The sequence below is a fragment of the Variovorax sp. 01N429 genome, from assembly GCF_056399425.1.
Window position 1 is genome coordinate 55,633 of record NZ_JBFTRG010000012.1, and the last position, 57,671, is coordinate 113,303.

At 65.7% G+C, this 57,671-nt stretch carries 43 protein-coding genes (2 of these 43 only partly in view); 33 read left to right on the forward strand and 10 right to left on the reverse strand.

Annotated features, from left to right (window positions below; all coding sequences use genetic code 11):
- From AC1DSF_RS20870 to otsA, 7 genes are all read left to right on the forward strand, one after another.
- Window positions 1-1,152, forward strand: partial view of a lytic transglycosylase domain-containing protein gene (locus tag AC1DSF_RS20870; RefSeq protein ID WP_478145465.1) — the 3' portion only. Its footprint begins 867 nt before the window's first position; 1,152 of the gene's 2,019 nt are visible here — the last part of the coding sequence; the start codon falls outside the window, past its left edge; its stop codon occupies window positions 1,150-1,152.
- A gap of 5 nt (window positions 1,153-1,157) precedes the next feature.
- Window positions 1,158-1,745, forward strand: coding sequence for a mechanosensitive ion channel domain-containing protein (locus AC1DSF_RS20875; protein ID WP_478126320.1), 588 nt, complete (start codon window positions 1,158-1,160; stop codon window positions 1,743-1,745).
- Window positions 1,746-1,844: 99 nt separating this feature from the next.
- Window positions 1,845-2,528, forward strand: a complete 684-nt coding sequence (locus AC1DSF_RS20880) for a glutathione S-transferase family protein (protein WP_478183372.1) — start codon at window positions 1,845-1,847, stop codon at window positions 2,526-2,528.
- Window positions 2,529-2,581: 53 nt separating this feature from the next.
- A complete protein-coding gene (locus AC1DSF_RS20885; RefSeq protein ID WP_478183373.1) occupies window positions 2,582-3,850 on the forward strand; it encodes a multifunctional CCA addition/repair protein in 1,269 nt (422 codons plus the stop codon).
- A gap of 62 nt (window positions 3,851-3,912) precedes the next feature.
- Window positions 3,913-4,674, forward strand: coding sequence for a trehalose-phosphatase (gene otsB, locus AC1DSF_RS20890; RefSeq protein WP_478183374.1), 762 nt, complete (start codon window positions 3,913-3,915; stop codon window positions 4,672-4,674).
- 89 nt (window positions 4,675-4,763) lie between these two features.
- The gene (locus AC1DSF_RS20895) at window positions 4,764-6,605 is read left to right on the forward strand and encodes a glycoside hydrolase family 15 protein (protein WP_478183406.1); all 1,842 of its coding nucleotides are present in this window, start codon (window positions 4,764-4,766) and stop codon (window positions 6,603-6,605) included.
- A gap of 37 nt (window positions 6,606-6,642) precedes the next feature.
- Window positions 6,643-8,028 carry an alpha,alpha-trehalose-phosphate synthase (UDP-forming) gene (gene otsA, locus AC1DSF_RS20900; RefSeq protein WP_478126060.1) on the forward strand — a complete coding sequence of 462 codons (1,386 nt, stop codon included), beginning with the start codon at window positions 6,643-6,645 and terminating at the stop codon, window positions 8,026-8,028.
- 32 nt (window positions 8,029-8,060) lie between these two features.
- On the opposite strand, the gene AC1DSF_RS20905 is transcribed toward otsA, so the two are convergent.
- Window positions 8,061-9,008, reverse strand: a complete 948-nt coding sequence (locus tag AC1DSF_RS20905) for a LysR substrate-binding domain-containing protein (RefSeq protein WP_478145462.1) — start codon at window positions 9,006-9,008, stop codon at window positions 8,061-8,063.
- Window positions 9,009-9,139: 131 nt separating this feature from the next.
- Here AC1DSF_RS20905 and AC1DSF_RS20910 point away from each other — a divergent pair, with 131 nt between their 5' ends.
- From AC1DSF_RS20910 to AC1DSF_RS20945, 8 genes are all read left to right on the forward strand, one after another.
- The gene (locus tag AC1DSF_RS20910) at window positions 9,140-10,027 is read left to right on the forward strand and encodes a dioxygenase family protein (RefSeq protein ID WP_478126058.1); all 888 of its coding nucleotides are present in this window, start codon (window positions 9,140-9,142) and stop codon (window positions 10,025-10,027) included.
- A 28-nt stretch (window positions 10,028-10,055) separates the two neighbouring features.
- Complete coding sequence (locus AC1DSF_RS20915) at window positions 10,056-10,862, forward strand: citryl-CoA lyase (RefSeq protein ID WP_478183375.1); 807 nt, start codon at window positions 10,056-10,058, stop codon at window positions 10,860-10,862.
- A complete protein-coding gene (locus tag AC1DSF_RS20920) occupies window positions 10,859-12,013 on the forward strand; it encodes a CaiB/BaiF CoA transferase family protein (RefSeq protein ID WP_478145461.1) in 1,155 nt (384 codons plus the stop codon). Before AC1DSF_RS20915 ends, AC1DSF_RS20920 begins: the two co-directional genes overlap by 4 nt.
- Window positions 12,010-13,224 (forward strand): amino acid ABC transporter substrate-binding protein, encoded by a 1,215-nt coding sequence (locus AC1DSF_RS20925; RefSeq protein ID WP_478183376.1) that lies wholly within the window; start codon window positions 12,010-12,012, stop codon window positions 13,222-13,224. Before AC1DSF_RS20920 ends, AC1DSF_RS20925 begins: the two co-directional genes overlap by 4 nt.
- 254 nt (window positions 13,225-13,478) lie before the next feature.
- Window positions 13,479-14,330: a branched-chain amino acid ABC transporter permease gene (locus AC1DSF_RS20930; protein ID WP_478126054.1), complete on the forward strand. Its 852-nt coding sequence runs from the start codon at window positions 13,479-13,481 to the stop codon at window positions 14,328-14,330.
- Window positions 14,331-14,332: 2 nt separating this feature from the next.
- Window positions 14,333-16,081 (forward strand): branched-chain amino acid ABC transporter ATP-binding protein/permease, encoded by a 1,749-nt coding sequence (locus AC1DSF_RS20935; protein ID WP_478183377.1) that lies wholly within the window; start codon window positions 14,333-14,335, stop codon window positions 16,079-16,081.
- The gene (locus tag AC1DSF_RS20940; RefSeq protein ID WP_478145458.1) at window positions 16,074-16,778 is read left to right on the forward strand and encodes an ABC transporter ATP-binding protein; all 705 of its coding nucleotides are present in this window, start codon (window positions 16,074-16,076) and stop codon (window positions 16,776-16,778) included. The genes AC1DSF_RS20935 and AC1DSF_RS20940 overlap by 8 nt, the downstream gene beginning before the upstream one ends.
- Before the next feature lie 45 nt (window positions 16,779-16,823).
- On the forward strand, window positions 16,824-17,855 hold the full coding sequence (locus AC1DSF_RS20945) for a uroporphyrinogen decarboxylase family protein (RefSeq protein ID WP_478126051.1): 1,032 nt from the start codon (window positions 16,824-16,826) through the stop codon (window positions 17,853-17,855).
- Here the strand turns inward: AC1DSF_RS20945 and AC1DSF_RS20950 are convergent.
- On the reverse strand, window positions 17,852-18,202 hold the full coding sequence (locus AC1DSF_RS20950; RefSeq protein WP_478126050.1) for a hypothetical protein: 351 nt from the start codon (window positions 18,200-18,202) through the stop codon (window positions 17,852-17,854). The genes AC1DSF_RS20945 and AC1DSF_RS20950 overlap by 4 nt on opposite strands.
- A 191-nt stretch (window positions 18,203-18,393) precedes the next feature.
- On the opposite strand from AC1DSF_RS20950, the gene AC1DSF_RS20955 reads away from it, so the two are divergent.
- Window positions 18,394-19,860, forward strand: coding sequence for an aminotransferase-like domain-containing protein (locus AC1DSF_RS20955; RefSeq protein ID WP_478183378.1), 1,467 nt, complete (start codon window positions 18,394-18,396; stop codon window positions 19,858-19,860).
- A 35-nt stretch (window positions 19,861-19,895) separates the two neighbouring features.
- Here the strand turns inward: AC1DSF_RS20955 and AC1DSF_RS20960 are convergent, their stop codons facing one another.
- The 5 genes from AC1DSF_RS20960 to AC1DSF_RS20980 all read right to left on the reverse strand — a co-directional run bounded on the left by AC1DSF_RS20960 (window position 19,896) and on the right by AC1DSF_RS20980 (window position 23,886).
- The gene (locus tag AC1DSF_RS20960) at window positions 19,896-20,822 is read right to left on the reverse strand and encodes an ROK family protein (RefSeq protein ID WP_478183379.1); all 927 of its coding nucleotides are present in this window, start codon (window positions 20,820-20,822) and stop codon (window positions 19,896-19,898) included.
- 4 nt (window positions 20,823-20,826) lie between these two features.
- Window positions 20,827-21,021, reverse strand: a complete 195-nt coding sequence (locus AC1DSF_RS20965) for a DUF2905 domain-containing protein (RefSeq protein WP_478126047.1) — start codon at window positions 21,019-21,021, stop codon at window positions 20,827-20,829.
- A gap of 9 nt (window positions 21,022-21,030) precedes the next feature.
- On the reverse strand, window positions 21,031-21,813 hold the full coding sequence (hisN, locus tag AC1DSF_RS20970) for a histidinol-phosphatase (RefSeq protein WP_478126046.1): 783 nt from the start codon (window positions 21,811-21,813) through the stop codon (window positions 21,031-21,033).
- A 60-nt stretch (window positions 21,814-21,873) separates the two neighbouring features.
- Entirely contained in the window at window positions 21,874-22,773 is a 900-nt protein-coding gene (locus tag AC1DSF_RS20975; protein ID WP_478145454.1) for a TauD/TfdA dioxygenase family protein, read from the reverse strand.
- A gap of 96 nt (window positions 22,774-22,869) precedes the next feature.
- Window positions 22,870-23,886, reverse strand: coding sequence for a class I SAM-dependent methyltransferase (locus AC1DSF_RS20980; protein WP_478183407.1), 1,017 nt, complete (start codon window positions 23,884-23,886; stop codon window positions 22,870-22,872).
- Window positions 23,887-23,984: 98 nt separating this feature from the next.
- Between AC1DSF_RS20980 and AC1DSF_RS20985 the strand changes: the two genes are divergently transcribed.
- The 10 genes from AC1DSF_RS20985 to AC1DSF_RS21030 all read left to right on the forward strand — a co-directional run bounded on the left by AC1DSF_RS20985 (window position 23,985) and on the right by AC1DSF_RS21030 (window position 42,581).
- Entirely contained in the window at window positions 23,985-24,782 is a 798-nt protein-coding gene (locus tag AC1DSF_RS20985; protein WP_478126044.1) for an SDR family oxidoreductase, read from the forward strand.
- The gene (locus tag AC1DSF_RS20990) at window positions 24,779-25,168 is read left to right on the forward strand and encodes a dihydroneopterin aldolase (protein WP_478126043.1); all 390 of its coding nucleotides are present in this window, start codon (window positions 24,779-24,781) and stop codon (window positions 25,166-25,168) included. The genes AC1DSF_RS20985 and AC1DSF_RS20990 overlap by 4 nt, the downstream gene beginning before the upstream one ends.
- A complete protein-coding gene (ttcA, locus tag AC1DSF_RS20995) occupies window positions 25,169-26,077 on the forward strand; it encodes a tRNA 2-thiocytidine(32) synthetase TtcA (protein ID WP_478126042.1) in 909 nt (302 codons plus the stop codon).
- A 15-nt stretch (window positions 26,078-26,092) separates the two neighbouring features.
- On the forward strand, window positions 26,093-26,755 hold the full coding sequence (locus AC1DSF_RS21000; protein WP_478183380.1) for a DUF4136 domain-containing protein: 663 nt from the start codon (window positions 26,093-26,095) through the stop codon (window positions 26,753-26,755).
- Window positions 26,756-26,768: 13 nt separating this feature from the next.
- Window positions 26,769-27,410, forward strand: a complete 642-nt coding sequence (locus tag AC1DSF_RS21005; RefSeq protein WP_478183381.1) for a histidine phosphatase family protein — start codon at window positions 26,769-26,771, stop codon at window positions 27,408-27,410.
- Window positions 27,411-27,752: 342 nt separating this feature from the next.
- The gene (locus AC1DSF_RS21010) at window positions 27,753-35,129 is read left to right on the forward strand and encodes an amino acid adenylation domain-containing protein (RefSeq protein ID WP_478183382.1); all 7,377 of its coding nucleotides are present in this window, start codon (window positions 27,753-27,755) and stop codon (window positions 35,127-35,129) included.
- Entirely contained in the window at window positions 35,126-40,141 is a 5,016-nt protein-coding gene (locus tag AC1DSF_RS21015) for an amino acid adenylation domain-containing protein (protein ID WP_478183383.1), read from the forward strand. Before AC1DSF_RS21010 ends, AC1DSF_RS21015 begins: the two co-directional genes overlap by 4 nt.
- A gap of 21 nt (window positions 40,142-40,162) precedes the next feature.
- Window positions 40,163-40,870, forward strand: coding sequence for a 4'-phosphopantetheinyl transferase family protein (locus AC1DSF_RS21020; protein WP_478183384.1), 708 nt, complete (start codon window positions 40,163-40,165; stop codon window positions 40,868-40,870).
- On the forward strand, window positions 40,870-41,676 hold the full coding sequence (locus AC1DSF_RS21025; RefSeq protein ID WP_478183385.1) for an alpha/beta hydrolase family protein: 807 nt from the start codon (window positions 40,870-40,872) through the stop codon (window positions 41,674-41,676). Before AC1DSF_RS21020 ends, AC1DSF_RS21025 begins: the two co-directional genes overlap by 1 nt.
- The gene (locus tag AC1DSF_RS21030) at window positions 41,673-42,581 is read left to right on the forward strand and encodes an alpha/beta fold hydrolase (protein WP_478126035.1); all 909 of its coding nucleotides are present in this window, start codon (window positions 41,673-41,675) and stop codon (window positions 42,579-42,581) included. Before AC1DSF_RS21025 ends, AC1DSF_RS21030 begins: the two co-directional genes overlap by 4 nt.
- Before the next feature lie 31 nt (window positions 42,582-42,612).
- Here the strand turns inward: AC1DSF_RS21030 and AC1DSF_RS21035 are convergent, their stop codons facing one another.
- Window positions 42,613-45,783 (reverse strand): efflux RND transporter permease subunit, encoded by a 3,171-nt coding sequence (locus AC1DSF_RS21035; protein ID WP_478126034.1) that lies wholly within the window; start codon window positions 45,781-45,783, stop codon window positions 42,613-42,615.
- Window positions 45,780-47,039 (reverse strand): efflux RND transporter periplasmic adaptor subunit, encoded by a 1,260-nt coding sequence (locus AC1DSF_RS21040; protein ID WP_478126033.1) that lies wholly within the window; start codon window positions 47,037-47,039, stop codon window positions 45,780-45,782. The genes AC1DSF_RS21035 and AC1DSF_RS21040 overlap by 4 nt, the downstream gene beginning before the upstream one ends.
- 236 nt (window positions 47,040-47,275) lie before the next feature.
- Here AC1DSF_RS21040 and AC1DSF_RS21045 point away from each other — a divergent pair, with 236 nt between their 5' ends.
- The 6 genes from AC1DSF_RS21045 to mdoH all read left to right on the forward strand — a co-directional run bounded on the left by AC1DSF_RS21045 (window position 47,276) and on the right by mdoH (window position 55,247).
- Window positions 47,276-47,770: a hypothetical protein gene (locus tag AC1DSF_RS21045; RefSeq protein WP_478126032.1), complete on the forward strand. Its 495-nt coding sequence runs from the start codon at window positions 47,276-47,278 to the stop codon at window positions 47,768-47,770.
- Window positions 47,771-47,917: 147 nt separating this feature from the next.
- The gene (miaB, locus tag AC1DSF_RS21050; protein WP_478126031.1) at window positions 47,918-49,288 is read left to right on the forward strand and encodes a tRNA (N6-isopentenyl adenosine(37)-C2)-methylthiotransferase MiaB; all 1,371 of its coding nucleotides are present in this window, start codon (window positions 47,918-47,920) and stop codon (window positions 49,286-49,288) included.
- Window positions 49,288-50,715 carry a sensor histidine kinase gene (locus AC1DSF_RS21055; RefSeq protein WP_478126030.1) on the forward strand — a complete coding sequence of 476 codons (1,428 nt, stop codon included), beginning with the start codon at window positions 49,288-49,290 and terminating at the stop codon, window positions 50,713-50,715. Before miaB ends, AC1DSF_RS21055 begins: the two co-directional genes overlap by 1 nt.
- Window positions 50,716-50,782: 67 nt before the next feature.
- Window positions 50,783-51,394, forward strand: a complete 612-nt coding sequence (locus AC1DSF_RS21060; protein ID WP_478126029.1) for a hypothetical protein — start codon at window positions 50,783-50,785, stop codon at window positions 51,392-51,394.
- A 71-nt stretch (window positions 51,395-51,465) separates the two neighbouring features.
- Window positions 51,466-52,830: a sigma 54-interacting transcriptional regulator gene (locus AC1DSF_RS21065; protein ID WP_478126317.1), complete on the forward strand. Its 1,365-nt coding sequence runs from the start codon at window positions 51,466-51,468 to the stop codon at window positions 52,828-52,830.
- 404 nt (window positions 52,831-53,234) lie between these two features.
- Window positions 53,235-55,247, forward strand: coding sequence for a glucans biosynthesis glucosyltransferase MdoH (mdoH, locus tag AC1DSF_RS21070; RefSeq protein ID WP_478126028.1), 2,013 nt, complete (start codon window positions 53,235-53,237; stop codon window positions 55,245-55,247).
- Window positions 55,248-55,413: 166 nt separating this feature from the next.
- Here the strand turns inward: mdoH and ffh are convergent, their stop codons facing one another.
- Window positions 55,414-56,772, reverse strand: coding sequence for a signal recognition particle protein (gene ffh, locus AC1DSF_RS21075; protein ID WP_478126027.1), 1,359 nt, complete (start codon window positions 56,770-56,772; stop codon window positions 55,414-55,416).
- 157 nt (window positions 56,773-56,929) lie between these two features.
- On the opposite strand from ffh, the gene AC1DSF_RS21080 reads away from it, so the two are divergent.
- A protein-coding gene (locus AC1DSF_RS21080; protein WP_478126026.1) for a cytochrome C assembly family protein crosses the window boundary here: on the forward strand, window positions 56,930-57,671 show its 5' portion. Its footprint extends 71 nt past the window's final position; the window shows 742 of its 813 coding nt (coding positions 1-742); the start codon lies at window positions 56,930-56,932; its stop codon lies beyond the right edge, outside the window.

Consider the following 57,671-nt stretch of genomic DNA (forward strand, 5'->3'; position numbering starts at 1 on the left):
GGCACCATGGGGCGCCAAGCCGCGATCAAGCTTTCGCCGCTCGCCAACAACTATTTCGCCAACGTCACCAAGAACAGCGACCTCAGCGACGAAATGCTCGCGTGGAAGGCGCGCGCCGCCCTGCGCACCGGCGACTGGAAGATCGTGCAAACCGCCATCGATGCCATGAGCGAAACGCAGCAGCGCGACCCCACCTGGGTCTACTGGAAAGCTCGCTCGCTCGCTTCATACGGCGGCGACGAACGCCGTGCGCAGGCCCGCGTGCTCTACGAGAGCATTTCCGGCACGCGTGGCTTCTACGAGCTGCTGGCGCTCGAAGAACTGGGCCAGCGCGCGACGGTGCCGAGCCGACCAGCGCCGCTCACTGCAGAAGAAAAGAATGCCGCTCGCAACAACCCGGCATTGAATCGGGCGATCTATGCCATCTCGATCGGCATGCGCCCCGAAGGCACGCGGGAGTGGAACTACGCGACCAACCTGCACGCCACCGGCGGCATGAGCGACCGCGACCTGCTGGCGGCGGCCGATCTGGCCTGCCAGCGCGAGATATGGGACCGTTGCATCAACACCAGCGAACGCACCAAAGGCGTGATCGACGTGGATCAGCGCTTCCCCATGCCGTTCAAGGACATGGTGGTGCGCAAGAGCCGCGAAATCGGGCTTGATCCGGCCTACGTCTATGGCCTCATTCGCCAGGAAAGCCGCTTCATCATGGACGCCCGTTCGGGCGTCGGCGCCTCGGGGTTGATGCAGGTGATGCCTGCCACCGCGCGCTGGACGGCCAGGAAGATTGGCATGAGCGATTTCACGCAGGGCCAGATCAACGATCACGACACCAACATCACCATCGGCACCAACTACCTGAAACTCGCGCTCGACGACTTCGACGGCTCGATGGCACTGGCTGCGGCCGCCTACAACGCCGGCCCGGGCCGGCCGCGCAACTGGCGCAACGGGCCGCCCATGGAAGCAGCCATCTGGGCTGAAAACGTGCCGTTCAGCGAAACACGCGACTACGTCAAGAAGGTGCTGGCAAACACCACCAACTACGCAGCACTCATCACCGGCAAGCCCCAGTCGCTCAAGGAAAAGCTCGGCCGCGTCGGACCTCGCGACACCCCCGAACCCGAGGCGACCAAAGACCTGCCTTGACTTCGGTGATTGCCTTGCGCGAGAACTTGCCCGCCTGGGCCACCGAGTGGCTGGGCATCATCATTCCCATCGCCCAGGTCGCCTTGATCCTGCTGGCCGCGTGGCTGATCTATCGGTTCGTGCGCCGGCTGATCCTGCGCATGGGCACCGGCTATGGGCTGCCGTCCAATGTGGCTCTTGTCACCCGCCGCAGCGCGGCCTTCCTGATCTATGGCGGCGCGCTGCTTTGGGGCCTCGAGCGGCTGGGCGTGTCGGGCACCGTCCTGTGGACCGCGTTCACGAGTTTTGCAGCCGTCGGTGCCGTGGCTTTCTTCGCGGCATGGAGCGTGTTGTCGAACATGTTCTGCGCGCTCTTGATCTTCACGACGCGCATGTTCTGGCCGGGCGACACCATCGAAGTGCTGGAAAACGGAGAGAAACCCGGCCTGAAAGGCCGCGTGCTGGACATCAACCTCGTCTTCACCACGCTGGAGGAGAGCGGCAGCGCCCATGAGGGCACGACCCTCAAGATCCCGAACAGCATGTTCTTCCAGCGTGCCGTGCGCCGCTGGCACGGCACCTCACCAGCGCTGCCCGAAACTCCGAATCGATAAGCATCAATCCGGGCCTGTGATTGCATCAATCATCAGCGAGAGCGCCGCTAGCATTCGAGGCTTTGCATAGTTGCATCAACCCTGATACCGGAGACGGTCATGACACAGCTCTACATCGGCAACAAGAACTACTCCTCCTGGTCCATGCGCCCCTGGGTGCTCATGAAGCAGGCCGGCATCGCATTCGACGAAGTCATGGTGCGTTTCGACTCCTTCGACACCGATTCGAAGTTCAAGCGCACCATCCTGCCGCTCAACCCCATCGGCACGGTGCCAGTGCTCAAGGACGGGGACATCGTCGTCTACGACACGCTCGCGATCTGCGAATACCTTGCCGAGACCTACCCTGAGAAGAAGCTCTGGCCGGTGGATCGCGCCCAGCGAGCGCAAGCCCGCAGCGCCTGCGCCGAGATGCACGCGGGCTTTCAGATGCTGCGCACCCACTGCACGATGAACATCGAGGCCGACCTCCGCCAGCAGGGCCAGATCATCCTGCGCGACCAGCCCGGCGTGCGGGCGGACATCGACCGCATCGTTCAGCTCTGGAGCGGACTGCTTCGAGCGAGCGGCGGCCCAATGCTCTTCGGCGAATTCAGCATTGCAGACGCCTACTTCGCGCCCGTGTGCACGCGCATCGTCACTTTCGGGTTGCCCGTGCCGCCGGCGATCTCGGCCTATGTCGAACGCGTTCGCGCGCTGCCGTCGGTAAAGGCATGGATCGATGACGCGCTGCAAGAAAAGGACTTCGTCGTCATGGACGAACCCTACCGCCTGTCGCGCTGAGGAACTCGCGCCGTCCTGGCGCAACGGCCTGGTGCGCGGCCTACACTGCACGGATGCAAATCTATCTTGTCGGCGGCGCGATTCGCGATGCGCTGCTGGGTCGGCCTGGCAGCGATCACGACTGGGTGGTGGTCGGCGCCACGCCGGAACAGATGGTTGCGCAAGGCTACTTGCCGGTCGGTCGAGACTTTCCGGTTTTCCTGCATCCGGAAACACGCGAGGAATACGCGCTGGCGCGCACCGAGCGCAAGAGCGCGCCGGGCTATCGCGGCTTCGTGGTGCATGCGGCGCCGGACGTCACGCTCGAACAAGACCTCGCGCGGCGCGACCTGACGATCAACGCGATCGCACTGCCAGCGGACAAGATCGGCGCCTACGACAGGCTGGACGTCGATCCGCTGGACCTCGTCGACCCCTTCGAAGGCCAGCGCGACCTGCACGACAAGCGCCTGCGCCACGTGACCGACGCCTTCCGCGAAGACCCTGTGCGCATCCTGCGTGTCGCGCGTTTCGCGGCGAGGTTCGACGACTTCGCGGTAGCGCCTGAGACCATGGCGCTCATGCGCGACATGGTTGAAGCCGGGGAGGTCAATGCGCTGGTGCCTGAGCGCGTCTGGCAGGAGCTTTCGCGCGGCCTCATGGAAACGAAGCCTTCGCGCATGTTCGAGCTGCTGCGGGAATGCGGCGCGCTTGCAGTGCTGCTGCCCGAAGTCGACCGGCTGTGGGGCGTCCCGCAACCAGAGGCGCACCACCCCGAGGTCGATACCGGCGTGCACCTCATGATGGTGCTCGATATGGCGGCGCATCTGAATGCGCCGCTGTCGGTGCGCTTTGCCTGCCTGGTCCACGATCTTGGCAAAGGCACGACGCCCGCGGACGTCCTTCCCCAGCACATCGGCCATGAGCAGCGCAGTGCCAGGCTTTTGCGCGCCGTGTGCGACCGGTGGCGCGTGCCCGTCGACATCCGCGAACTCGCGGACGTGGTGGCGCGCGAGCACGGCAACATCCACCGCAGCGGCGAACTCAACGCAGCGGCGGTCGTCCGGCTGCTCGAGCGCTGCGATGCGTTTCGCAAGCCACAGCGTTTCGACGAGGTGCTCCAGGCCTGCGAGTGCGATGCACGCGGAAGGCTGGGACTCGAAGAGCGGCCCTATCCCCAGCGCGATCGCCTTGCAGCGGCGCTTGCCGCGGCGCAGTCGGTGGCGACGGAACCCATCGCGCGCGAGGCGCTGGCGGCGGGCGCGACAGGACCGAAGATCGGCGAGGCGATCACCCGCTCCCGGATTGCCGCCGTGGCGCAAGGGCTCCTCCCCTACTCCTGAGTCAGGATTGGCGGTTTTGGCCGACGCTCCATCGGGCGGGAGTCTGCTATGGTTTTCCCTCCATGCAGACGCCACCCCGTATCCCCCCTGACGCTGCGCTCTTCCTCGATTTCGACGGCACCCTGGTGGAGCTCGCGGAGACCCCGGAAGCCGTGCACGTGCCTCCGGCCCTCGTCCCGCTGCTCAGCGATCTCCACGGCCTGCTCGGCGGCGCACTCGCGGTGGTTTCGGGACGCCAGATCGACGTCATCGACCGCTTTCTTGCGCCGTTGCGACTCCCGGCCGCCGGCGAGCACGGCGTGCAGCGACGCGACGCGGACGGCCAGATGCAGGAACACCGCGCCCCCGACCTCAAACTGGTGCTCGACGCCGCCAACGAGCTTGCAGGGGCGCACGAGGGCTTGCTGGTCGAACGCAAGCACGCTGCCATCGCCCTGCACTACCGGCTCGCGCCGCAGCTCGAGGCGGTTTGCCGCGACGCCATGGAGCGCACCATCGATGGCCAGCCGCAGCTGGAACTCATGCATGGCAAGTTCGTGTTCGAGGTCAAGCTGGCGGGTATCAACAAGGGCATCGCGATCGATGCTTTCATGCACGAGGCACCCTTCGTCGGCCGCGTGCCGGTGTTCGCAGGCGACGACACCACGGACGAAAGCGGCTTCAGCATCGTGCAGCCACGGGGCGGCCTCGCGATCAAGGTCGGCGCCGGCCCAAGCCAGGCGCTGCATCGGCTCGAATCGCCACGAGAGGTCTTCGAATGGCTCGTGGCAGCGCGGGACTTGCTTGCGGCGTCGCCATCCGCAACCCGCAGGAATCCGGAATGACGACTCTCCAAAAAGAAAACAAAACAGAAATCGAAGCGCCCGACAGGGCCGGCCAGGCGCTTGCCGGCGCGGCCGGCGCGAGCAACAAGATGCCGGAGCATCCGGAAGCGCTGGCCGGGCTGTCCGCGCGCACGGGCTTCGGGCCGCCGGCCGAACCTTCGCTCAACGTCGGCGTGATCGGCAATTGCGCATACAGCGCGTTGATCGACGAACGCGGGCGCGTGGTGTGGTGCTGCCTCCCCCGCTTCGATGGCGACCCGGTCTTCAACGCGCTGCTGGACCTGGGCGATAACGCCGGCGCCTGGGCCATCGAGCTCGAGGACTTTGCGTCGTCCAAGCAGTGGTACGAGCCGAACACGGCGGTGCTGCGCACCCAGCTGTTCGATTCCGCAGGCCAGGGCATCGAGATCACGGACCTGGCGCCGCGCTTTCACAGCCGCTCGCGCTACTTCAGGCCGCTCACGATGGTGCGCAGAGTCAGGCCCATCATCGGCACGCCGCGCATCCGCGTCACGCTGGCGCCGCGTTTTCAGTGGGGCACGATGGCGCCGACCATCACGCGAGGCAGCAACCACATCCGCTATGTCGGACCTGATTTCACGCTGCGGCTGAACACCGACGCATCCGTCTCGCACATTCTTGCGGGGCAGCCCTTCGTGCTGTCACGCGAGCACAACTTCGTGCTGGGCGCCGACGAAACGCTGACCGACGGCATTGCCGACACGGCACGGCACTTCGAGCAGGAAACCATCGCCTACTGGCGCACCTGGAGCAAACGGCTCGCGATTCCGTTCGAATACCAGGATGCGGTGATCCGCGCCGCCATCACGCTGAAGCTGTCGCTCTATGAAGACACGGGCGCCATCGTTGCCGCGATGACCACCAGCATCCCCGAAGCGCCCGGCAGCGAGCGCAACTGGGACTATCGCTACTGCTGGCTGCGCGACGCCTTCTTCGTCGTGCGCGCGCTCAACAGCCTCTCTGAAGTCGGCACGATGGAAGACTACCTGCGCTGGCTCTCGAACGTCGTGATCGGCTCGCGCGGCGAGCACATCCAGCCGCTCTACGGCATCGGGCTCGAGCGTGAGCTTCCCGAATCATTCGTCAACGGCCTGAGCGGCTATCGAGGTATGGGGCCGGTCCGCGTCGGCAACCAGGCGCAGGAGCACTTTCAGCACGATGTGTACGGCAACATCGTGCTCGGCGCAGCGCAGGCCTTTCATGACCACCGCCTCTTGAGCCGCGGCGGCGTGGCCGAGTTTCCGTACCTCGAGGCGATCGGCGAGCAGGCGGTCCGCGTCTATGGCACGCCGGATGCCGGCATGTGGGAATTGCGAACGCGCGCTCGCGTGCACACCAGTTCGGCGCTGATGAGTTGGGCGGCATGCGACCGGCTCGCCAAGATCGCCCGCGCGCTCGGTCTTCCGGAACGTGCGGCGTACTGGCACGGCCATTCGTCGCGCATGCGGGAAGAAATCCTCGCCAAGTCGTGGTGCGAAGAGCGCAAGGCCTTCGCCGAGAGCTTCGGCGGCCATGAGCTCGATGCGAGCATCCTGCTGATGGTCGAAGTCGGCCTCATCGACGCTCGAGACCCGCGCTTCATCTCCACCGTCGAAGCCATGGAGAAGTCACTTTGCGACGGCCCCTACATGCGCCGGTATGAAGCGGCGGACGACTTCGGCAAGCCCGAGACCGCCTTCAACATCTGCACCTTCTGGCGCATCGATGCGCTCGCCAAGATCGGCCGCAAGGCCGAGGCGCGGCAGATCTTCGAGACCATGCTGGCCGCACGCAACCCGCTCGGGCTGCTCTCCGAAGACACGCACCCGGTGACGGGCGAGATGTGGGGCAACTTTCCGCAGACCTATTCGATGGTCGGGATCATCAACGCCGCGGTGAGACTGTCCGCGCCTTGGGACACATGCATATGAGCAAGGACACGACAGTGTCGAACGCAGGGGCCAACTCGTGAGCCGGCTGGTCGTGGTCTCCAATCGCGTAGCGGACCCGCGCAAACCCGCCGCTGGCGGCCTGGCAGTGGCGCTCGGGGAGAGCCTTCAGCAAAGCGGCGGCCTGTGGTTCGGCTGGAGCGGCTCGGTCATCGAGGACGGCCCGACCGGCGAGGGCGAACTCCATCGGCAGCAGGCGGGCAAGGTCACCTTGGCCACCATCGACCTGAGTCGCGACGACCACGACAGCTACTACCTCGGCTACAGCAACGACGTGCTGTGGCCCGTGTTCCACGATCGCCTCGACCTCGCGCACTTCGAAGCCGGCTTCATCGGCGGCTACCGGCGCGTCAACCAGCTCTTCGCACGCAAGCTGATGCCGCTGCTGCGAAGCGACGACATCATCTGGGTGCATGACTACCACCTGATCCCCCTTGCAGCCGAGCTTCGCGCAATGGGTTGCAGGCAGCGCATCGGATTCTTCCTGCACATCCCCCTGCCGCCGCAGATCATCATCGCGGCCATCCCGCAGCACGAGTGGCTGATGCGCTCGCTCTTTGCCTACGACCTCATCGGCTTCCAGGCCCAGCAGGACGTCCAGCACTTCGAGCATTACGTGCAAAACGAGGCGCATGGCGAGCTCCTGGGCAATCACCTCTATCGCGCCTACGGCCAGACCGTGCGCTGCGACGCGTTCCCGATCGGCATCGACGTCAACGAGTTCGCCGCGCTCACGCACGCCAAGGAATCGCGCGACATGTACGAGACCATGAAGCGCGAGTATTCGACCCGCCGGCTGCTGCTGGGCATCGACCGGCTCGACTACTCCAAAGGCATTCCGCAGCGCGTGCGCTCGTTTCGCGAGCTGCTGTCCAACTACCCCGAGAACCGCCGAAGCGCGACGCTGATCCAGATCGCGTCACCGACGCGAGAGACGGTCGATGCCTATGCCGACATCCGGCGCGAACTCGAAACCTTGTGCGGCGCCATCAACGGCGACTTCGGCGAACTGGACTGGATGCCCGTGCGATACATCCATCGCATGGTTGCGCGCAAACGCGTCCCAGGCTTGTGCCGCGCTGCGGCTGTCGGCCTCGTCACGCCGCTTCGCGACGGCATGAACCTCGTCGCGAAGGAATACATCGCAGCGCAGGACCCGGCCGACCCGGGCGTGCTTGTCCTGTCGCGCTTTGCGGGCGCGGCCGAACAACTCAAGGAAGCGCTGCTCGTCAATCCCTATGACACCCACGGCACGGCCGAGACCGTGCAGCAGGCGCTTCAAATGCCGCTGGAAGAGCGCCGCGAGCGGCACCAGAAGCTGCTGGCGCGTGTGCGAGAGCAGGATGTGCATTGGTGGCGGGAAGGGTTCATGAATGCGCTGCGTGCGGCGGAGAGTGTTCGGTAGGCAGGCACCGCCAGGTCCGCCAGATCTCGCGACTATTTCTGCGGTCCCCCAACCCGCTTCTCCCGATGCCGCGGCGCCGGCACGTCACGCCGCAAGCTGTTCCCTAGCGCGGTCTTTCGCAAGATCACCGCAAAGGACTGGACGAACACGGGCTTGTTCTCACCCAGCCGCCAAAGAATGCCGGGCGTTCGCGTCGGCGTGGGGCTTTCCAGCGGGATCACGGTCAACCCCGGCATGCCTTCGGGCACGGCATTGATGGCGACGATCGATCCGATTTGCGTGCGCGCCACGAGCGCGAGCATCGGCGCGACGGTCGACATCTCCGCGACGACCGTGGGCTCCGCGCCGCAGGCCATGAAGCATTCGTCCAGCATGGTCCGGGTGGAAAAAGACGTGGAGATGAGCACCAGGTCCTGCCGGTGCAGTTCCACCATGCGAATGCGCTTGCGGCCGGCTAGCGGATGATTGTTCGACACGACGAACACCATCTCCTCGTTGTAGAGCGGTTCGAACCACAGGTCGCTCGGGTCTTCGGGCCGGTAGGCGATGCCGAGATCGAGTTCGCCCGCCTGAAGCCGACCGCAGATCACCTCGGCCGACAACTCTTCGACGCTGATGCGCACCGTGGGATGACGCGCCAGGAACAGTGACACGCACTCGGGAATCAGGCCGATGTTGAAGGTGTGCGTCGCGCCGATGCGAACCCTGCCAGTCAGGTTGCCAGCGCCGGGCTTGAGTAGCGCCACGCCCTGGTCGACCTCCCGCAGCGCACGCGCAGCGAAGCCGCGCAGCAATTCCCCGGCTTCGGTGGTCACCACCTTCTTGCCGATGCGCTCGAACAGAGGCTGCCCGAGCTCTTCTTCGAGCTGCCGAATCTGGTGCGACAAGGTCGACTGGGTGACGTGTACCCGCTCGGCCGCCCGCGTGAAGCTCAGGCAATCGCTCAGCGCGACGAAGTACCGCAGATGCCTCATCTCCATGGAAACCCCCACGAATGATCGATGGCATCGATGATATCGATGCAAATTCACCATTTGCGGGGTTCGTGTCCGAGCCCTATCGTCCGATCCGAATCGACGCCGGACCACGGCGCGCAACCCGGAGACAAGCCATGTCGGAATACAACCAGGACGCGATCACGCGCGACGTCGTCGAGGCTTTCGCCAAGACGCCGGATCCGCGCCTGCGCCAGCTCATGACGGCGCTGGTCAAGCATGTCCATGCCTTTGCGCGGGAGGTCGACCTGCAGCCGGAGGAATGGCTCGCGGGTCTGAATTTCCTGAACGCGACGGGGCAGATCTCGACCGAGAAGCGGCCGGAATTCATCCTGCTCTCGGACACGCTGGGCCTGTCGATGATGGTGGTCGCGCTGGCACAGTCGCGCGCAAGCGGAGGCGCCAAGGGCCCGGCCGAACCAACCGAAGGCACGGTCGAAGGCCCCTTCTACTGGCCGGGCGCGCCCGACCTGCCACTGGGCAGCGACATCGCCGAGGGCGTTCGCGGCGAGCCCACCTTCTACATGGGCCGGGTCACCGACGTGGACGGAAAGCCGCTGGCCGGTGCGCTGCTTGACGTCTGGTCGGGCGACGGACATGGCAAGTACGACGTGCAACTGAGCAGCGAACCCTCGATGAAAGCGCGAGGCCGCTTCCGCACGGACGAACAAGGGCGCTACTGGTTCTGGTCGATCCGGCCTTCGTTCTATCCGATACCGGACGACGGGCCGGTGGGCGACATGATGCGGGCGACCGAGCGCAGCATCTACCGGCCAGGCCATCTCCACCTGCAGGTTTCGGCGCCGGGCTATGTGACGGTGACGACGCAGTTGTTCGTCGGCGGCAGCCCGTACATCGACGCGGATGCAGTCTTCGGCAAGCGTGACAGCCTCGTCGTGGACTTCGAGACGCATGCGCCCGGCAAGGCTGTTGATGGCCGCGAAATGCACGTGCCCTACCACTCGGCGAGCTTCGACGTGCGTCTCGCGCCCGCTGCCGCGTGACCTCCATCCGGACTCTGCAAGGAATCGCATGAAGATCGGCAAGGCCACCGTGCCACGCACTTCCATCTCCACGTCCGACGCCCACACCATCGTCGTCCGCGGGATGGATCTGTCCCGCGAACTGATCGGCAAGATTTCCTTCGTCGATCATTTCTTTCTGCTGCTGACCGGCAGGCGCGCTTCGGCCGGAGAAGCCGCGGTGCTGAATGCCGCACTGGTCGCGATCACCGAGCACGGCCTGGTGCCCAGCGTGCAGGCCGCGCGCATGACTTTCGCTGCCGCGCCCGACGCGATGCAGGGCGCTGTGGCGGCGGGCATCCTGGGCTGCGGGTCGGTCGTGCTGGGTTCCTCCGAGACGGCCGGTCGCCTGTATAGCGAAATCGATGCCCTGGTGAGCGCGGGGCAGCCGTTGCGGGCGGCGGCGCTGACGGTGGCGCAGGCCTGGCGCGAAGCCGGCAGACCCATCCCCGGTTACGGTCATCCGCTGCACAAGAAACGCGACGCGCGCGTCGATGCCCTGTTCGCCGCGGCCAGGGCGGCGGGCACCGACCTGCGCTTCGCCGAGATCGCGACCGCCGTCGAGGCACTGATGCCCGAGGTGCTGGACCGGCCGCTCAAGCTCAACGTGTCGGGCGCGATTCCGGCCGTGCTTCTTGGCGCGGGTTTTCCGGTGGAGGCACTCAAGGGCGTGCCGATCCTCGCGCGCACGGCCGGGTTGATCGCGCACATGTTCGAGGAGATGCGGCAGCCCATCGGCTTCGCGCTCTCATACCAAGCGTCGCGCGAAGCGGTCTACGAAGGCGCGCTGCCCGCCCACTTCGGACCCCACGAATGATCCCTGTCCTGAAAGGCCTCAAGGTCATCGAGCAAGGCACCTTCATCACGGGGCCGGCAGCGGGCATGCTGCTCGGCGACCTCGGTGCCGACGTCATCAAGGTGGAGCAGCCCAAGACGGGGGACCCGTTCCGCGCCTTCAAGGATGGGCTCTACAGTCCGCACTACCAGACCTACAACCGCAACAAGCGCAGCATCACGCTGGACCCCAAGGACGCCGCGGACCTCGAAGTGTTGGACGCGCTGATCGCCCAGGCAGATGTCTATATCCAGAACTTCCGGCCCGGTGTGGCAGAGAAGCTCGGCGTGGGCGCCGAGCGCTTGCGCGCGCTCAATCCGAGACTCATCTACTGCTCGATCAGCGGCTTCGGCGCCACCGGACCCGCGGCCGACCGGCCCGCTTACGACACCGTGGCGCAGGCCGCGAGCGGCTTCCTCAATCTGCTGATCAACCCCGAGAACCCGCGCGTCGTGGGTCCGGCCATTGCGGATTCGTTGACCGGCTTCTATGCGGCCTACGGCGTGCTGGGCGCTCTCTTCGAACGAAGCAGGACGGGGCTCGGCCGCAAGGTCGAGGTCTCGATGCTGGAGGCGATGGCGCATTTCAACCTCGACGCCTTCACGCATTTCTTCCAGGTGGACGAAGTGATGGGGCCCTACAGCCGACCCCGCGTTTCGCAGTCGTACGTGCTGCGCTGCGCCGACGACAAGTGGATCGCGCTGCACATGTCCTCGCCGGAGAAGTTCTGGCGCGGGCTCGCGGTCGCGATCGAGCATCCCCGCCTTTTCGAGGACGAGCGCTTCGCGACTCGCGAGGCGCGCATCGAGAACCAGGAGCAGCTGATCCAGTTGCTGGGCGAACGTTTTCGCGCACGGCCGCGCGACGAGTGGTGCCGCCGATTGGCGCATGAGGACGTGCCCCATGCGCCGATGTACGACACCAGCGAGGCGCTCGAAGACCCGCAAGCGAAGCACCTCCAACTGATGACCTCTGCCGAACACCCCGTGATGGGCCTGTTTCGCACGGTGCGATCGCCGGTCAGCTTCGATGGTGAGCGCGCGCTCGAAGTGCGCCCGCCACCGACGCTTGGCGAACACAACGAAGAGATTCGCGCCGCCCTGGGGCGAACCATCAGGAGACAAGAACCATGAAGACGCAGACTTTCGAAGGCATCGGACGGCGCAGCGCGGTGGCGGCCATCGCGCTCGCCGCGGCAGGCATCGCATTGGCGCAGACGCCGTCCGGCCCGCCGATCCGCATCGGCAGCACGCTGGCGCTCACCGGACCGCTTTCGGCCACGGCGCAGATCCACAAGGTCGTGGGCGAGATCTATGTCGAGCAGCTGAACAAGCGCGGCGGCCTGCTCGGCCGGCCGGTCGAATGGGTGGTGAAGGACGACCAGTCCAAGCCCGACCTCGCGCGCACGCTGTACGAGCAACTCGTCACGGCCGACAAGGTCGACCTTCTCATGGGTCCTTACGCCACGGGCGCAATCCTCTCGGCGATGGGCGTGGCCCAGCGCTACAACAAGGTGCTGGTGCATCACACGCTGGGAATTCCGTCACTGGCCAAGTACGACATGCAGTTCCCAGCCTGGTCGATCGGCTCGGACCCAGCGAACACGGTGCCCAATACGCTCTTCGATGCCCTCGCCGCATCATCCAAGCCGCCGAAGACGGTGGCGGTAGTGACCAGCAAGTTCCCGTCGATTCAGTTCATGAGCGCGGGCGCGCGGGAAGTGCTCAAGAAGCGCGGTCTCACTGAAGTGCTGTTCCTCGAATGGGACTTCGGCAACCGCGACTTCGGCCCCATCGCCAACCGGGTGAAGGATGCCAAGCCCGACTTCGTCTGGGTCGGCGCCATCGGCCTGGAAGGCAATCTGCTGCTGGATGCGATGAAGAAGATCGACTATGTGCCGCCGCAGCACTTCTATCTCTACCCCGCGCCCGGTCCATTGCTCGCATCGCCGGACGCGAAGAACGCGCTGTCGGCCACGATCTTCGAGGAGCAGCCGCCCTTCACGAGCAACCTCGGTGCTGCCGAGTTCATCAAGCTCTATCACGAGCGCGCCGCCAAGGCCGGCTTCACCGACACCTCGGTCGAAACGCAGGCAGCCGCTTCATACACGGCATGGCAGATTCTGGAGGCCGGCGTCGTCAACACCAAGAGCCTGGACGACAAGGCCATCGCCAACTACCTGAAGACGCACAAGGTCGATACGCTGCAAGGCAAGCTGCGCTTCGACGGCGTCGGCAACTTCGGCGACGACCTGATGCGCATCAAGCAGATCCAGGATGGGAAGTGGGTGGTGGTCTGGCCGAAAGAGGTCACTGCAGGCAGCGCGAAGCTGCTAGCGCCGTAGATGAAGCTCGCCCCCAGGCTCGCGCACTTCGTGTCGCTCTCCACCCCCTGCCGGGGGCAACACCAGCGGCCCGGCAAAGCCGGTTCCGCGGTGTTCCTGTTGCTCACCCCCAGGCTCGCGCACTTCGTGTCGCTCTCCACCCCCTGCCGGGGGCAACACCAGCGGCCCGGCAAAGCCGGTTCCGCGGTGTTTTCGACATGGGGCTGCGCCGGGTTCACKTCTTGCGGGTCGCGCGAAATGCGGTGGAGCAGCTGATGCCTAGCTTGTCATTGCTGTCCCAGTCGATTCTCTCCGGGGTCTTCGTCGGGGCGCTGTACGGGTTGATGGGCCTGGGACTGAGCTTGAGCTGGGGATTGCTGCGGCTGATCAATCTCGCGCACTTCGCGTTCGCGTTCATGGCCGCGTACCTCTGCTATCAGCTGGCGACGATGGGCATGGACCCCTTGCTGACGCTCGTGGTCATCGTGCCGGCCTTCTTCGGGCTGGGCGCGGGATTGCATTGGGTGATGGCCCGCTTCGCTGTCACGCCCTTCAACTCGCTGCTGCTCACCTTCGGGTTGATGGGCATCGTCGAGAGTTTGATCCAGGCCATCTGGACTGCCGATTTCCGCAAGCTCGAATCGAGCTACGCGCAACAGAAGTTCAAGGTCGGCGAGCTGTTCGTGCCGGTGCCGGAGTTCATCACGCTTCTGCTGGCGGTCGGGCTCGCGTTCGCGGTGTGGGCCGTGCTGCGTTTCACCGATCTGGGCAAGGCCATGCGCGCCGCCGCGCAAGACGCGCCCGTGGCGGCGGCCTTCGGCATTAACGAAAAGGCGCTCGGTCTCTTGCTGGCCGGAACATGCGCCGCGCTCGCCAGCGTGGCTGGCGTGTGCCTGGCGCTGAGCTTCACGCTCGCGCCGTCCCAGATGTACGCCTGGGTCGGGGTGGTGTTCGCGGCCGTGATGCTGGGCGGGCTGGGGAGCGCCCTGGGGCCGCTGATCGCCGGCACGCTGATCGGTGTCAGCGAAGCCATCACGATGGCGATCACCGCGCCTTCATGGGCGCCGATTGTGTCCTTCACGCTGCTGATCGTGATCCTCGTCTTCCGCCCCGGAAAGACCACCTGACGATGAGACGCACCCCCGTGCTCATCCTGCTGGCCGGCGCTGCGCTGGCCTTCGTGCCGCAACTGGGCCTGCCTGCGTTCTACGACTCGCTGCTCTACCTGATGCTGCACTGGATCGTGCTGGCGACCTCGTGGAACATTCTGTCGGGCTATTCAGGCTACTTCTCGTTCGGGCATGGCGCGTTCTTCGGTGCCGGCATCTATACGAGCGCCACGCTGATGGCACGCTACGACTGGCCCTTCCTGTGGACGCTGCCGGCGGCGGCGCTGGTCGCGGCCCTGCTCGGCGTGGCGCTCGGCGCGGTCGTGTTCCGCGTCCGGGGCGTGCGCGGCGAACTCTTCGCACTGCTCACGCTGGCGATCACCTTCGTCATCGGCACCATCGTCATCAACACGCCGCTGGACGGCGGCTCGGGCGTGCCGCTCAGTGCGGTGCCTGTACCGGAGATCGGTCCGACCCAATCCTCGACTTTCTACCTGCTCGCGCTGGCAGCCGCCGTGGGCACGCTGCTGATCGCCTGGGGCATCCAGGTGTCGAAGTTCGGCGCGGGCCTGTTCGCGATCCACGACGATGAAGATGCCGCCGAAGTGATGGGCGTGCCGACCTACCGCTACAAATTGCTCGCGCTGGCCATCTCCTGCGCGCTGGCCGGCGTGGCCGGCGGCATTCACGCGCTGTTCCTCTCCTACGTGACGGCCGGCGAGGTCTTCACCATCGCGGTGCCGCTGACAGTGGTGCTGATGAGCGTACTCGGCGGCACGCGCCACTGGGCCGGTCCTGCGATCGGAGCGGTGGTCATCACCGCTCTGCTCTACAGCTTCACGGCGGCCGATCATGCGGTGGCGGGCAAGGCGCTGATCGGGATCATCCTGATCGCTGCCATCCTGTTCATGCCGGAAGGCATTCTGGAGCGCGTGCGCCGCTTGTGGCGGCCGGCGCAGCCCGTCACGCCGCCCGCGACCCACACGGCGCCCGCATCGGTGGAGACGCCTGTTCGACCCGCCGCGGTGATCGCAGGACAAGGCGATCTGCTGCTGCGCGTGCGGGGCCTGAGCAAATCGTTCAAGGGTGTGCGTGCGCTCACCGGTGTCAACGTCGACGTGCGGCGCGGCGAAATCCTCGGACTGCTTGGTCCGAACGGCTCCGGCAAGTCGACCTTCATCAACGTCGTCAGCGGCCACTACACGCCCAGCGGCGGCGAGATCTTCTTCGAAGGCCACCGCCTGAACGGCCTGCCTGCGCACCGCATAGCCGCCAGCGGCATTGCGCGCACTTACCAGATCCCCCGGCCGTTCGCGCACCTCAGCGTGCTGCAGAACGTGGCGATCGCCACGATGTTCGGCGGGGCGGTCCGCGATCCGGACGGCGCGCGCAAGCAGGCAATGACCTGGCTCGAATTCACCGGTCTGCAGGACCGGGCCGCCGCGCTGCCGGACGACCTCAATCTGCATCAGCGCAAGTTCCTCGAACTCGCACGCGCGCTGGCCTCGCGCCCGCGGCTGGTGCTGCTCGATGAAGTGCTGTGCGGGCTTACGCCGAGCGAGATTGACGACGCGGTGATGCTGATCCGGCGCATCCGCGACCAGGGATCGAGCATCGTCTTTGTCGAGCACGTGATGCGCGCGGTGATGGCGCTGGCCGACCGCATCGTGGTGTTCAATCACGGTGAACTGCTCGCTGAAGGCGCGGCAACCGACGTGATGCAGCGCACCGAGGTGATGACCGCCTATCTGGGGACAGCCCATGCTTGAAGTCCGCGATCTCCAGGTGGCCTATGGCGCAGCGCCTGCGCTGTGGGGTGTCTCGATCGACGTGCGGCCCGGCGAACTGCTGTGCGTGGTTGGCCCCAACGGCGCCGGCAAGACGACGCTGATCAACACCATCGCGGGAATGCTGCGCGCAAGCGGCGGCAGCATCGGCCTCGACGGGCGCGACATCACGCGACTGCCGCCGCATCGCTTCTGCGAAGCCGGCATCGCGCTGGTGCCCGAGGGGCGGCGGCTCTTTGCCGGCATGAGCGTGCTGGAGAACCTCGAGCTCGGCAGCTACCTGCACCACGCCAAGGCGCAGCGGCGCGACACGCTGGAGCAGGTGATGGCGCTGTTCCCCGTGATCCGCGAGAAGCTGGCAACCCCGGCTGGCGAATTGTCCGGCGGACAGCAGCAGATGGTCGCGATCGCCCGGGCGTTGATGGCGCGCCCACGCCTGCTGCTGCTCGACGAGCCCTCGCTGGGCCTGTCACCGCGCATCGTGCACGACATGTTCGCCGCCATCCGGCGAATCAATGCGGGCGGCATGGCGGTACTGCTCGTCGAGCAGAACGTCACGATGGCGCTGGAGGTGTCGCACCGTGCTTACGTGCTCGAAGAAGGCCGCGTCGTGGCCGAGGGCGAGCCGCAGGAACTGCTGGCCCGGCCTGAGATCAGGCGTGCCTACCTGGGGGTCTGAGCCGCCGGATCGTTCGAACTTCAATTTCCACCCTGGAGCGAAACCATGCTGTTCCCCACCACCATCGTCGGCAGTTTTCCGCAGCCCGACTGGCTGATCGACCGCGCGAAGCTGGCCGGCCGCTTTCCGCCGCGTGTGAGAGCGCGTGAACTCTGGCGAATTCCGCCGCAGTACCTCGAGGAAGCACAGAACGACGCGACGCTGATCGCGATCCGCGCGCAGGAAGAAGCCGGACTGGACATCGTCAGCGACGGCGAGATCCGGCGCGAAAGTTATTCCAACCGCTTCGCCACGGCGCTCGACGGTGTGGACCTCGACAACCCGGGTTCCGCGCTGGACCGATCAGGCCATCCGAACCCGGTGCCGCGCATCGTCGGCAAGATCGTGCGCCGACATGCCGTCGAAGTAGACGATTTGAAGTTCTTGCGAGCTCACACCAACCGCCAGGTGAAGATCACCGTCCCCGGCCCGTTCACCATGTTGCAGCAAGCGCAGAACGATCACTATGCGAGCGAAGAAGAAGCGGCCATGGACTACGCCGCCGCGGTCAACGCCGAGATCCGCGATCTGTTCGCCGCGGGCGCCGACGTCGTCCAGATTGACGAACCGTACATGCAGGCCCGCCCCGAGAAGGCGCGGCAGTATGGGCTGAGGGCGCTGAACCGCGCGCTGGAGGGAATCACCGGAACGACCGCAGTGCATATCTGCTTCGGCTACGCGGCAATCATTCACGAGCGTCCGAGCGGGTATTCGTTTCTGCCCGAACTGGCCCAGTGCAGTTGCCGGCAGGTCTCGATCGAGACCGCGCAGTCGAACCTGGACTGTTCGGTGCTGCAGCAACTGGATGGAAAACGCGTGATGGTCGGGTGCATTGATCTGTCCGACCCGAACGTCGAATCCGTGGAGACGATTGCCGGGCGCATTCGGCGCGCGCTGCCTTACATCAAGCCGGAGAACGTCATCCTGGCACCCGACTGCGGCATGAAATACCTGCCGCGCGAGGTGGCCAAGGCCAAGCTTCGCGCGATGGTGTCGGCCGCCAAGGTGCTGCGCGAGGAGTACGCCTCGGCGGCCTAGCTGCGCCAGGCCACATCGCCTGTGAGGAATTGCACCAGCCGAGCGACACGCGAGGCCGTCGCTTGAGGATCGCGCGCCGCGCGTGGCAAGCCACGCACTTGCGCCGCGGACATTGCGGAAACTTCGATCCAGCCGCCGCGTTCGACCACGTGGGCCTCCCCCTCTTCCAGCATCGTCTTCGTGCTGAACACCGCTTCGCCGAACCACGCGGGCGGAGACGTCACGCGCACGGAACCTTGCGCGACAAACAACGTAAAGCCAGCGTCAACGGCCACACGCAGACTCTGGCCCGCTTGAAGACTGCTGACCTCGGAAAGCTCGCTGGACGTGGTGGACAGGACGGACATCGGATACCTTTCTGGAGAATGCTGGAGAACCGATCTGGTGCCTTCATCGTAGGCAGCCGCCTCTCAACAAAACAGGCACAGCACCGTGACTTCCGAGGCGGAACAGAGGGGCCGGCGACCCATCTGTTATGGTCGATTTCCCCGGAATCTGCATCTGTTTTCCGGTCCCGGCCCACGCGAGGATCGAAGCCATGGAATCGCCACCGCTCTACCGCAAGCTCGCCTCCCACTACGTGGAAGCCATTCGCGCAGGCTCTCTGGAGCCGGGCGACAAGCTGCCGTCGCTGCGCAGCCTGATGCGGCTTCACGACATCAGTCTTTCCACGGCACTCCAGCTCTGCCGGGCCATGGAAAGCGAAGGCTGGGTCGAGGCGCGCGATCGCTCCGGCTACTTCGTCCGGCGTCCGCGCCGGCTCGCCATCGCTGCGATGGAGGAGCCGGCCGCGAACGACCCGCCCAACCCGGCGCAGTACGTCGGTATCCATGCGAAGGTCTCCGACTTCGTCACCCGCAGGCGACAGGGCGAAGTGCGGATCGACTTTTCGACGGCACGCGGTGCGCCCGAGCTCTATCCCGCGCAAGCGCTTCGCACGACGATGATGCGGCTGCTTCGCCAGCGTCCGGCCCTGCTCACCACCGCCGCACCTTCACGCAGCCGCACACCGTTGCGCGAGGTGGCAGCCCGGCGCGGATTGCGCGTTGGCATGACCTTGGCGCCCGACGACGTGATGGTCACCAACGGCTGCATCGAAGCGTTGAATCTCGCGCTGCGCGCGGTGGCCCAGCCCGGCGACACCATCGCGGTCGAGTCGCCGACCTTCTATGGCTTGCTGCAAGTGCTCGAAAGCCTCGGCATGCGCGCGGTCGAGATTCCAACGAGTCCGCAGACCGGCATCTCCATCGAAGCCCTGGAAATGGCGCTCGACACCTACGGCAACATCAAGGCGGTGGTGGTCGTGCCCCATCTGCAGAACCCGTTGGGCAGTGTGATGCCCGACCTGCACAAGCAACGCCTGGTCGCGCTTTGCGAACAACGTGCAGTCGCGCTCATCGAGGACGACTCCTACAGCGAACTGCTCGACGCGGACGTTCCGCCGCGCGCGATCAAGTCATGGGACCACAGCGGCAACGTTATCCATTGCGCATCGCTGCACAAGATCCTGGCACCGGGCATGCGGCTGGGCTGGATCTCGGCGGGCCGCTGGCACGGCCGTGTGGAGATGCTCAAGTACACGCAGACGCGCAGCAACGAGGAACTGTCGCAATGGGCGGCGGGCGAGTACATGGGCACTGGCGCCTACGACCGGCACCTGCGGCGGCTGCGCGACAGGCTCAAGGTACAGCGCGAGCAGGCAGCGGATGCAATCGCCGCGCATTTCCCGTCCGGTACCCGGCTCAACTACCCGCCCGGCGGTCTTCAGCTCTGGGTGGAACTGCCCGGCCGCCTTTCGTCCATGGAGGTGTTCGATGCCGCATTGCGCGAACGCATCCTGGTGGCGCCCGGGACGCTGTTCTCGAACTCGTCCCGCTTCGATCACTACCTGCGCATCAACTGCGGATGGCCCTTCGATGAGACCATCGCTGCAGGACTGCGCCGGCTGGGCGAGATCGCTGGCGAGTGTGTCGAGCAGAGCGCAAAGCCGCGGATGGCGGCGTGACTTGGCCGTCGAGTCCCTGTGCCGCGCTGAATGCCTCAAGCAACCAGCGCCAGCGCGCCGTAGTCGCCCACGATTTCGCCCAGCCCCGCCGGCATCAGCACCGCGCCTCGCGTCAAGGCGACGAGCTTGCCGTCGATCTCCGCCTGCAATCGCGGCAACAGGAAATCCCGGTTGCTCCAGAACACACCGCCGCCCAGGCTGATGCGTTCGAGATCCAAGGTGGCGATCAGGTTGTAGAGCATGCGCCCCATGACGCGACACAAGCCGTCCGCCGTGGCAATCGCCTGTGCGTCGCCGCTCATGGCGGCCGCGAACAGCTCGGGCGCGGACCGGCCGAAACGCCGTGCGATCGCGTTGCCAGCGCTCAATCCCTCCACGTCGCCGACATTGCCGCAGCCGCACAGTGCATTGGTGTCGTCGCTGACGACAAAGCTGTGGCCCGCATGCCCCGCATTGCCGTTCTTGCCGCGCAGCACGGTTCCGTCGACGCAAAGCCCAACGCCGATGCCGGTGCTCCACGTGACGTAGGCGCAATGATCGAACCCCTGCAGCGCGCCCCAGCGTCGCTCGGCTTCGAGCGCCGCGACAGCGTCGTTCTCGACACGGACGCGTGCAAAGCGCCGGCGCAGCGGAGCCTCCAGCAGCGCGGTCATCCAGTCGTTCGGCAGTCCGCGCGCAGGGCCGGCGATGCCGCCGCAGATATTGGGCGACGCCAACTCGACCAGGCCGTCTTTCAGCTCGAAGGGGCCTGCCGACGAAACGCCGACACGCTCGATGGAAGCGGGATCGATCCCTTGCTCGGCGCATGCTTCTTCGATCAGCCGGATGATCTGCAGGGCGACGGCATCGTTGTTGCCAGTCTTGGCAGTGGGCTCGCTGCGGCGGCCGATTAGCGGCGGGGCGCCCGTCGCCGAAAGGCTCACCGCCATCTTGGTTCCGCCGATATCGACGCAGGCTTTCATCGATTCAAATCCATCGTGCGATCAACGCCGCAATCATGCTGAGAACGACCGTGCTGGCGATTGGCAACTGCCATTCGCGTCCAAAGGCACGGAACTCGAAATCGCCGGGCAGCCGTCCGAAGCCGAAGCGGCGCAGCCATTCAGTCAGCCCGCTCATCAGAACGAGCGCGAGAACGACGACGATCAGCCAGCGAATCATCGGCTGAGTTTAGGCCGCAAGCAGGGCCAATGCCTGTCGGTGAAGTTCCGGGGTTGCTGCGGCGATCACGCGCCCGTCGGATTGCAGGCCGAGCGGCCGCCCTTCCCAGTCAGTCACCGTGCCGCCGGCCGCCTGGATGAGTCCGGTTGGGCCCAGATAGTCATAGGGCTGCAGGCCGGTTTCGACCACCAGGTCGACCGTGCCGCCCGCGAGCTGCGCGTAGCCATAGCAGTCGCCGCCGAAGCGCCGCATCGCGCACTGGCGGCTCAGCTTGTCGAAGGCTTGCCAGTCCGCTGCATTGAAGATGTCGGGCGACGTGGTGACGATGCGAGCCTCCGCTACGGACTTGCAATCCCGCGCGCGCACCGCCCGTCCATTGCGGTTGGCACCAACGCCTGCCTGGCCCACCCAGCGCTCGCCAAGCACCGGCATGTCGACCATTCCCAGCTCGACCTGCCCGCCGCGCACCAGCGCGATCAACGTGCCCCAGAGCGGCGACCCGGTAATGAAGCTGCGTGTGCCGTCGATCGGGTCCAGCACCCAGACGCGATCCGCTTCCAGCCGCTCGCGGCCGTGCTCTTCGCCGAGGATGCCATCGGCCGGCCGTTCGGCGCCGAGGATGTCGCGCATCGCCGTCTCGGCCGCGCGGTCGGCCTGTGTGACCGGGCTTTCATCGGCTTTCGCGATGATGTCGAGCGGTGTGCGAAAAAGGCGCAGCGAATGCGCCGCCGCGGCGTCCGCCAGCGCATGGGCGACGCGCAAATCGTCCGCCGTAGAAAAATTGGAGCTCATGAGGGCCGATTAGAACCGAGCCGATCCCGCACCTGAACCGAGCCAGAACCTAAGACAGCGTCAGAAAGGCTGATCACCCTCGATCGTCGTCCGGTAGAGCTTGCGCCGCAACGCGTCGGGCGTTCCGGCAGCCAGATGCATCAGCGAGCGGTTGTCCCAGAACACGAGATCGTGCGGCGCCCACTGATGGCGGTAGACGAATTCGGGCTTCACGCTGTGCGCGAACAACTCCGCCAGCAACGCATCGCTCTCTGCTTGCGGAATGCCGACGATGCGCGTCGTGAAGTGCTCGCTGACAAAGAGCGCCTTCCGGCCGGTTTCCGGATGCGTACGAACCACGGGCTGCACGGCAGGGGCGACCTGATCGATCTGCGCCTGCGACAGCTTTGGCCGCCACGGATTTTTCGCGCGCAGTTCTTCGTACTTGGCGAGGTAGCTGTGCTCCGCCTTCAAGGGCAGGAGCCGCTTCTGCAGCGCCGGGTCGAGCGCTTCCCACGCCAGGTGCTGATCGGCGAAGAGAGTGTCGCCACCCTCGCTCGGCAATTCCTGCGCGTGCAGCAGCGACCCGAGGCTCGGGCGCGGTTTGTAGGAGATGTCGGAATGCCAATAGGCCCCTGCGTCGCCCAGTCCGATGGGCTCGCCGTTTTCCTTGATGTTCGAGACGATCAGGATTTCGGGATGCCCTTGCAGATGGAACTGGTGCAGCACATGGATTTCCAGCGGCCCGAAGCGACGGCTGAAAGCCACGTGCTCCGCAGGCGTGATCGGCTGATCGCGGAAGACGAGGACGTGGTGATCGAGGTGCGCGCGGTGAATGCGCGCGAAGTCCTCATCGTTGATCGGCTTGGAAATATCGAGGCCGACGATTTCGGCGCCCACGGGCGCATCGAAACGCCGCACTTCGAAGGGCTGTGGCGGCGCATTTCTGGCGTCGGCTTCAGGGGAGGCAACTGCAGTCATTCAGACAGATCCAATCGTGGCATCCAGACAATGTAGGCCGCCCGCGGCGGATTTCCAACCAACAGTTGGTTTCTAGCTTATGGACTACAGGGTGGGTTACAGGGTGTGCGTGCGATCCCCTTCGGCAAAGCCCAGCGCATCCCAGTGCGGCCCGGCCGTGAAGCCGATCACCTTGAACAATTCGCCCATCTCGTGCTCATGGATCAGTCGCGCCGCCATGCTGCGCTCGGCCAGCGTGGCCTGCTCCATCATGGGAAGGATGCCGGCGTTCAACAGGAACCTCGCCTGGCTGCAATAACCCAGCACCTCGAAGCCCGCCTCCTGCCCCGCAAGCGCGACAGAAGTGAAGTTGACGTGCGCGGTGATGTCCTTGGCGCCGACGTCGACCAGCGGATTGCCATCGGCCTGATGACCGAGATGGCACATCACTGTGCCCATGTGCCGTTGCGGGTGGTAGTACTCCGGCTCCGGAAAGCCGTAGTCGAAGAAGAAGGCTGCACCCTGCTTCAGGCGATCCGCGAGCGTGGCGATGAAGGCTTCGGCTTGCGGATGGATCTCGGTGAGATAGTCGTGATCGCCTTCGATCTCCACGGGTGGCCGCAGGTCGGTCGGGCGATCTTGCCAGGCGAAGCCTTCGCCTTCGCGCACCACGCCACGCTCGAACCAATCGCCGCCGATTCGCACCAGCAATTGCACCGGCATCGCGTCGAGCACTTCGTTGCCCACCACTACGCCGCGCATGGTCTCGGGCAGTTCGGAAAGCCATTCGACCTTGTCGCCATATGCGGCCAGGGTCTCCTGCTGGCGCTCGCGCAGCGTGCCCGAAAGGTCGACGATGCGATAGCGCGCCACGCGATCGCCCAGCGCGCCGAGCAACTGGAGCGCCAAGGCGCCCGAGCCGGCGCCGAATTCCCACACTTCATCGGTGGCGGTCCGGGTGAGCGCTTCGGCCACTTGCACGGCCACCGTGCGGCCGAAGAGTGGCGTGAGTTCGGGCGCTGTCACGAAGTCGCTGCCTGAAGTCGGCATCTGCCCGAACTTGCGGCTCGCGTTGGCGTAGTAGCCCCATCCGGGCGCATACAAAGCCAGTGCCATGAAGCGGTCGAATGGCATCCAGCCGCCGTCGCGCTGCAGCGCGGCATCGATAATCCGGGTCAAAGGGGTGGCGCGACCGGCGCCCTGCTCCAGGTTCATACGGGAAATTTATCAGGATGGCTCAATCGTCCCCACGCCAGGGCGTGCTCGTGACCGGCGGCGGCCAGCGGCTGGGTGCTGCGGTCTGCGAAGCTTTCGCGCGCGCGGGCTGGCGCGTGTGGTGCCAATACCGAGCTTCACGCGAAGAGGCACTGGCATTGTGCGCGAGGCTGCGCGCCGAAGGCCACGACGCGACAGCCATCGAAGCCGACATCGGCAACGAGGAAAGCCGCCGCGGGCTGATCGGCCAGGTCTCGGCCGATGTGCCGCTGGCTTGCATCGTCAACAACGCGTCGGCCTTCGAACCCGACACCGGGCTCGACTTCGATGCCGATGCCGCGATGCGCCAGATCGGCGTGAACCTGATCGCGCCGCTTTCGTTTGCGCGTCTTCTCGCGCAGAACGCGACGCCGGGTGACGGCATCGACCGTTCGACCATTCACGTGCTGGACCAGAAGGTCTACAACCTGAATCCCGATTACTTTTCTTACACAGTGTCGAAGCTAGCGCTTGAACGCGCCGTGGCGCTGCAGGCCCAGTCGCTGGCGCCAACGGTGCGTATCTGCGGCGTCGCGCCGGGCATTCTCTTCATGAGCGGGGCGCAGACGGGGGACAACTTCGAGAAGGCTTCGCGCGCCAATCTGATGCGCCGGCCCATCGACCCTGCCGACGTCGCGCGAACCTGCGTCTTCCTTGCCGGCACCCCCAGCGTGACCGGCACCACACTTTGCGTCGACAACGGCCAGCACCTGGTGCCGCTCCCGCGCGACATCATGTTTGTCGTCGACGATCTTCTGAAAGCACCTGCTCCATGACTCACGTCGCCATCGATCCCCTGTTGCTCACCTGCAGACGCGTCTTCCTGCGCAACTACGAGGTGTGGATCAACATCGGCGTGCACGAATTCGAGAAACGCGCCGAGCAGCGCGTGATCATCAATGTCGACCTGTACGTGCCGCTCGATGTCTCGACGCCCAAAGAGGATGAACTCGATGAAGTCGTCGACTACGACTTCATCCGCCGTACCGTCGCCACGCGCCTGAGCAAGGGGCATATCCACTTGCAGGAAACGCTGTGCGACGACATCCTGACGCAAGTGCTGCTGCATCCAAAAGTGCATGCGGCGCGCGTATCGACGGCAAAACCCGATGTGTACCCCGATTGCGATGCAGTCGGAGTAGAAGTTTTCAGGAGCAAGTAGATGAGTGCCGTGTGGATCGACGAAACCCCTTCGTCCACCAATACCCTGAAGATCGAGCGCGAGACGCACAAGCTCGAAAAGCGCCTTTGCCGCGAAGTGGGGCGCGCCATCGTCGACTACAACATGATCGAAGAGGGCGACAAGGTCATGGTGTGCGTGTCGGGCGGCAAGGACAGCTATGGGCTGCTCGACATTCTTCTCAAGCTGAAGGCACGGGCGCCAATTCACTTCGACATCGTCGCGGTCAATCTCGACCAGAAACAGCCCGGATTTCCCGAGGATGTGCTGCCCGGCTATCTGACTGCGCTGGGGGTTCCTTTTCACATCGAAGAGCAGGACACCTATTCGATCGTCAAGCGCGTGATTCCTGAAGGCAAGACGACCTGCGGACTTTGCAGCAGGCTGCGGCGCGGCATTCTCTACCGCGTGGCCGACGAGCTTGGCGCCACCAAGGTGGCTCTGGGCCATCACCGTGACGACATGCTGCAGACCTTCTTTCTCAACATGTTCTTTGCGGCAAAGCTCAAGTCGATGCCCCCCAAGCTGGTGAGCGACGACGGCAAGCACATCGTGATCCGGCCCCTGGCCTACGTGGCCGAAAAGGATCTGGTTCGCTGGGCGCAGCACCGCGCGTTCCCGATCATTCCGTGCACGCTGTGCGGCAGCCAGGAGAACCTGCAGCGCAAGCAGGTCGGCGAAATGCTGCGCGAATGGGAGCGCAAGTTTCCGGGGCGCGTCGAGAACATGTTCAGCGCTCTCCAGAACGTCGTGCCCTCGCATCTGCTCGATGGAACGTCGTTCGACTTCAAAGGTCTGAAGGCGACAGGCGTGCCCGACGCCGACGGAGACAAGGCCTTCGATGCTCCCGAATTTCCAGTCGAGTCGCCGCTGCGCATCGTCCAAATCTGAAGGCCGGAGGCGTGCATGAGATTCCTACCGGCCACTCTCGTGCTCATCGCAAGTCTTTCGGGCTGCGCCACCCACTGGGTGGTCGACAGCGACGTCCGCAGCTTTTCGGAGATCGGCTCCGTGCCCGCCGATGCGACCTACAGATTCGAGCGGCTCCCGTCACAGCAATACGACTTGCGCGCGCAGTTGCAACTGGAGGCGATGGCGACACCCGCGCTGGAAAGCGTGGGCTTGCGCCGCGACGATTCGGCGCCCCGCTACACCGCAGAGATCGGCGCTCGCGTCACGTCCGAGCTGTCCCCCTGGGTCGATCCCTGGTTTGGCGGGCCGGGCTGGGGACCGGGGCCATGGTGGGGTCCGGGCCCTCGCTACGGCGGCTGGGGCTACGGGTATGGCGGTGGGTGGTATGGGCCGATGTTCCCGGCCGCTTCGAACCCCTGGTACACGCGCGAGGTCAGCATCGTGCTCCGCGAACTCCCATCGAACCGGGTCGTCTATGAAACACACGCCCGAAACGACGGCCCCTACAACATCAGCGCCGATGTACTGCCCGTGATGTTCCAGGCGGCGCTGCAGGGATTTCCGCATCCACCGCCGGGTGAGCGGCGGGTGAACCTGGAGATTCCGACGGCCAGGAACCAAGCCCCGCCGACCCCCCGGGTTCAGGGGCCGCCCTAAAATCTTCGCGGATATGGAGCCCACCAGAGTCATCGCCGTTCGCCACGGCGAAACCGCCTGGAACGTCGACTGCCGCATCCAGGGACAGCTCGATATCCCGCTGAACGACACCGGTCTTTGGCAGGCGCGGCGTGTGGCGATGGCGCTCGAGGACGAGCCCATTGCCGCGATATATGCCAGCGATCTGGCACGCGCGTGGCAAACGGCAGAGGAAATCGCGCTGGCGCACGGCGTCGAGGTCACACCTGACCGCGGGCTGCGGGAAAGGGCTTTCGGCCTTTTTGAAGGACAAACCTATGCGGACATCGACGCGAAGCTGCCCCTTCAGGCTAGGCTGTGGCGTACGCGTGACCCCGAATTCTCACCCGAAGGCGGAGAGTCACTGCTCACTTTTCGCGAACGGGTCACCACCACGGCATCGCGCATCGCTGCAAGACACCCGGGCCAACTGATAGCCATCGTGGCCCATGGGGGCGTCATGGACGTCCTCTATCGTGACGCGACCCGGCAGGACCTGCAGGCACCGCGCACCTGGGAGCTGGGCAATGCCGCGATCAACCGCCTCCTCTGGACGCCGCAGGGCTTCACGCTCGTGGGTTGGGCCGATGCCGCCCATCTTCTTGGCGACGGGACGCTGGACGAAGCGACCGTCTGAGCGCGTCTTTTTGCGACGTAAACTGACGATTAATGTCAGCTATTTGTATTCATTTTGTATAAATGAGTGCAAAATCGTATCTGCGTTGAAGCATTCCTCCGGCAGCAAAACGCAACCAAGTGCTTCGAACGTTGCAGAGCATCCAAACGACATAGGCTGAGCCATACGGCCTTTCGTACGGTGGCGCAGGCGCGTTGCAGAGGGCAATATGGAGTCCCGGCTGAAAATTAGCGCTTTGTGATTACCTTTGGCTTTGATACATCTTCCGCCGAAAAGACGTAACGGTTGAAACAAGCAAGACCCCGAAGGGCAACGGACATTTCATACGCGGAGTCGCAGTCCATGGAACAACAGCCTCTTTCCCCCACATCGCCCGAGGCGGTGTCGCTCTCGCTGATCGACCTGTTCGTCCGCCCATCCGGCAACGCGCCCCAGACTCGTCAAAGCAGCAACTCCGCGCTGCCTGCGATCCTCACCGCGCAACTGGCCGAGCGGCTCCAGGCATCCCGATTTCTCCCGGACACGCTTTTTGCGGCAGCCTGGTGCCTCCTGCAGTCACGCTGGCTGGGAAACCCGGCAGTGGAGCTTCGCGAAGCCGTGGTCGACGCATCGTCGCCTGCCCGCGTCGTCGCTGCCGTGATCCATTGCGACGGCGATGCGACCGTGGGCCAATGGCTTTCGGATGCCGATCAGGCTCGTCGCAGCGCGGCCACGGTTCCGGCGACCGACGCGCCGCCCTTTGCCCTGTGGCTTCGCGACGGAGCGCCCGATGTCGGCAGTGACGGTCCGATGCTTCAACTGGGGACGGCTTTCCCGCCTGGGCAAAGAGCCATGCTCCATATGACGATCGCTGCCGCGGTCCTCGAGAGCGCAGTCGCCGAAAGCCTGCTGGCCGCGCTCACGGACACTGCATGGGATCTGCTGGAGCGGCCGACGGCCACCCTGCGCGAAATCCGCACGCTGCCGGCATCCGACCGGCAGCGGCAATTGGAAGTGTGGAACACCCCGGCTTCCGACTACGACCCGGCGCTCACCGTCCACGCCGCGTTCGAACGCCAGGTCGCGGCGCAAGGCGACGCCATCGCCTTGGTTGGCGAGGACGGGCCCGTGACCTATCGCGCGCTGTCCGATCGGGCTGGACGCATGGCGCGCAGGCTGCAGGCGCGCGGCGTTCGCGCCGGAGATACCGTGGGCGTGATGCTCGACCGTTCGAGCGCAGCGGTGGTCGTTCTGCTCGGCATCCTGAAGGCCGGCGCGGGCTATGTTCCCGTGCAGCCGGACTTTCCGGCCGAACGCATCGCCTTCATGCTGTCGCATTCCGATGTCGGGTTGGTTGTGACCCAGTCCGCGCACCGTCAACTCGTCCCCACTGGCCGGGCGCTACTGTCGATCGATGAGCCTGCCGACGACGCCTCGCTGCCGCCGCTCGCGCCCGCGCCGGCAAGCGGCGAATCGGTGGCTTATGTGATGTACACATCGGGCTCGACCGGCACGCCCAAGGGCATCGAGATCTGCCACCGATCGATTCTTCGTCTCGTGGTCGGTGCCCGCTATGTCGAACTCCCGCCCGGCGAAGCCATGCTGCACGCGGCGCCGCTTGGTTTCGATGCATCCACGCTCGAGATCTGGGGCCCGCTACTGAACGGCGGCATCTGCGTAGTCCACGACGAACAGGTGCCGACCGGCGCCGGACTGGCGCGCACCATCGCACGGCATTCGGTCAGGACCGCCTGGCTCACGGCTGCGCTCTTCAATGCGGTGGTCGACGACGATCCCGCACAGCTGGCCGGCCTGCGTCAACTGCTCACCGGCGGCGAGGCTCTGTCGGTTTCGCATGTGCGGCGCGCAATGGCCGCCCTGCCCGGCCTCATGCTGATCAACGGCTACGGTCCGACTGAATGCACGACCTTCGCGGCCACGCACCACATTCCGCGCGACCTGCCGGCCGACGCGCGCTCGGTGCCGATCGGACGGCCCATCAACGACACGACCCTCCGCGTCCTGGGCCCGACGATGGCGATGCTGCCCGCCGGCCTCGTCGGCGAGCTCTGCATCGGCGGACGCGGCCTGGCGCGCGGCTACCTGCGGCGCCCCGACCTGACGGCAGAGCGCTTCGTCCCCGACCCGTTCGGCGGGGCTGACGACCGGCTCTATCGCACCGGGGACCAGGCACGCTGGCTGCCCGACGGCACCATCGAGTACATCGGCCGCATCGACGGGCAGGTCAAGATCCGGGGCCATCGGATCGAGACTGGCGAAATCGAGGTGGCGCTGCTCACGCACCCGGGCGTCAAGTCCTGCGCAGTCATCGCGCGCGCAGATGCGGCCGGCCGGCTTCGCTTGGTAGCCTACCTGGTAGCCCGTGGTGCCGAGGTGCCGTGGACGACCCTGCGCCAACACCTCGCCGAGCGCCTGCCCGAAGCGATGCTGCCCGCGGCGCAGGTCTGGCTCGAACAACTGCCGGTCACGACCAACGGCAAGCTCGATCGCCGCGCGCTTCCTGAGCCGCCGAGGCAACGACCCGACCTCGCGCAAACCTTCGAAGAGCCCCGTGACGATGTCGAGCGCAAGGTATGCGCAGCGTTCGCACGCGCCCTCGGCATCGACCAGGTGGGTCGCAACGACAACTTCTTCGATCTCGGTGGCGATTCGCTGCTGGTGCTGAAAGTGCTGAAGGATCTGCAGCGCGGCAGCGATCGTCGCCTGTCGACCAACCTGTTCTTCCGCCAGCCCACGCCCGCGGCCCTGGCCATCGGCATGCAGGACAGCGCGCCCGCCACGCCGCAACGCGAGGCCGGCAGGCCCGCGCCGCAAGTGACGCAGGGCATGGAGCCGGTGGCACTCATCGCCATGGCAGGCCGCTTCCCGGGCGCCGCGGACGTCGAGCAGTTCTGGGACAACCTCATGGCGGGTCGCGAATCGATCACCTTCTTCGACGACGCGACGCTGGACGCCGGCGTCAGCGCCGCCTTGCGGGCCGACCCCTCCTACGTGCGCGCACGCGGCGTGATCGACGACATCGAGCAGTTCGACGCAGCCTTCTTCGGCATCAACCCGAAGGAGGCGGAGCTGATGGACCCGCAGCACCGCGTGTTTCTCGAGATCTGCTGGGAATGCCTCGAACGCGGCGGCTATGTGCCCGACCAGGCGCCCGGCCCGGTGGGCGTGTTCGGCGGCATGTCCAACGCGACTTACTTCCAGCGCCACGTGTCCGCGCACCCGGACCTGATCGACATGGTGGGCGAATTCCAGGTGATGCTCGGCAACGAGAAGGACTACATCACCACCCGCGTGGCGAACCGTCTCAGCCTGACCGGCCCGGCCGTCAGCGTGCACACCGCCTGCTCGACTTCGCTGGTGGCCGTGGCGCAGGCCTTCCATGCGCTGCGCACCGGCCAGTGCCGCATGGCGCTCGCGGGCGGCGCGTCGATCACCTGCCCGCCGCGCAGCGGCTATCTCTACAACGAAGGCTCGATGCTGTCGCCCGACGGCCATACGCGCAGCTTCGACGCGAAGGCGAAGGGCACGGTCTTCAGCGACGGCGCAACGGTCGTGCTGCTCAAGCGGCTGTCCGACGCGATCGCCGATGGCGACACCATCTATGCCGTGCTGCGCGGCGCGGCGGTCAACAACGACGGCGGCGCCAAGGCCAGCTTCACCGCGCCAAGTGTCGACGGGCAGGCCGCTGTCATAGAGGCCGCGCTGGCATGCTCGGGCGTCGAGGCCCGCAGCGTTTCCTATGTCGAAACGCATGGCACCGCCACGCCGATGGGCGACCCGATCGAGGTCGAAGGCCTCACCCACGCCTATGCGGCGCACACCGCGGACACCGGCTTCTGCACCATCGGCTCTCTGAAGAGCAACGTCGGCCACATGGTCACGGCCGCCGGGGCGGCCGGCCTGATCAAGGCCGCACTCGCAATGCATGCCGAAGCGATTCCCGCAAGCCTGCACTACGAGTCGCCGAACCCGGCCATTGATTTCGACGCCTCGCCCTTCCGGGTGAACAACCAGTTGCGCGCCTGGCCGCGCGAGGCCACGCCCCGCCGCGCGGGCGTCAGCAGCTTCGGCGTCGGTGGCACGAACGCGCACGTGATCATCGAGGAGGCGCCGCTGAGAGCGCCCTCCGATCCCGCAACCGGCCCGCAACTGCTGACCCTTTCCGCCCGCTCACCAGCGGCGCTCGCCGCCGCGGCAGCGCGACTGGCCGATCACCTCGACACGCATCGCGATGTCGCGCTGGCCGATGTGGCGCACACCCTGCGCGTCGGCCGCAAGCAGTTTGCGCATCGCGCCTGCGTGGTCGCCGAAACTTTCGATGAGGCGGTCACGGCATTGCGTACCGGCGACTCTGCGGCTCGCGCTGGCGGCTCGGTCAATGCCTGGGTGCCGCAACCGGTATTCATGTTCCCGGGTCAGGGCGCGCAGTACGCGGGCATGGGCCGCGCACTCTATGCTGGCGATGCTGTCTTCCGCGCCGCCGTCGACGAGTGCCTGCGAGCCTTCGATGGCGTCCTGGGCTTCGATCTTCGCGAACGCATGTTCTCGGACGATGCGACGGCACTCACCCCGACATCGGTCACCCAACCTGCCACTTTCGCGCTCGAATACGCGTTGGCGCGCCAGCTCATGGCACTGGGCGTGACGCCGGGCGCCATGATCGGCCACAGCGTGGGCGAATTCGCCGCCGCCGTGCTGGCCGGCGTGATGCGCCTCGACGACGCCGCGCGGCTCGTGGCACAGCGCGGCGCGCTGATGCAGGCGCTGCCCGCCGGCACGATGCTGTCGGTGCGCCTCTCGGCCGCCGAGCTGCTGCCGCTCTTGCCCGAAGGCATCTCGCTGGCCGCCGACAACGGCCCGGCCGTCTGCGTGGCCGCAGGTCCGAGCGATGCGATCGAGAACCTGCGCATGGTGCTGGAGGGCAAGGGCATCGTCGCGAAGACGCTCCAGACCTCGCACGCCTTCCACTCCGCCATGATGGAAGCGGCCGTCGCGCCCTTCGAAGCGCTGGTGCGCGAGACACCGCTGTCGGCGCCGAAATTGCCGATCTATTCGACGCTCACCGGCCGCCTGTTGACGGACGAGGAAGCCACGGACCCGCACTACTGGGCGCGGCACCTGCGTGAAACCGTGCGCTTTTCGCCCGCGGTTCGCGAAGTGCTCGGCCAGCTCGCACATCCGCTCTTCATCGAGATCGGCCCCCGCAATACCCTGGCCACGCTGGTGCGCCAGCACGCAACCAAGGCCGTACTCGCACCCGCCGCGTCGCTGCTGCCGGACCCGGCGCAGGGCGAGTGCGCCGCATGGCGACTCGCCGCCGGCCGCCTCTGGTCGCAAGGCGTCGAGATCGATCTCGGCGCCCTCGATCCGCGCGCACGCAAGCATCGTGTGCGGCTGCCCACCTATCCCTTCGAGCGCAGGCGTTTCTGGGTCGAGATGGCGACGGCGCCTGCCGACGTTCCGGCCGCTGCCGCTGCGCCCGGGTTCGACGTTTCCGCTTTTTCCGACCATTCCGCCCTTTCCGTCCCACTTTCCACATCGATCCCGGAGTTGACAATGACTGTCGCTGCTGTCGCCTCTTCCGCGCCCCCTGCGCGCCGTGCATCCCTCGTCACGCGCCTGCGCGAATTGTTCGAGAACCTCTCGGGCGTCGATATGACGGACGTCGAGGGCGCAGCACCCTTCGTCGAGATCGGACTCGACTCCCTCACGCTCACGCAGGCCGCGTTGCAGGTCAAGAAGACCTTCAAGGTCAACCTCACCTTCAGGCAGCTGATGGAAAGCTATCGCAGCTTCGATGCGCTGGCGGAGTTCCTGGACGCGACGTTGCCCCCCGAGCCGGCAAAGGTCGCGGTCGCGGCGCCGGTGCCGGCAACCGCTGCGATTGCCGCGCCCCAACCGGTGGCACCGGTGGCCATGCCCGCCACGGCGGCGATCCAGCCGATGGCCGGTCTCGGCGCCGGCAACGGCTCCCTGATGCAGCAAGTCATCGCGCAACAGATGCTATTGATGCAACAGCAACTCGCATTGCTGTCGGCGGCGCCGACGGTTCCGGTCAGCCCCGTGCTGCCGGCACCGGCGACGGAGCAACCCACGCCCATGGCCACCGCCGCGGCCACGGCGTCCACTTCCCCCACGCCGGCTGCTGCCGAGGAGCCCGCCGCGCCTCTGCAGAAGTACGACGTCAAGAAAGCCTTCGGCGCCATCGCGCGCATCCACACGCAGAGCAAGGAACCGACCGAGCGGCAGAAGGCCCGCCTGGCGGCTTTCATGCGGCGTTATGTGGAGCGCACGCGCGGCAGCAAGGCCTTCACCGATCGCAACCGTTCGCACATGGCCGATCCGCGCGTGGTCAACGGCTTCCGCCCCGCGACCAAGGAGATCACCTACCAGATCGTCGTCGAGCGCTCCAAAGGCTCGCGGCTCTGGGACATCGACGGCAACGAGTACGTGGACACGCTGAACGGCTTCGGCATGAACCTGTTCGGATGGACACCGGACTTCATCAACGACGCGGTGCGCAAGCAGCTTGACCTGGGCTACGAGATCGGCCCGCAGCATCCGCTCGCGGCCGACGTGACCAGGCTCCTGTGCGACCTGACCGGCTTCGACCGCGCGGGTCTGTGCAACACGGGCTCGGAGGCCGTGATGGCCGCGCTGCGCATCGCGCGCACGGTCACCGGCCGCAGCACCGTGGTGCTGTTCACCGGTTCCTACCATGGCACGTTCGACGAAGTGCTGGTGCGCGCGGGGCGCAATGCCAAGGGCATGTCGGCGGCGCCCGGCGTGCTGCAGGGCATGTTCGGAGATGTCAGGGTGCTGGACTACGGCACGCCGGAAGCGCTGGAGTTCATCCGCGCCAATGCCGATGACCTGGCCGCCGTGCTGGTCGAACCGGTGCAAAGCCGCCGGCCCGACTTCCAGCCGCGCGAATTCCTGCGCGAGGTGCGGGCCATCACCGAGAAGTCCGAAACCTGCCTGATCTTCGACGAAGTCATCACCGGCTTCCGTTGCGACCTGGGCGGTGCGCAGGCGGTGTTCGGCATCCGCGCCGACCTCGCCTGCTACGGCAAGGTGCTCGGCGGCGGCTTCCCGGTCGGCGTGATCGCCGGCAAGCGCACCTACATGGACGCGCTCGACGGCGGCCCGTGGCAGTACGGGGACGATTCGGTGCCCACCGTGGGCGTGACCTACTTCGCCGGCACCTTCGTGCGGCACCCGCTGGCGCTCGCCGCGTCCAAGGCCGCCCTCGAACACCTGAAGCAGGACAACAACAAGCTGCAGACCCAGTTGAACCTGCACACCGCGGCCATGGCCGACGAGTTGTCGGCTTTCTGCCGCGAGGTCGGCGCGCCGCTCGAGATCCGCTACTTCTCGTCGCTATGGCGCGTGAGCTGGCTCGAAGACCATCCCCTGCAGGATCTGTTGTTCGCGATGATGCGCAGCCGCGGCGTGCACATCCTCGACAACTTCCCCTGCTTCATGACGACCGCGCATTCGCAACAGGACATCGCGACCATCAAGTCCGCCTTCAAGGAATCGGTGGCCGAGATGCAGGAGGCCGAACTGCTGCCGCGACGCGCGGTGGTCCAGGCGGCATTCGACCCGTCGCATCCGCCAGTTCCGAACGCGCGCCTGGGCCGTGACAAGGACGGCCAGCCCGCGTGGTTCGTGCCCGACCCCAACGCACAAGGCAAATTCACGAAGTTCCAAGCATGACCGAAGCTGTCCTGACCCCACCCTCTGCCCCGGCCGCGGAGGACTTCGACCCCTTCGCGTCAGGGATGATCGAGCGCATTGTTCCAACGACCGAAGCACAGCGAGAGGTCTGGCTGGGCGACCAGCTGAGTCCCGACGCATCGTTGGCCTACAACGAGGCGCTCCGGATGCAGCTCAAGGGCGAACTGGACGCTCAGGCGCTGTCCGCAGCGCTCGACCGGCTGGTTGCCCGACACGAGTCTCTGCGCTCCACCATCTCACCCGATGGCACGCAGCTTCTGATTGGCGAAGCCAAGCCGGTCGACCTGTCCGAACACGACCTGTGCGGGCTCGACCCCGCTGCGCAGAAGCACCGGTTGGAGGATGAGGGCCTCGCCGCCGTACTGCAGCCCTTCGAACTGGAGAAGGGACCGCTCTTCAGGGCCTCGCTCTTCCAACTGTCTGCCGTCGAGCACGTGCTGATCATGACGGCCCACCACGCCGTCTGCGACGGCTGGTCCTGGGGCGTCATCAGTCAGGATCTCGGGCTGCTCTATGCGGAGCAGATCGGCGCCGGTCCGTCGCTCGAAGCACCGGCGCGGTATTCGGATTACGCCGCATGGGAAGCGCAGGAAGCCGCCAGCCCGGAGATGCAGGGCCATGTCGACTATTGGCTGTCGCGCTTCACGGGCGGCAGCCTGCCGGTGCTCGAACTGCCGCTGGACCATCCACGACCCGCGGTACGCACCTTCAATTCCCGCCGCGTCGACCATGTGTTGCACCAGGACCTGATCGACTCGCTGCGCAAGGTCGGCGCCGCGTCGGGCGCCAGCCTGTTCGCGACGATGTTCAGCGCCTTCGCCGCGACCCTGCACCGGCTCACGGCGCAAGACGATCTGGTGATCGGCATCGCCGCAGCCGGCCAGATGCCGAGCGACATGCCGACGCTGGTCGGCCATTGCGTCAACACGCTGCCGATCCGCGTCGCCATCGAGCCGCAGATGTCCTTCGACGCGTTTGCACGCTCTTCGGGCGCAACGCTGCTGGATGCTTTCGAGCATCAGACACTGACCTACGGCGCCCTGCTGCGAAAGCTGCCGGTGCCTCGCGATCCGAGCCGCCTTCCGCTGGTGAACGTGCTGTTCAACCTGGACAGCGGAGCGCTGGTCACGGGCAACTTCCCGGAGATCGAATCGGAGCAGACTTCGATCGCTCGCCGATACGAGAACTTCGAGCTTTTCGTCAACGTGGCACCGATCCGGCAGGGCATGCAGATCGAGGCGCAGTACAACGCCGATCTGTATGACGACGCCACGATCAGACGTTGGCTCGGCATGTACGAATGCCTTCTTCGCGCGGCTGCGTCAGATCCGTTGCAGCCGATCGGGCGTCTCAACGTGGCGTCCGATGCGGAGACGCAGGCGCTCGTCGCGCTTCAGCCGCAGGAAACGCCTTTGGCGGGCGCGCAGTTGATGCACGCGGCCTTGGTCGAACGCGCCGCAACGAGCCCCGAACGCACCGCCCTGCGCGACGGCGAGCGCCGCTGGAGCTACCGAGAACTCGACGAACAATCGAATCGCCTTGCGCACGCCCTGCGCGAACGCGGCATGGGACGAGGCGAGCGCGTCGGCCTGTGCCTGGATCGCAACGCCGACATGATGGTCGCGCTGCTGGCCGTGCTGAAGACCGGCGCTGCTTATGTACCGCTGGACCCGGCCTTTCCGCAAGCGCGCCTCGACTACTACGCCGAAGACGCCAAGCTGGGTCTGCTGCTCACGGCCTCGACCGTCCCCGCCGCACCCGCGAACTGGCGCCCCGACGCTGCAACGCGCATCTTCTCGATCGACAGGGACACCGCGTGGCGCGACAAGGCGGCGACTGCGCTGGTTCCCTCGCCGCAGGACGCGCAGCCGGCGGACGCGGCCTACGTCATCTACACCTCCGGGTCCACAGGCAAGCCCAAGGGCGTTTGCGTGCCCCATGGCGCAGTCGCGAACTTCCTGCAGAGCATGCGCGAAGCACCCGGCATCACAGCCGACGATCGCCTCGCGGCGGTGACCACCTTGTCGTTCGACATTGCCGTGCTCGAACTGATGTTGCCGCTGACCGTCGGCGCCGAAGTGATCCTGGTCTCGCGCGACACGACGATGGACGGAAACGCGCTGCGCACGCTCATCGAGGAAAGCGGCGCGACCATGATGCAGGCGACGCCGGGTGGCTGGCGTCTGCTGCTCGATGCGCAATGGCCCGGCACATCGCGATTCAAGGCGCTGGTCGGCGGCGAAGGCCTGCCCTCGGACCTTGCGCAGTTGCTGCTGCAGCGCTGCGGCGAGGTCTGGAACATGTATGGACCGACGGAAACGACGATCTGGTCGACGCTCTGGCGCGTCGAGCCGGCTCGCGTCGCGCAGCGCGGCGTTTCGATCGGCAAGCCAATTGCCAACACGACCGTGTGGATCCTCGACGCGCAGGGGCAGCGCTGCCCCATCGGCGTACCTGGCGAAATCGTGATCGGCGGCATCGGCGTGACGCTCGGCTATCTCGACAGGCCCGAACTCACGGCCGACCGCTTCATTCCCGATCCGTGGGGCGCGGCAGGCTCGCGTCTCTATCGCACGGGCGACCGCGGCCGCTGGGGCAACGACGGCTTGCTTGAACACATGGGCCGTTTCGACTTCCAGGTCAAGGTGCGCGGCTATCGCATCGAACTCGGGGAAATCGAAGCCGCATGCAACGAAGTTCCAGGCATCGGCAACAGCGTCGTCATCACGCGCGAGGACCAGCCAGGCGATGTGCGTCTGGTGGCTTATGTGAGCCCATCGCCGAACGCGAAGATCGACTTGGCGGAACTCGATCGCCGCCTGCGCGAACGCCTGCCGCAGTACATGCTGCCGCAGCACGTGGTGACGCTGGACGCCATCCCCTTCCTGCCCAACGGCAAGGTCGACCGCAAGGCGCTGCCCAAGCCCAGCGCCACGCGAGATCAGGCGGCCGAGCGGGTCGCACCGCGCAATGAGCGCGAGCGGATCGTGCTCGAGCACATGGAACGCGTGCTCAATCTGCCGGGCCTCGGGATCCGTGACGACTTCTTCGCGCTCGGCGGCCATTCGTTGCTCGCCGCGCGGCTCGCGACGCTGCTGAGCCGCGAGTTCGACGTCACTGTGCCGCTGCGCGTACTTTTCGAAGCGCCCACGGTGGAGCGGCTCGCCGCGTCGATCGACACCCTTGGCCAGAGCGGTGCTCCCCGCGGTGAAGCTATCCGGGTCGTGCCGGGCCGGCGCAGCGCCCCGCTCACGCCAATGCAGGAACGCATCCGCTTCCTCGAAGAGCTGCATCCAGGTCGCTCGACGTACAACGCCCCATCCGCGCACCGGCTTGGCGGCGTCATGGACGTCGACAAATTCAAGGCTGCGCTCGGCATCATCATTGAGCGGCAACCTGCGCTGCGCACGTCCATGGGCGCTGATCCGGCCACGGGCGAGCCGCAGGCCGTGGTTGCCGACATGGTGGCTTACGAGCTACCGGTCGTCGATCTCGGCGCACTGCCTGACGACCAGCGCGAGACAGCCCTGAAAGAACGCATGCGCGAACTGGCGGATCGGCCGATCGACATCCACAAGGCCCCGCTGTTCAATGCGACGCTGTTCCGGATGGCTGCCGACGATCATGTGTTCGTTTTCGTGCCGCACCACCTGATCTGGGACGGCTGGTCCTTCGACATCCTGCAGCAGGAACTCTCGACCATCTATGGCGCGCTGGTTCGCGGCGAGCCGCACGGCCTGCCGCCTCTCGCGGCGACCCACGGCGACTATGCCGAGTGGTATGCGCGCTGGCTCCAATCTCCCGCCTGCCAGACGCAGTTGCACTACTGGAAGAACCGCTTCGCGAGCGCCCCCGCATCGAAGGCGCCGCGCACGGACATGCCGCGCCGGGCCGGCATGAGCGGCCGAGGCGGCTCGCACTGGATCACCGTCGACAAGGACCTCACCGAGCGCCTGCGCCAGGTGGGCCAGCGCCATGAGATGACGCTCAACATGCTGACCCTGGGCGTCTACATCCTGATGATGAGCAACGTCATCGGAACGCCGTCGATCGTCATTGCGACACCGGTTCGCGGGCGCGAGGCGCCGGAACTGGAGCCGGTTGTGGGCTTCTTCAACAATCTGCTGCCGATGCCCTTCCAGGTGGACGCGTCGCTGCGCTTCGGCGAATTCATGCACTACGTGAAGCAGGAACTGATCTCGGTGATGGACCACCAGCAGATTCCTTTCGAACGGCTGGTCAGCGAACCCGAGTTCGCCGAGCGTGCGCAAGGCGTGGGTCTGTACCAGGCGCTGTTCTCGTTCCAGGACGCGCGCGAGCGGGCGCCGGATCTCGGCGGCCTCTCGGACCGACAGGTTCATCTGGTCCAGCAAGGGGCGACGGACGACCTGGGCCTGTGGCTCATGGACAAGTCGAGCGTGCTGGAAGGCGCTGTCGTCTACAACGCCGACGTCTACAAGGATGAAACGGGCGCGGCCTTCAGGGAGCGCTACATCGAGTTGCTGCGCCGCGTCGTCGACGAGGCCGATCCGACGCTCGAAGCCATCCTCGCGCCCGCGGGATCGGCCAGCGCCGCATACCTCCAGCGCCTGTCCGCTTCAGAGCCGACCGCGCTCACCGCCAGCCCCGCGGCCGTGCCGACCGCCCCGCCGCGCGCCAACCAGCGCGAAGCGTTGCTGCAGCCCGAGCAGGCTCGCCTGGCGCAGATCTGGGCCAGCGCGCTGAGCATCGACGTCAACGACATCCATGCCGACGAGAATTTCTTCGACCTGGGCGGAGATTCGCTGCTCGCGATGCGGGTGCTCCAGCAAGCGGAGCAGGTCATGGGCTTCCGGGTCGAGGCCCGCCGCTACGTGTACGAGACGCTGGCGCAGCTCTCATCGGCTTCGGCAGGCGTCGCCATCGATGTACAAGCCGCGGAGCAGCCGGCCAGGGAGACGGCCAAACGCGGCGGTCTGCTGGGCCGCGTGTTCTCAGGCTGGAAGAAATGAAGGGGTTGAGAGGAAACCGCCGTGTCGATCGCACCGATCCCGTGGCCCGGACCCTGCCTGCTATGGCAGGTTGACCTCGAGGCCGCACCCACGGCTGCCAACTGCCTGTCGGAGGCGGAGCAAGCACGCGCGGCCCGCTTCGTGTTTGCGCGCGACGGGCAACGCTACGTCGCCGCGCATGCGGCCTTACGGCAGATTCTGTCGACAGAGACGAGCATCGCGCCCGAGCGACTGGAATTCACCGAAGGCGAATTCGGCAAGCCGGCATTGGTCGGCCAGTCGGAGGTTCGCTTCAATCTCAGCCACAGCCATTCGATCGGCCTGATCGCGGTCAGCCGCGGCGCCGAAGTGGGGGTCGACGTGGAGCTGGCCCGCACGGTGTCGGATGCAATGGCGCTGGCCGCAACCTGTTTCACGCCCGGCGAGATCCGCATGCTGCAGGCGACGCCCGCAGCCGCGCGCGATCGCGCCTTCCTTGTCGGCTGGACGCGCAAGGAAGCGGCCATCAAGGCGCTCGGCCTTGGAATGTCGGCGGATTTGCAAGCGCTCGAAGTTGGCCTGGAGTGCACCGAACGCGAGGTAAAGTGTCGCCTGGGTTCACACATGCGTGCCTTGCAAGTCTTTTCCATTTCTCTCGGCGAGGGCCTCGTGGGTGCGCTAGCACTCGACTCTGTCCACGCGGGAGGACATCTGGCAGCGGCATCGACGTCGCTGATCGACATATTGTGATGGTCCCGTTCTATTTCGGTCCGGCGGACCGCCAGTTGTTCGCCGTCTATCACCCCCCGCAGCGCAAAGCCGACGGCCATCCGGCGGTACTGATGTGCAGCCCCTTCGGCCACGAGGCCATCCGCGTCCATCGACTCTTTCGCGTCATTGCCGATCGTCTGGCCCGCGGCGGCGTCGCCGTCCTACGCTTCGACTTCTTCGGCACCAGCGAATCAGGGGGTGAAGACGAGGCGGGCGAAATGAAAGGCTGGCAACTGGATCTCTTGCGCGCTCATGAGGAGCTCCTTCGGCGCTCCCAATCGCCAAGGCTGAGTTGGCTGGCAGCGCGGCTGGGGGCCACGCTCGCTCTCCAGGCCGCACGCCATGCGCAGGGGCTTCAGCAGCTTGCGCTTTGGGAGCCCATCCTCGATGGGCCCGCCTACATCGAAGAACTGCTCGAGGCACAGATCAAGATGCTCGAAGTGGGCTACTACGCCAAGGACCGCTCCTGGTACAAGCAACGCCAGGCTGACGGCAGCCCGGCGCTCACAGAGGCACTCGGGCACCGCATCAGCGGCCAGCTCGCGAGCCAGTTGGAGGCGCTGCGGCCGGATACGCTGAGCGCCCCGGCGGCAGTGGCGACCTCCGTCTTCTCCAAGGCAGGGGACGAAACTGTGCGAAATTGGTGTGAGCGCGAAAATTTGAACAATCGCAAGGTCGTGCACGAAACGCTCGAACATCCGATCATCTGGACTTCGGACCCATTGCCCAACCAGGCCATCGTTCCCGCTGAAGTTACCAAGCGCCTTATCGGACTTATTCGATGAACAGCTATCACGAAGAACCCGTTCAGTTCGGCCAGGAGTCGGGCTTGCTGGGCGTGATCACGCGGCCGACCGGCCACATCTCCGATGCCTTGGCGTGCGTGATGTTCAACTTCGGGGTCACTCACCGCGTCGGCCCCCGCCGCATTCAGGTCAAGATGGCCCGGCGACTCGCTCAGGAAGGCTTCGCGACACTGAGATTCGATCTCTCGGGAATCGGCGACAGCCATGGCACGGATGCTTCGCTGCGGTTCGAGGAACAGGCGACCAACGATCTTCGCGCGGCCCTCAATGAAATCGAAAAGCACCTCGGCATCCGCCAGTTCGTCATCTTCGGCCTGTGTTCCGGCGTCGCCCCGGGGCTCCGGATGGCACTGGAGGATCCGAGGGTCATCGGACTGCTCAGCTTCGACGGCTATGCCTTTACCAGCCATGCCGCGAACATCGAGCGCCGCGTGCGCCGCTTCCTGCGCTTCCCCAAGGCTCAGATCAGCCACTGGATCGACCGCCTGCTAGGTCGTGACCTGCCCGAAGGCGACTTGCTCAAGACCGGCGAGAGGACGAAGGTCGTGACGCCCGCCGATTTCGCGCGCGAGATGGACACGCTGGTCAAGCGCGGCGTCTCCATCTACCTGATCTATTCCGGAACGCTGCAGCAGCGCGACCGCAACCACGACCAGCTGTACCCGCTGCGCGGCGCGCCTTTCCTTCAGAAGGTGCGCTACGAATTCATGCCCAAGGTGGACCACTCCTTCACCGACGTGGCAGGGCAGCAGTTCTTCATCGACGCCGCCTGCCGGTGGGTGGAAGACATCGAGGCAAAGCGCGCGAGCGTGCCGGCGACCAGCGTGCCACCTGCGAACGGGCAAGCCTCAGACCGCAAGGCGTCGACGCTCGCCGTCGCCTGACAGGACGCGCAGCGCGCCCGGCGCCCGCACGTCAGGCGCGAGCGGAGCTCTCGCGCGCGCCGGCGCCGTCGCCCGGATGTTGTGCCTCCGAGGGCAGTTCCTGCAGCGGTCCGCTGCCGCTGTAGCGGTCCAGCGCGAGATAGATGGCCGGCGTGATGTAGAGCGTGATCACCTGCGAAAAGATCAGGCCGCCCACCACAGCCACGCCGAGCGGCTGACGCAGTTCGGCGCCGGCACCCAGCCCGAGGGCGAGCGGCAGTGCACCCATCATTGCCGCGAGCGTCGTCATCAAGATCGGCCGGAAGCGCAGCCGGCAGGCTTCGCGAATGGCGTCGACCGGCTTCATGCCTTCGGTCCGCTGGGCCTCCAGCGCAAAGTCGATCATCATGATCGCGTTCTTCTTGACGATCCCGATGAGCAGCAGGATACCGATGGTCGCGATCAGCGTCAGGTCGAAGCCGAAGAGCTTCAGCGAGAGCAGCGCACCCACTGCTGCCGAGGGCAGCCCAGCCAGGATGGTGAGCGGATGGATGTAGCTTTCATAGAGCACGCCGAGCAGCACATAGATCACGAGCACCGCCAGGATCAGCAACACCGCCTGACTCGATTGCGAGCTCTGGAATACCGCCGCATCCCCACCGTAGCTGGTGATGATCGACGGCGGCATCTTCAACTCTTCCTTGAACCGGTCGATCTTGGCCGTGGCGTCACCGAGCGGAACATCGGGTGCGAGGTTGAAGGACACCGTGACGGCCTGCAGCTGGCCCTGGTGATTGATCGAGGTGGGCCCGACCGTGCGCCGGACCGTCGAAAACGCTGACAACGGGACCAGCTGCCCCGCCTTGTTGCGCACCGACAGGCGCGACATGTCTTCCTCAAACTGCCGGTCGCCGTCCGACGCTGAAAGGATGACCTGGTAAGTGTTGCTTGCGCCATAGATGCTGCCGATCTGGCGGTCGCCATAGGCGTTGTAGAGCGCAGTGCGCAGGTCACCCACGGCAACGCCGAGCACCCCGGCCTTGTCGCGATCGATGTCCAGCGTCGCCTGGAGGCCGCGGTTTTGCGAGTCGCTCGTCACGTCGCGGAAAGCCGGATCGGCGCGCATGCGCTCCATCAGCTTGTCGGACCACACACCCATGGTGCCGGCGTTCACGCTTTGCAGCGTGTATTGGAAACGCGCCTTGCTTTGCCGCCCGCCGAGGCGCAGGTTCTGGATCGGCTGCATGTAGACGGCAATGCCCGGGATCTCGCGGAAGCGCTTGCGCAGGGCTTCCAGCACCTGCGGCATGGCCGCGCGATCCTTGCGCGGCTTGAGCACGACGAACAGGCGCCCGGAATTCTGCGTGGCCGTCGGGCCGCCGACACCGATGAAGGAGTTGACGTAGTCGACGTTCGGGTCGGCCATGATCGCGTCGGACACACGGCCCTGCAGAGCCTTCATCGCAGGAAACGAAATGTCCTCGGCGGCTTCGGTGGTGACCTGGATCTGCCCGATGTCTTCCTCCGGGAAGAAGCCTTTCGGAATGGTGATGAACATCCAGGCAGTGAGCGCGAAAGTCGACGCGGCGACGATCAGCATCACCGGGCGGTGGCGCAGCGTCCAATCGAGCGTGCGCATGTAGTTGGCATGCACCCAGCGGTAGCCGCGTTCGAAGGCACGGCCGATGGCAGTGCCGGGTTCGGGATGCTCTTCTTCGTGATCGAGCGCGCCGCCTTCTCGCGGCGTGTGCTTGAGCAGACGGCTCGCGAGCATCGGCACCAGCGTGAGCGACACGATCGCCGAGACCATCACCGCCAGCCCCACCACCACCGCGAATTCATGGAACAGCAGTCCGATCACGCCGGGCATGAAGAAGACGGGAATGAAAACCGCCACCAGCGATATCGAGATCGAGATGATGGTGAACCCCACCTCGCGCGCACCGCGCAATGCGGCGGCGAAGGGCTCCATTCCTTTTTCGACGTACCGCATGATGTTTTCAAGAACGACGATCGCGTCGTCCACCACCAGCCCGACGGCCAGTGTGATGCCGAGCAGCGACACATTGTCCAGGCTGTAGCCGAAGGCATAGAGCAACGCGACCGCGCCGATCAGCGAGATCGGAATCGTGAGCGCCGGAATCAGCGTGGCGACCAAGCGGTGCAGGAACAGAAAGATCACCAGCACCACCAGCAGGATGGTGCCCAGAAGCGTGAGCTGCACATCGTGGACTGCTTCGCGGATCGAAAGCGACCGGTCGTTGAGCACGCTGATTTCGACCGACTGCGGCAGCTCTCCCCTGAAGCGCGGCATAAGCGCCCGAACCGCATCGACGACTTGGACCGTGTTGGCGTTGGGCTGGCGCTGCACGGCGAGCGAAATCGAACTCTGCCCGTTGTAGGCGCTTGCCGTCTTCACCGATTCGAAGCTGTCTTCGATCGTCGCCACCTCGTCAAGCCGCACGGGTGCGCCGTTGCGCTGGCCGACGATCACCTTGGCGAAATCGGCCGCCCTGAGCATCTGTTCGTTCGCCTGGATAGTGAGCGTCTGGCGCGGCCCGTCGAGCACGCCCACCGGTGTGTTGGCATTCGCCAGCCGGACCGCATTGGCAAGCTCGTCCAGCGTGATGTTGCGGGCATTGAGAAGATCGGCGTCGGCCTTGATGCGCACCGCAAAGCGCTTCTGCCCATAGACGGCCACCTGCGCGACGCCGTCGATGGTCGAGAGCGTGGGCGAAACCAGGTTTTCGGCGTAATCGTTCAGCTCGGACGGCGTCATCGAGTCCGACGTCATCGCAATGAAGAGCACCGGCGCATCGGCCGGATTGACCTTGCGATACGACGGCATCTGGGTGAGTTCGGGCGGCAGCAGGCGCTGCGCGCGCAGCAGGGCAGCCTGCACGTCGACCGCGGCCGCGTCGATGTCGCGCGAGCTCACGAACTCCAGCGTGACCGATGTGCTGCCCTGGGTGTTGACGGAGCTGATCGTCTGGAGGCCCGGGATCGTCGAGAACTGCTTTTCAAGCGGCAGCGCCACCGACGACGCCATCGTCTCGGGACTGGCCCCGGGAAGTTGCGCCGAAACGTTGATGACTGGCGTGTTGTAGCTCGGCAGTGCCGCGACCGGGATCTGGAAATAGGCAAAGATGCCGACCACCACCACCGCGGCAGAGAGCAGCACCGTCATCGCAGGACGACGGATGCACAGCTCGGAGATGTTCATGTCCGCTCCCGTTCCGCGACGAGACTGGCGTTGGTCGGCCCGACCGATGCCGCGCTTCCGGGCCCGGGCGTTTCGCCCTCAGGGCGCTGCGGCGGGTTTGCCGCCTCGACCCGCACCTTGCCGCCGGGACGCACGTTCTGCTTGCCCTCGATGACGACTTGCTCGCCGGGTTCGATCCCTCGCACCACGACCTGCGTGCCGAAGGTGTGGAGCGACTCGACCTTGCGGCGCGTCGCTTTCTTTTCGGCGTCCACCACATACACCGAGGTGCCTTCCGCCAGCATCATCAGCGCCGAAGCCGGCAGCACGGTCGCGTCTTCGATCGTGCGGACCGTCACGCGCGTTTCGACGAATTGACCCGGCCAAAGGCTCTGGTCGGCGTTGTCGAACACAGCCTTGGCGCGCACCGTGCCGATCAGCGGATCCACGGTGTTGTCGACGAAGCTGAGCGAGCCCTTCAGCGTTTCCTTGCGACCCGGCACGACGGCTTCAACTGCCGTGTGCGCTCTGGCCGCCGCGAGCAGGTCCTGAAGCTTGCCCTCTGGAACCGGAAAACTCACCGCGATGGGATCGAGCTGCGTGATGGTGACCAGAGACAGCGTTGGCTGGACCAGCGTGCCCGGATAGATATTGACCGCGCCGATGCGCCCAGCGATGGGCGCACGCAGAGTGGCATAGCCCAGTGCGACATCGGCCGCCTGCACCGCTGCGCGATCGGCTGCCACAGCGGCGCGCTGCGCCTGGAGTTGCGACAGCGTGGCGTCCGCGGCGCTCTTCGCAATGAAATTTTGCGCGACGAGATCCTGGCTGCGCTTGTACTGCCGCTCCAGATCCGCCAGCATCGCCTCGTCCCTCTGTTGCTGAGCCTTCGCCTTGGCGAGGTTGGCCTGGTCCGGCCGGTCATCAAGCGTGAAAAGCAACTGCCCGGCCTTCACGAACTGGCCTTCCTTGATATGCACCTGTCGAACCGTGTTGGTCACTTGGGGCCGCAGATCGACGCTGTTGAGAGAAACCACGTTGCCGTTGACCTGGACCGTGACGGGCACGGTTTGCCGCTTGGCTATTGCCAATGACACCAGTGCCGGGGCCGCTGTGGCGGGCGCGCCGGGGCTTCCCTTGCCAGCCTTGACGCTGCTGGACTCCGCGCCGTTGACCTCCGCGCCGACGCGCGATTTGGCGCCGGACCACCACCACGTACCGGTGGCGGCGGCGACGATCAACACACCCGACAGGGTGACGACGAGATTCTTCTTCATGAGTGCGGTATCTTGGATCGAAGGTGGGGCGCAGGATATGGGAGTCGTACTACTACAGACTACTTTTGCGGGCTACTTTTCTGCGGCGCGCCTATTGGAGCAGTGCGCAACCGAAAGCGCCCCGAAGTGCCGTAAAGATAAGTAAAGGGTTCATGCAAGATGGCACACCCGCGACAGACTCGTTGCGCGACAAGCGGCCGCTAAAATCGCCGCTTCCCAGCCTCTGGATGAACCCCATGAATCGCTGCAAGAACTCCCTGAGCGCTCTTGTTTTGGTAGCACTGAGCGCCGTCATTGCTCCTGCCGCCGCCCTGTTCTCGCCTCACGCCGCGGCGCAGGTCGCAGACATCCCCAACTCCCAGAACGAAGCCGCCAACGGGGGGCGCAATTTCCCCGTCGGAACGCTGCGCGGCAAGTTCATGGTGGTGAACCCCCCTGAGATCGTGCTCGACGGCCAGTCCGAGCGCCTTTCGCCAGGCGCGCGCATTCTGGGTGCGAATCGGATGCTCGTCATGCCGGCGGCCATCACGGGGCAGAACCTGCTGGTCAACTACACCCGCGACGCGGCCGGCCTGGTGCGAGAAGTCTGGATCCTGACGCCCGACGAGGCCCAGGCCAAGCGTGCATCGGCCGAAAAGCCGCTGCTGAATTTCTGGCCCTTCGTGGCCAACAGCGGTCCGCGCGACGACGGCAAGACGCCGTTCGACCAGCTTCCCAAATACGGAGAGTGACTGGCTCGCCCCCAGGCTTGCTCACTTCGTGTAGCCGCCTACCCCCTGCCGGGGGCGACACCGGCGGCCTGGCGGAGCCAGTTCCGCGGTGTCCCACGCCACGGCCGCGCTAACCCAATGACATTTGCATCTCTCGGGAGAGGCACCATGAACCCCAAAGTTTTTATCAAGACCTTCGGCTGCCAGATGAACGAGTACGACTCGGACAAGATGGCGGATGTGCTGCGCGCGGCTGAAGGCTATGAGCCGACCACGAATGTGGACGAGGCTGATCTGATTCTTTTCAATACCTGCTCGGTGCGTGAGAAAGCGCAGGAGAAGGTGTTTTCCGATCTTGGACGGGTGAAGCACCTCAAGGCGAAGGGGGTGAAGATCGGTGTCGGCGGATGCGTGGCGAGCCAGGAAGGCGAGGCCATCATCGCGCGCGCGCCCTACGTGGACGTGGTTTTTGGGCCGCAAACCCTGCACCGCTTGCCGGAGATGCTGAGCCAGCGCGACCGCGAGGGGCGGCCGCAGGTCGACATCAGCTTTCCCGAGATCGAAAAATTCGACCACCTGCCGCCTGCGCGGGTGGAAGGCGTCACGGCCTTCGTGTCGATCATGGAAGGGTGCTCCAAATACTGCAGCTACTGCGTCGTGCCGTACACGCGCGGCGAAGAAGTGAATCGGCCGCTCGACGACGTGCTGGTGGAAGTCGCCGGGCTGGTGGACCAGGGCGTGCGTGAGGTCACGCTGCTGGGACAGAACGTCAATGCGTACCGCGGCCGCATGGGCGACACCACGGAAATCGCCGACTTCGCCACGCTGCTCGAATACATCGCGGAGATTCCCGGCATCGAGCGCATCCGCTACACGACCAGCCATCCCAACGAATTCACGCCGCGGCTGATCGAGGCATACGCCAGAGTGCCTCAGTTGGTGAGCCATCTCCACTTGCCGGTGCAGCACGGCAGCGACCGAATCCTGATGGCGATGAAGCGCGGCTACACAGCCATGGAATACAAGAGCACGGTTCGCAAGCTGCGAGCGATTCGTCCCCAGCTCGCGCTCAGCAGCGACTTCATCGTCGGCTTTCCGGGCGAAACGGATGAGGACTTCGCCAAGATGATGAAGCTCATCCACGATCTCGAGTTCGATGCCAGCTTCAGCTTCATCTTCAGTCCGCGTCCGGGTACGCCGGCTGCGGCGCTGCACGATGACACGCCGCACAGTGTCAAGCTCGCGCGGCTGCAGGAATTGCAGGCCGTGATCGATGGAAACGTCAAGCGCTTCGGCGAAAGCAGGGTGGGCACCGTGCAGCGCGTGCTGGTCGAAGGCGCCTCGCGCAAGGACGCGCGCGAAATGATGGGCCGCACCGAGTGCAACCGCGTCGTAAACTTCAAAGGCGACGCTCGACTGGTCGGCCAGATGGTCGACCTCCGCATCACCCGATCGCTGGCCTACACGCTGCGCGGCGAAGTCGTGACGGCTGAATCGACGCACGCTGCCGGCAGGTCCGCGCCGGCGCCCGTCGCCTGATGTCGAAGCTGGCCTCCGCGCGCGGTTCGTTCCAGCAGCTGCTGCTTTTCGCGTTTCTCCTGATCACCGCGCTGCTCGTGGGGGTGGCATTGCGCGCCGTCTTCCAGTACGACGAGCTCATGACCGAAAGCCGCGATGCGGCGGCGCGCGCGCTCACTCTTTCAGGTGCGGCGCAATCGTTGGCCGAGCGCAGTGCGGCGATGGAGCGCGCAGGGCGGCAGTCTCTGGTGCTCAACGATGCCGTGCTGCGTCGCCGCTTCGACGATGCGACGCGCGATGCGCGCCAGGTGCTCGAGCGCCTCACGTCCAACGGCCTCGGCAGCGAGGGGCCTGACCGTTGGCGCGAGCAGATGGAAGTCATTCAAGGGCTGATGAGCGGCGCACCCGAGACGGCGCTTGCCCGCGAAAGCTCGATGGCGATGCAGTTTCGCGAACTCGATGCGCTCAACACCAACATCGCTCAGCAGGCGCAATTCCTGATCGAAACGCAAAACAATGCGTTGGCGCAGCGCATCGAGAACGAGCGCAGGCGGCTGATGCGGTTGGTGGTGGCGGCGAGCATCTTTGCAGTGACGCTGGCGTTGGCTTTCGGGGTCTGGCTCGCGCGGCCGTTCAAGCGGCTGCAACGAGCGATCGTCGGTCTCGGCCAGAACCGGCTCGACGAGCCCATCGATATTCCCGGTCCCGCCGACGTTCGCCGCGTGTCGCAGCAGCTCGAGTGGCTGCGGCTGCGGCTCACCGAGCTGGACGCGGACAAGGCACGCTTCCTGCGACACGTCTCGCATGAACTCAAGACTCCGCTGGCCGCTCTGCGCGAAGGCGTCTCGCTGCTGGAAGACGGCGTGACCGGCGCGCTCAATCCATCGCAGCGCGAAGTCACGCAGATCCTTCAGCAGAACACCGTGGCGCTGCAGGGCCAGATCGAGGCACTCCTGCGCTTCAACGCCGCCGCTTTCGAAGCCCGCGAATTGCGCCGCGAACGCACGCCCCTGCTGCCGCTCATCGAAGAGCAGATCGAAGCGCAGCGCCTGCAATGGCAAGCCAACGGCCTCACGGTGCGAGCCGAGGGCGAACCGATCTCGGTCGTCGTCGACCGCGTGAAGCTCGGCACGGCGCTTGCCAACCTGCTGTCGAATGCGATCCGCTTCTCGGCGCGTGGCGGCACCATCACCATGGCTGTGTCCAGCACCGCCGATTTCGCCCAGATCGACATCTGCGACGCAGGGCCCGGGGTTTCGGAGGCCGATCGCGACCGCATCTTCGAGCCTTTCTTCCGGGGGGAAAGGCAACCTCAACATTCGGTAAAAGGAACGGGGATCGGTTTGTCGATCGTGCAGGAGTACATTGCGGCTCATGGCGGTCGCATCACGCTGCTGCCGAACGGGCCAGGCGCGCGCTTCCGTATCGAACTGCCGCGCACCGCTTGACGCCCATCGCCCGACGTTCCCAATCCGATCCATGCCTTTTTCGGCCTTTCACAGATCCATCATCGCCGTGACGCTCGTCGCGCCGATGCTCTTTGCCGGCTGCGCCACTTCGCACAAGCCGCCGCCGGAAGCGGTCGTCGTGCCGGCCATGCCGCCTTCCCCGCCCCCCGTGACGCCGGTCGAGGCCGAGCCGATCGCGCCCGCCACGCAGCCCGGCGGCATCTTCACCCAGACGACCCCGGGTCCAGTCGGCGCCATGCTCGCGTACGCCGACAAGGTGCGCCCGCTCGGCCCGCCCGAACTCGCCAACGAGCTCTCCCGGCTGGGCGACCTCATGGAGACCCCGACCACCCAGATGCAAACGGCGCTCGTGCTGGCCCAGACTCGCGTGCCTGCCGATCTTGTGAAGGCTCTGGGGCTGATGCAGCGTGTGACGACCAACCCGTCGGCAGAAGCACAGCCGCTTCAGCCGCTTGCCCGGGTGCTGGCGGCGCGCTATGCGGAACAAAGGCGCGTCGAGGACGATCGTGAAAAGCAGGCCCAGCAATTGCGCGACAGCCAGCGCCGGATCGACCAGCTCAACGACCGCATCGAGGCATTGCGCGCCATCGAACGGAGTTTCGCGCGGCCCAACACGCCGGCACCGGCGCCGGCGATCAACCCAAAGCCAGCACAGTGAGCAATCCTGCGGTTCCCCCTTCCGAAAACGCGCCTGCGCCAGGCACCGGCGCACAAGCTCGCGGGGCGCGGCTGCTCGTGGTCGACGACGACCCGGACATGCTCCGGCTTATTTCGATGCGGCTGGTTTCTGCCGGCTATCAGGTCACTGCCGTGACATCGGCCGAATCGGCTCTCACGCAACTGGAGATCGAGCATCCCCAACTCGTGCTGAGCGACGTGCGACTGCCCGGTCGCGACGGCCTCGCCCTCTTCGACGAAATCCGAAAGCGCCACCCAACCCTACCCGTGATCCTCTTGACCGCGCACGGCACCATTCCCGACGCGGTGGAGGCCACGGCGCGGGGGGTCTTCACCTACCTGACCAAGCCTTACGACGGCCGCGAGTTGCTGGAGAAGATCGCGCAGGCCCTCGCGCTCGGCGCGCCGAGCACGGTGCCCGGCAAGAGCGGGGACGAAAGCTGGCGCGCGGAAATCGTCAGCCGCAGCAACCGCATGGCTGAGCTGCTGGCCGAGGCGCGCATGGTGGCAAAGTCCGATGCCAGCGTGCTGCTGCGTGGGGACAGCGGCGCCGGCAAGGAACTGCTCGCTCGCGCCATCCATCGCGCGAGCGCGCGCGCCGACAAGCCGTTCGTGGCCGTGAATTGCGGCGCCATTCCAGAAGCGCTACTGGAGTCGGAGCTGTTCGGGCACATGAAGGGCGCCTTCACGGACGCCGTCGCCAATCACAAAGGGCTGTTCCAGCAAGCGGACGGCGGCACGTTGCTGCTCGACGAAATCGGAGACATGCCGCCAGCGTTGCAGGTCAAGCTGTTGCGCGTGCTGCAGGAACGCGCGGTACGGCCGCTCGGCGCCAGCCAGTCGATTGCCGTGGACGTGCGGATCATCTCGGCCACGCACCGCGACCTCGATGCCGCCATGGAGGCGGGGCAGTTTCGAGAGGACCTCTACTACCGTCTCAATGTGGTGACATTGAGTTTGCCGCCGCTGTCGGCGCGCAGGGAGGACATCCCGTTGCTCGCCAATCACTTCCTGCAGCGGCTGTCGACGAAGTACGGCAAACGCCTCTCCGGCTTCGCGCCGGAAGCACTCAAGGCCTTGACCACTGCTTCATGGCCGGGGAACGTGCGGCAATTGTTCAACGTGGTCGAGCAGGTGTGCGCGCTATCGAGTTCGCCGCTGATTCCGCTCGCCCTCGTACAGCGCGCGCTCCGGGTGCCGAGCGTCGAGGTGCTGACCTATGCCGAAGCCAAGCAGCGATTCGAACGCGACTATCTGGTGGGCCTGCTCAAGTTGACCGACGGCAACGTCGCCGACGCGGCCCGGCTCGCGGACCGCAATCGGACCGAGTTCTACAGGCTCCTGCAAAAGCATGAGCTCACGCCCGGGCACTTCAAGTCCGAGGGCGTGTCGCCTGGAAGCGAAAACGGTCGCTGACCAGCGACACGCTAAGTGGTTGATTCTGTTGAGCTTCTCCGGTCAGTCTCAGTAGCCTGTCGGGATTCGGCGACAAAATCCGGGGTTCAAGAGGCCTTTTGACTTCCTGTCGCGGCCTTGCCCACCCAAAATCAAGCTAAGCCTTTGATTTGAAAGAGGTTTTCCAGGCTGGCACAGGGTTTGCCCCTGTACTGGCATGACAGCTCATTCCAGCCCCTCTTTCGCACTGCGTCCGCAGCGCGACGGCCTGCGTCAAAAGCAGTTTTCCCTCTCGCGCCCCCGCGCGGCGGGACATTCGCTGGCAGCCCTCGAGGCGTCCAGCGGCATCGCACCGGATTGCGTCTTCAAGCGCTTTCCGGCAATCGGCGACACGCCGTCCGTTCAGAAGCAACGGTGAGTCAACGATGAAGCCCAACGAATTTTCCCAACTGAAGGTGCTGCCGGAAATCGAGTTTTCGCGCAGCAATCTCCTTCGCGAAGAGCGCCATCCGAATTCCGTGACGGCGCCACCCATCAATCGCGGTTCGATGACACCCCGCCCATGGCGCGGCTTCTGGAACAGCATCGGCACCGCGCTGCTGGTGAAGCTCGGCGCTGGCCGCGCGGCCAAGCAGACCAGCCGCGGGCCCGATTCCGGCGCGGTACTTCAGCCGTGGCAGCGTGCAGCAGCCCAGCGGCGCTTCGCGTTTGTTGCACTGGCGGTACTGAGCACCGTCATCGCTTCGACGCTGTTTGCACGCGTGCAACCCGACTACGACAACCTGTGGCTCGAGTACAGCCAGATCGCGCTCTACGGTGTGCTGTCGGGCTGGGTCGTGACCGGCTTCGTGACGGCGCTCATGGGCTTCTATGTCTCCGTGCGCGGTGACAAGCACGCGCTGTCGGCCAAGCAGGTCGCGAACCATCCGATGAATCCGGACGCGCGGACAGCGATCATCATGCCGATCTGCAACGAGGATGTGTCGACCGTGTTCGCCGGCTTGCGCGCGACCTGCGAATCGGTTGCCGCGACGGGCAACGCGGGGCAGTTTGACGTGTTCGTGCTGTCCGACAGCTACACGCCCGAGATCGCCGCTGCCGAGCGCGCTGCCTGGGAAGACCTGCGCGCCGCACTGGCCGTCAATTACGCGAACAACCCCAACCAGCCACAGGTGGAGGTCTACTACCGCCTGCGCACCCGCCGCACGCACCGCAAGGCCGGCAACGTTGCCGACTTCTGCCGCCGCTGGGGCAAGGATTACCGTTACATGGTCGTGCTCGACGCCGACAGCGTCATGAGCGGCGACTGCCTGAGCTCGATGGTCAAGCTGATGGAAGCCAACCCGACCGCCGGCATCATCCAGACTGCGACCCAAGCCATCGGCCACGTCACGCTGCACGCTCGGGCGCAGCAGTTCGCCTCGCGCATGACGGGTCGGCTGTTTACGCTCGGCATGCAGTTCTGGCAGCTCGGCGAATCGCATTACTGGGGCCACAACGCGATCATCCGCGTACAGCCTTTCATGGACCATTGCGCGCTGGCGCCGATCCGTGGCAAGGGCGGCATGTCGGGCGGCATCATGTCGCACGACTTCGTCGAGGCCGCGCTGATGCGCCGCGCCGGCTATCACGTGTGGCTGGTCGCCGATCTGGTCGGCAGCTACGAGCAACAACCGCCGGACCTGCTGTCCGAGTTGCAGCGCGACCGCCGCTGGTGCCAGGGCAACCTGCAGAACGCACGCCTGATGGCGGAGCCGGGTCTGCATTCGGTCCACCGTGCGATGTTCGTCACCGGCACGATGGCTTATGTGTCGGCCCCGCTGTGGCTCGCATTCCTGACGCTGGGCACCGCCCTTTGGCTCACCGGTTCGAGCGTGGTCGAGCACTGGCTCTCCATGCCGATGGAGCTGGCTGGCCTGTGGCTCTGGACCTTGTGCCTGCTGTTCCTGCCTCGCGTGCTGGGCCTTGTTGCCGTGGTGCTGCGCGGCGAGCAACGCCAGTTCGGCGGCATCGGCGGCATGCTCAAGAGCGCTGCGCTCGAAAGCGCACTCGCCATCGTGCAGGCTCCGGTCCGCATGCTCGCGCACTCGCTGTTCGTGGTCGTTGCCCTCACCGGCATCAAGCTCGACTGGAAGTCGCCTCCCCGCGAAGCCGCTGCGGTGCCGTGGCGCATCGCCGTCGCTCAACTCGCGCCGATGACGGCCGTGATCGCCGCGCTCGCCGTGGGCATCGCACTCATCGACGCCAGCGCGCTCGCCTGGCTGATGCCTGTCGGCCTGCCGCTCCTGCTCGCGATCCCGCTGACAGTCCTCACCAGCCAGATCGCCTTGGGCAACTCCTTGCGCGACCGCGGCTTCCTGCTGATCCCCGAGGAATCCAGGTCCCCCGCCGTGCTGCGCCGAGCCTGGATGCACGCCGTGCGCCTGGCCAGATCCTAAGCACCAAGCCCCCAAATAAGAAAAGCCCGCATCGCGGGCTTTTCTATTTCCAGAGATACCGCGGAACCGGCTTAGCCGGGCCGCCGGTATCGCCCCCGGTAGGGGGTGGAGAGCGACACGAAGTGCGCGAGCCTGGGGGCGAGCCACATCCCCGCCTGGGGGCGAGTCACATCCGGGGCATGCCCTTCATGCCGCCCATGCGCTTCATCATTTTCATGAGGCCCCCGCCCTTCATCTTCTTCATCATCGTCTGCATCTGCTCGAATTCGTTGAGCAGCCGATTCACTTCCTGAACCTGTACGCCGGCGCCCGCCGCGATACGGCGCTTGCGGGTTGCCTTGAGCAGTTCGGGCTTGCGGCGCTCCAGGGGGGTCATGCTGTTGATGATGCCTTCCTTGCGCCGGATGTCGCGCTCGGCGCGGGTCATGTCGGCCTCCGTCGCCTTGGCGGCCATCTGCGCGGGCAGCTTGTCCATGATGCTGGAGAGCCCGCCCATCTGCTTCATCTGCTGCAGCTGGCCAAGAAAATCGTTGAGGTCGAATCCCGCGCCGCTCTTGACCTTGGCCGCGAGCTTCTGTGCCGCCGCCACGTCGACGCCCGCCGTGACCTGCTCCACCAGCGCGACGATGTCGCCCATGCCGAGGATGCGGCCGGCATGGCGCTCCGCATCGAACACCTCCAGCCCATCGATCTTTTCGCTGACGCCGGCAAACTTGATCGGCACGCCGGTAACCTGCCGCACCGACAACGCCGCGCCGCCGCGCGAGTCGCCGTCGGTCTTCGTCAGGATGATGCCGGTGAGCGGCAGCGCATCCTTGAAAGCCTTTGCGGTGTTGATCGCGTCCTGCCCCTGCATGGCATCGACCACGAACAGCGTCTCGATGGGATTGAGGGCCGCATGCAAGTCCTTGATTTCCTGCATCAGCACTTCGTCGATCGCCAGACGGCCGGCGGTGTCGACCAGCAGCACGTCGAAGAAGTGCCGCTTGGCGTGATCAAGCGCAGCACGGGCGATGTCGATCGGCTTCTGGTCAGGCGTGCTGGGAAACCATTCGGCGCCTGCCTGCCTGGTCACCGTCTTGAGTTGCTCGATGGCGGCAGGGCGGTAGACGTCGCCCGAAACCGTCAGCACCTTCTTCTTGCGCTTCTCGATCAGGTGCTTCGCCAGCTTGGCCGTGGTGGTGGTCTTGCCGGCGCCCTGCAGTCCCGCCATGAGAATCACGGCCGGCGGTTGCGCCACGAGATTGATGTCGGCCACGCCTTCGCCCATCGTGGCGGCCAGTTCGCGATTGACGATCCCGACAAGTGCCTGCCCGGGCTTGAGCGACCCCAACACCTCTTGCCCCAGCGCCTTTTCCTTCACGCGCCCGACAAAATCCCGGACGACCGGCAACGCAACGTCCGCTTCGAGCAGAGCCATGCGCACCTCGCGCAGCATGTCCTGCACATTGCTTTCCGTAATGCGGGCCTGTCCGCTCATCGTCTTGACGAGGCGGGAAAACTTTTCAGTAAGCGCGGTGGCCATTAAAAGGTACCTTGTTGTCCGGCAGAGACTAGCCGTATTCGTAGAAACACCGCGGAACCGGCTCCGCCGGGCCGCTGGTGTTGCCCCCCGGTCAGGGGGGTAGGCGAAGCGACACGAAGTGCGCGAAGCCTGGGGGGCGAGCCATTAAACTCAGCCGATGATTTTAGCGATCCCCTCCCCGCTCGGCGTGGCTCTGGGCATCGCCACCGCCGCCGCCTATGGCATCACTGCCGCAGCGTCTTCATGGCTCAGCCGATCATCCACGCAAGGGCTGCTCGCATTGGCATGGCTTCTGCACGCGCTTGCGCTGGGCTGGGGGCTCGGGGGCGGCACCCCGCACTTCGGCTTTGCGCCAGCGATTTCTATCACCGTGTGGCTGGTGCTCACGGTCTACGGCATCGAAAGCCGCATGTATCCGCAGCAACTCCACGTCTGGCGCGCGCTCGCAGTGCTGGGGGCTGTGGCGGTCCTGCTGGCGGTTTTGTTTCCCGGGACGCCGCTGCACGTCTCCGCCTCGCCGTGGCTGCCGCTGCATCTGGCGCTGGGCATTGCTTCCTACGGATTGTTCGGCGCCGCCGTGGTTCATGCGTGGCTCATGACGCGGGCCGAAAAGCAGATCCGGCTTGCCGCCGAAACGCCAAGCGGGCTCCCGCTCCTCACGATGGAACGCCTCACCTTCCGCTTCGTCGCGGCGGGCTTCGTGCTGTTGTCGGCCACGCTGCTGGCGGGCATCTTCTTCAGCGAGACGCTCTATGGCGCGACGGTCCGCGGATGGAAATGGGATCACAAGACGGTGTTCTCGATCCTCGCGTGGATCACTTTTGCCGTCCTGCTGATGGGACGCGCCCGCTTCGGCTGGCGTGGGCGCACGGCGCGGCGCGTGCTGTATGCCGGCTCCG

Bases quoted from the DNA above. Each gene is read 5' to 3' on its own strand.
- AC1DSF_RS20895 (WP_478183406.1), top strand. From the start codon at position 4,764: ATGCCGGAGCATCCGGAAGCGCTGGCCGGGCTGTCCGCGCGCACGGGC.
- AC1DSF_RS20915 (WP_478183375.1), top strand. From the start codon at position 10,056: ATGAAGATCGGCAAGGCCACCGTGCCACGCACTTCCATCTCCACGTCC.
- otsB (WP_478183374.1), top strand. From the start codon at position 3,913: ATGCAGACGCCACCCCGTATCCCCCCTGACGCTGCGCTCTTCCTCGAT.
- AC1DSF_RS20945 (WP_478126051.1), top strand. From the start codon at position 16,824: ATGCTGTTCCCCACCACCATCGTCGGCAGTTTTCCGCAGCCCGACTGG.
- AC1DSF_RS20920 (WP_478145461.1), top strand. From the start codon at position 10,859: ATGATCCCTGTCCTGAAAGGCCTCAAGGTCATCGAGCAAGGCACCTTC.
- AC1DSF_RS20965 (WP_478126047.1), bottom strand. From the start codon at position 21,021: ATGATTCGCTGGCTGATCGTCGTCGTTCTCGCGCTCGTTCTGATGAGC.
- AC1DSF_RS20980 (WP_478183407.1), bottom strand. From the start codon at position 23,886: ATGCCATTCGACCGCTTCATGGCACTGGCTTTGTATGCGCCCGGATGG.
- hisN (WP_478126046.1), bottom strand. From the start codon at position 21,813: ATGAGCTCCAATTTTTCTACGGCGGACGATTTGCGCGTCGCCCATGCG.
- miaB (WP_478126031.1), top strand. From the start codon at position 47,918: ATGAACCCCAAAGTTTTTATCAAGACCTTCGGCTGCCAGATGAACGAG.
- AC1DSF_RS21030 (WP_478126035.1), top strand. From the start codon at position 41,673: ATGAACAGCTATCACGAAGAACCCGTTCAGTTCGGCCAGGAGTCGGGC.
- AC1DSF_RS21040 (WP_478126033.1), bottom strand. From the start codon at position 47,039: ATGAAGAAGAATCTCGTCGTCACCCTGTCGGGTGTGTTGATCGTCGCC.
- AC1DSF_RS20935 (WP_478183377.1), top strand. From the start codon at position 14,333: ATGAGACGCACCCCCGTGCTCATCCTGCTGGCCGGCGCTGCGCTGGCC.
- AC1DSF_RS20880 (WP_478183372.1), top strand. From the start codon at position 1,845: ATGACACAGCTCTACATCGGCAACAAGAACTACTCCTCCTGGTCCATG.
- AC1DSF_RS21045 (WP_478126032.1), top strand. From the start codon at position 47,276: ATGAATCGCTGCAAGAACTCCCTGAGCGCTCTTGTTTTGGTAGCACTG.
- AC1DSF_RS20905 (WP_478145462.1), bottom strand. From the start codon at position 9,008: ATGGAGATGAGGCATCTGCGGTACTTCGTCGCGCTGAGCGATTGCCTG.
- ttcA (WP_478126042.1), top strand. From the start codon at position 25,169: ATGAGTGCCGTGTGGATCGACGAAACCCCTTCGTCCACCAATACCCTG.
- AC1DSF_RS20885 (WP_478183373.1), top strand. From the start codon at position 2,582: ATGCAAATCTATCTTGTCGGCGGCGCGATTCGCGATGCGCTGCTGGGT.
- AC1DSF_RS20930 (WP_478126054.1), top strand. From the start codon at position 13,479: ATGCCTAGCTTGTCATTGCTGTCCCAGTCGATTCTCTCCGGGGTCTTC.
- AC1DSF_RS21035 (WP_478126034.1), bottom strand. From the start codon at position 45,783: ATGAACATCTCCGAGCTGTGCATCCGTCGTCCTGCGATGACGGTGCTG.
- AC1DSF_RS21015 (WP_478183383.1), top strand. From the start codon at position 35,126: ATGACCGAAGCTGTCCTGACCCCACCCTCTGCCCCGGCCGCGGAGGAC.
- AC1DSF_RS20990 (WP_478126043.1), top strand. From the start codon at position 24,779: ATGACTCACGTCGCCATCGATCCCCTGTTGCTCACCTGCAGACGCGTC.
- AC1DSF_RS21025 (WP_478183385.1), top strand. From the start codon at position 40,870: ATGGTCCCGTTCTATTTCGGTCCGGCGGACCGCCAGTTGTTCGCCGTC.
- AC1DSF_RS21010 (WP_478183382.1), top strand. From the start codon at position 27,753: ATGGAACAACAGCCTCTTTCCCCCACATCGCCCGAGGCGGTGTCGCTC.
- mdoH (WP_478126028.1), top strand. From the start codon at position 53,235: ATGAAGCCCAACGAATTTTCCCAACTGAAGGTGCTGCCGGAAATCGAG.
- AC1DSF_RS21005 (WP_478183381.1), top strand. From the start codon at position 26,769: ATGGAGCCCACCAGAGTCATCGCCGTTCGCCACGGCGAAACCGCCTGG.
- AC1DSF_RS21055 (WP_478126030.1), top strand. From the start codon at position 49,288: ATGTCGAAGCTGGCCTCCGCGCGCGGTTCGTTCCAGCAGCTGCTGCTT.
- ffh (WP_478126027.1), bottom strand. From the start codon at position 56,772: ATGGCCACCGCGCTTACTGAAAAGTTTTCCCGCCTCGTCAAGACGATG.
- AC1DSF_RS20925 (WP_478183376.1), top strand. From the start codon at position 12,010: ATGAAGACGCAGACTTTCGAAGGCATCGGACGGCGCAGCGCGGTGGCG.
- AC1DSF_RS21000 (WP_478183380.1), top strand. From the start codon at position 26,093: ATGAGATTCCTACCGGCCACTCTCGTGCTCATCGCAAGTCTTTCGGGC.
- AC1DSF_RS20940 (WP_478145458.1), top strand. From the start codon at position 16,074: ATGCTTGAAGTCCGCGATCTCCAGGTGGCCTATGGCGCAGCGCCTGCG.
- AC1DSF_RS20975 (WP_478145454.1), bottom strand. From the start codon at position 22,773: ATGACTGCAGTTGCCTCCCCTGAAGCCGACGCCAGAAATGCGCCGCCA.
- AC1DSF_RS20950 (WP_478126050.1), bottom strand. From the start codon at position 18,202: ATGTCCGTCCTGTCCACCACGTCCAGCGAGCTTTCCGAGGTCAGCAGT.
- AC1DSF_RS20985 (WP_478126044.1), top strand. From the start codon at position 23,985: ATGGCTCAATCGTCCCCACGCCAGGGCGTGCTCGTGACCGGCGGCGGC.
- AC1DSF_RS20955 (WP_478183378.1), top strand. From the start codon at position 18,394: ATGGAATCGCCACCGCTCTACCGCAAGCTCGCCTCCCACTACGTGGAA.
- AC1DSF_RS20910 (WP_478126058.1), top strand. From the start codon at position 9,140: ATGTCGGAATACAACCAGGACGCGATCACGCGCGACGTCGTCGAGGCT.
- AC1DSF_RS20960 (WP_478183379.1), bottom strand. From the start codon at position 20,822: ATGAAAGCCTGCGTCGATATCGGCGGAACCAAGATGGCGGTGAGCCTT.